We start from the raw sequence: 56,777 nt of genomic DNA on the forward strand, positions 1-56,777 counted from the left end.
CTCGCTACCAGCCTGGCTTCTTCATCTTCCGGCGCGAGCGCGCGGTTCATTGCCTGTAACTGCTCCAGCTTGCGCATTTGCAGTCGCTGCGCCATCGCCGACAGGCGCAGTTCCATTAGTTTCAGTTCCCGCTCCATGCGCAGGCTTGCGTCGGCAGAGCGGAAACGGGTCTCGGCGAGCTTGTCCTCCCGCCCGGTGATCTCCCCGATCTGCTGTTCTTTCTGCTCGATGTCCTCCTGCAGTTTCTTGCCCGCAGTGGCGCTGTAAGTGAGGGTGGCGAGCATTTGATCCAGCTGCTGCCCGGCCAGCTCGATCTTCTCCTGCCAGGTATCCACCTGCTCGCCGATGGTGGCGCGGCGCTCGATCACATCCAGGTGGCGCACCTGGGCCAGGAAAAGTTTCAGCGCGACAATCTGGGCACCGGCTTCGTCGTCGCCCTGTTCACGCATTATCACCACCTGCTGGCGCAACTCCTCGAGTGAACGGGCCAGGGTCTCGTCGAGCTTCTCGGCCTCCAGCTTCATGCTGGCCAGCTGCTGTTGCGCCCGCGCGATAATCGCGTCGGCGGCCGCCCACTGCAGGACAGTGGGGTTCTGGGGGTACTCGATCCCCGGAAGCACGCGGATTTTCTGGTATTCCCGGAACCTCTGCCAGGTGTTGTCGATATCCTCAAACGCGGTATCGATATTCTTGACGAGCTCCCGCACAGACTCGCTATCAGGTAGCTTCTCGCGCCGCTCGCGCCAGGCCTCCTCCAATTCCCCGAGCCACTGTTCCCGCTGCTCACGCGTGGCGTCAGGCCAGCCAGTCCACCAGTCGGCAGAGGGCGCATCAAATTCCGGAATGACGGGCTCGAATTCTTTCGGTTTTTTGGTCCCGGGAAGCTGCGCCAGCGCCTCACAAGCCAATAACAACAGCAACAGGAGAATGAAAATACAGGTGCGCCGGGGCGCCAGTGAAGCTCCGCCACCGGGGATGTACGGGCGAGATAAAGCGGGGTCACCCACCATAACCTTGTTTCAATCCATGAAGGGGCCGGGCACGAAGACATGCGTATCTGGTGCACCTGCGGGCTGGCACGCGCACTCAGTTATCAGTGTAGCCGGCCCGGCTCAGGGGTAATCGCGCGCGCCGGAAGGCGGTCGCGGCTGTCCCGGTCACGTACTCGCGGTCGCGGTAGTTCGGGCGCAACGAGCGGCTCTGGGCGCACCAGGAGTTCCTGCGCACCGTAGGGCAGGCTGTCGATCCGCTGCTGGGCTATGGCTGCAGCGGCGAGGAAAAGACAGGGGGCGCAGTAAAGCAGAACGGCGGGTAACCGCATGGCCGGCCCTCGAAATGGCTGTGTCTCTCCTCGGCCTAGAAGTTATTTCGCGCCAGCGATCCCCCGTGCCCGCTCAAGAAGCCTCCGCGGCCCCCCGGCCTTTCCCCGCGACTGCTGGCAGCACCTTGACCTTTTGCCCGGACTGCAGCCCCTCGGCGCCGCGCACCACTACCCTGTCACCGGCGGCCACATCGCCCCGCACGGCAATCCAGGTACCGTCGCCACTGCCGGTCGACACCGGCAACCGCTCGGCGGTGCTCTCAGCACTTACCCGGAAGACGTAGGCACTGCCATCGCGCAGGACCAGCGCGTCGCGAGGCACGGCCACCACCTTTTCAGCGGCGGACAGCGGCACCGCCACCTGCACCGGCATGCCGGGAATCCAGTGCCACTCGGCAGCCGCCGACGGGGGCAGCGAAACCATTAGCTTCACCCGCCGGGAGCCGGCTTCCGCGACGGGCACCAGCGCCCGCACCTTTCCATGCCGGGGAGCATCATCCTGTTCGCTGCCGGCCTGGGGCATGGCGTCGCTGCGCAGGCTGACGACGTTGTCGTCCCGCAGCAGCGGTAGCGCGCGCATGGGAATTTCCGCCTCCACCTCAAGCTGCGACATGTCGATGATGCGCAGCAGCGGCGCACCGGTGCGGACATATTCGCCGGCCTGTTGCTCCCGGCTGACCACCAGTGCATCGAAGGGTGCGACCAGCGTAGTCCGGTCCAGCTCGTAGGCAGTGCGGTCGCGCTGGACGCGGGCGGCGACCAGGTCCTGGTGCACGGCCTCGCGCTCGGCCTGCTGTTCTTCCAGCGCCGCCCGGGAGGTGTTGTTGGCCTCACTCAACTTTTGCAACCGCGCCAGCTGGGCATCCATATATTTCAGCCGCGCCTGTAACCGCCGGACCCGACTCTCGCTAGCGCGCAGCTCCAGCCGCCAGCGGGTGGCGTCGAGCTGCGCCAGGCTGTCACCCGCCCTGACCAGGGTGCCCGGCTCGGCGACAAACTCGAGCGCGCCGTCCTGCTCCGAGGAAACCGTAAGGTCGCGGCGGCTGACCACCCTGCCCGCCGACCACTGGCGGGGGGCTATCTCGCGCAACCGGGCCTCATCGGTCGCCACCGCCACCGCGCGGTCTTCGCTGGCTGCGGTGAGGGGGAAGCCCGCCAGGGCGGCGACCAGCATGGCGGGCAGCGCAAGCCGCGATGTGCGGCGCAGTGAAACAGTGGTCATGAATCGGTCCTCAGGTCCGTGGGCGCACGCCCCGGGAAAAAGCGGCGCAGGGGCAAGGCGCCGGTCTGCAGCAGCGCCGGCAGCAGGATCAGGGTAAACAGCGTGCTGAACGCCATGCCGCCGACGATCACTGCCGCCAGGCCGCGGTAAATCACGCTGCCCTCTCCCGGGGCCACCAGTAGCGGCAGCATGCCGAACACGCTGGTCAGGGTGCTCATGAAAATGGGTCGCAGGCGCAGGCGCAGTGCCCTCTCCACCGCGTCGCGGCGGCTGGCGCCCTCGGCTTCGGCGCTGCGGGTCTGGTGCACCAGCAGGATGGCGTTGTTGACCACCAGCCCCAGCAGGATCACGAAGCCGATCATGGTCAGCAGGTCGAGCGGCTGGAAGCCCACCAGGTTGAGCAGGCGCAGTGCCAGCACACCGCCCACGGTCGCCAGCGGCACGGTGAGCAATACCAGTGCCGCATCCCGTAGGGAGCGGAACAGCGCGCTCATCAACAGGAACAGGATCAGCAGGGCCAGGACGAAGTTCTGCGACAGGGATTTCAGCGCCTTGTCCAGGTCGCTGGCGTTGCCGCCGACCAGCACACTGCCGTCGGCGGGCATGGCAGCGCGGATGCGCGGCAGGATATCCGCGTCGATCTGCGCCCGCACCTCCTCCAGGGAGACATCGTCGGGCGGCACGATATTGAGCGTAATGGTGCGCCGGCCATCGACCCGGCGCAGGCTGCCCGGGCCGACGGTGCGGTCCACACCCGCCAGCTGCGACAGTGGCACTATCTCGCCGCGCGGCGTGACCAGCGGGGTATTCTCCAGCTGTTCCGGGGTGTTCCACTCGCGCGCCTTGAAGATAACGTCGAGGCGCTTCTCGCCATTGAAATACTCTCCCACGTAAAGGCCGTTACCCAGCGCGCGCACCAGGCTACCCAGGTCGCGGCGGTTCCAGCCCTGCTCGTGGATGGCGCGGTCGTCGGGGTAAACCGTGAGTTCCGGCTCCGACAGGGACAGTCCCGGGTTGGCCTGCACCGGTACCCCGGGCATGACCTCGCTCACTATCTCGACGCCCGCGGCCGCGGCCTGCATCAAGCCGCGGGCATCGCGCGACTGCAGGTGCAAGGCAATGCGGCGGTCACCGCCGAACTGGCCGAACAGGTTGCCGCGGGTGGCGAAGCCGCGGAAATCGGGGATGTCCACCAGCACTTCCTCGCGCATGATGCGCTCCATCTCGTGGACCTGGCCCATATCCTTGACCCGCACCCCCATGGTGCCGCCGCTGGGCCAGGTGAGGATGTAATAGTTTTTCAGCGCCGGCTCGCGCTCACCGCTCATGAACGGCGCCATACGCCGGTCGATCTCGCCGACGATTTCCCGCTCGATGGTGTCGGTATTGGTGGCGGCGGGGAAATTCAGCCAGACATCCACCGCGTCGCGCTTGACCGGCGGCAGGTAGTCCAGTCTCGGCAGCAGCAGCCAGGTGGCGGCGACGGGTACCAGCAACAGCGCCAGGATCACCCGCCAGCGTCGTGCGGCGCTGCCGGTGAGCGCCATCACCCGCGCGGTTATCCGCTCCCACAGCGGCGCCAGCCGGTCGGTCGCGGAAATTGGCGGCAGCCACTGGCGTGCCGCGGCCGGCACCACCGCCATGGCTACCAAAAGGGAGAAAACCACCGCCACGGCAATCGTCAGGGCCAGGTCGCCGAATACCTGTCCCTCGATACTGTCGAGAAAAAATACCGGCAAGAAGATCGCCACCGTGGTGGCAGTGCTGGCCAGCAGTGCCCCCCAGACCTGGCCGGCCCCCTCCCGGGATGCCGACTCCGGGTCGCGACCGCGCTCCCGCAACCGCACGATGTTCTCGAGCACCACGATGGCCGCGTCGAGCACCATACCGGTAGCAAAGGCCAGCCCCGCCAGGGAAATCACATTGAGGCTGCGCCCGGCGGCCGACAGCACCACGAAGGTGGCCAGCAGGGAGATGGGGATGGCTGCCGCCACGATCAGCGTGGCCCGCATCCGCCGCATAAACCACCAGAGGATGCCCACCGCCAGCAGTATGCCCAGCACCAGGTTGCCGCCGAGCAGGTTCAGGGCCCGGTAGACGAATACCGAGGCATCGAACGATTGCACCAGGGTAAGTTTTTCCGGCCCGAGCCGCTCGTTCAGCGCCTCGACCTTCTGCTTCACCCGCTCCAGGGTGGCGAGCATATTGGCGTCGTTGGCCCGGTTGATGCGCAGCGATATCGCCGGGTTGCCGTTCTGGGTGGCGAGGCCGGCACCATCCGACGGGGCGACCCGTACCTCGGCGATATCGCCGAGGCGCACCGGCCGACCATCGCGCCATTCAAGTACCAGCTCCTCCAGCCGGTCGGGCCTGTATTCACCGGCAAAGCGCAGGGTGTAACGGCGTCGGCCCACATCGGTAAAGCCACCGGAAATATCCCGCGCCGACGCCAGCTGCTGGGTCACCAGTGGCAGCTGGACGCCCAGCTCGGCGGCCTTCCAGGGATCGAAGATCACCTGCAATTCCTCGCGCCCGGCAACACCGTGCTGCGCCTCGACGCTAGCCACGCCGGCCACCGCCTCCAGCTCCGGGCGGATAACATCATCGATCATGCCGGTGTAGTCGTGCAGGCTGCCGGGATTGCCGGGCAGCTTCTGCAGGAAGAAGTAGGTCAGCGGCGTGGTGGCCCCGCCCCAGCCGCCGAGCATTACCCGCGGCGGCTCGGCATCGCGCGGTAGCGGCGGCAGGCTGCTCATGCGGCTGATGACATCGATCAGCACCGAGTCCATGTCGGTGCCCATGGAGAATTCCAGGTTCACGGTAGCGCCGCCGCGCCCGGCATTGACCTGCATCTGTTTCAGGCCGGTCAGCCCCTGCAGCACCGACTCGATCGGCTCGACGATCTCCGCCTCCACCTCTTCGGGCGAGGCCGCGCGCCAGCCGGCCCTGATGGTCACCTGGGGATTGTCGATGTCGGGAAACAGCTGGACCGGCAGCCGGCTGGCAAGGAAGGCACCCAGCAGCACGGTCAGCACCACTGCCACCGCGGTGGCGGCGGGATTTTTCAGAGCGGCGGAAGTGATGGCCATACCGGGAACCTGCTGTTGTTATCTGCCGGCAAGGCTAACGGTTGGGGGCGCGGCCGCAACCGGGATGCGACCAGTCGCCGGCATTTCTCGATCAAGCTTGGGAGCGGGGACACAAAGGGATTAAATGGGCGGCAAAAGACGCGGCGGCAGGAGCCGCCGCGGAGGGGAATCCTAGAGGAAGTGCTGCACCTTGGTCTTGTAGCTGCGGCTCATCTTAAGCCGCTCGCCGTTGTTGAGCACCAGGTGGTATTCACCATTGATATGCGCGCAGATCTCGCGCACCCGCCCCAGGTTGACGATGGTGGAACGGTGGATGCGCTGGAACCTGCCGGGGTCGAGCTGCTGTTCCAGCTCTTTCATGGTGATGCGCATGACATGGGTCTCACCGTTGGCGTGCACGCACATATAATCCCCCGCCGCATCGATCCAGTCGATATCGGCGGCGGGCACCAGGGTGATCCGGCCGGCGTCCTTGATGGCAATTTTTTCAGGGTAGCGGCTGCCGCCCAACTCACCCTGAAAAGCCCCGGCGGCCAGCTTCTGTTCGAGTACCTCCGGTGATTCGCGGGTGAGGTCGGCTACCGCTTCGAGCAGCTGCTCGCGCTGGGTGGCGATATCGGCGCTGGCGAGCTTTTCCCGCACCCGTTCCAGTGCCTGGCGCAGGCGCTCGTCCTCCAGCGGCTTCAGTACGTAATCCACGGCATTGACTTCGAAAGCCTCCACCGCGTACTGGTCGTAGGCGGTGACGAACACCACCTGGGGGATTTCCTCCCGGGGGAGTTGCTGCACCAGCTGCAGCCCGTCGATGCCCGGCATCTGGATGTCGACGAACATTACATCAGGCTTGTGCGCGGGGACCTCTTCCAGCGCCTCGCGGCCATTGCTGCACTCGGCCACTATCTCTACATCGCCCAGTGCCTGCAGGCGCAGGCGCAGGCCCTTGCGGGCCAGGGGTTCATCGTCAACTACGATGGCTCTCAGTTTGTCTTGGCTGCCACTCATGTCTGGATTCCTGTTCGAATGGAATTCTTATATGTACCGCCAGCCCGCCCTCGGTGCGGTTGCGGAAGCGTACCTTCTGTTCCGGGCCGTACAGCGCACGCAGGCGCTCGCAGGTATTGCGGATCCCCACGCCCTGCCCCGCGCCGAGCCCGGCCAGGACCTCTTCGGGCGCACCCGGGCCGTTGTCACTGACTTCGAGGAGCAGTTCACCGGCGAAGACGCGCGCCTTGATATTGATCTCGCCGCCCCACTCGCGCTGCGAGATACCGTATTTGATGGCGTTCTCCACCAATGGTTGCAGCAGCAGGCTGGGTACCAGTGCGCTGGGCGCCTCCCCCTCCATGTCGACGTTGACTCCCAGCCGGTCGTCGAAGCGCACTTTCTCGATATCCAGGTAGAGCATCAGCGCCTCCACCTCCTTGGCCAGCGTCACCTTCTGCATGGGGTCATTATCCAGGGAATGGCGCAGGAACTGCGACAGGCGCGACACCATGTCGTTGGCGGTGCGCCCCTGGCTGTCCAGGATCAGCGTGGAGATGGCATTGAGCGTATTGAACAGGAAATGGGGGTTCAGCTGGTAGCGCAGCATCTTCAGCTGGGCCTGGTGTGCCATGGACTCGGCGCGCAGGGCCTTGGCCTGCTGGGTCAGCGAGGTCTGGTAGTACTTGATGCCGTAGTAGAGCGCCGCCCAGGTCATCAGGATCAGGAAGGAGTAGGAAAACCAGTAGACCGCGAGCACCGCCGGATGCTCGTCCTTCTCGGTACCGTAAAGCCAGGCGGAGCCGGCAAACTTGATACCGGCCCAGACCGCCGCCGCCAGCATCACCACGCCGAGGGAACCAAACAGGCGCATTGCCGGCGGCTTGTTCCAGAGCCCCTGGAACCCGCGCCGCATGACCTCCGACAGCAGGACGCCGGATGCGGTGGCCACCGCGATGTAGCCGGTGTGCAGCCAGTGGTTCTCCACCCAGAAGAAGCTGCCCACGAAGGTCAGCAGGGTGTAGCCGCCCCAGCCGGACAGCTGCAGCGCGCGGTACTGCCAGCGGTGTGTGGCGAGCCTCTCGGCCAGCCAGTGAAAGACGTTGTTGCCCATATGCTTCCGCAATTGCGCGCCGATCGCGATCCGCGCGAGAATTCGTATCGGGGACCCGCCGGTCGCCCGTGCAAAGGCAGGGGGCGGGGTGGATCCCAACTCTGGTGACAAATAGTAAATGGCCAGCGGCGCCGACGAAATACCGTCGGGCGCAGCCTCGCAACAGACTGCCGCAGGAGCACCCTTGAATTACTGGCTTTTCAAGTCCGAGCCCGATGAATACAGCCTCGCCGACCTGGCGGCGGAACCCGGCCGCACCGGGCGCTGGGACGGCATCCGCAACTACCAGGCCCGCAACTTCCTGCGCGACCGGGTGCAGGAGGGGGACGGGGTGCTGTTCTACCACAGCGCCTGCCGGGTGCCGGCGGTGGTGGGCACCGCCGAAGTGGTGCGCGCCGCCTATCCGGACCCGGCCCAGTTCGACCAGCAATCGCCCTATTTTGATCCGCGATCGACCCCGGAAAATCCGCGCTGGTTCTGTGTGGATATCCGCTGGCAGGAGGAATTCGCACGGCCGGTGCCGCTGGCAGAGATCAAGGCCGACCCGGCCCTCCGGGAAATGGTGCTGGTGAAGCAGGGGCGTCTGTCGGTCCAGCCGGTCACCACCGCGGAGTGGCGGGCCATCCGGCTTCTCGGGGACTCACCCTGCCCCTGACCCTGCCGGGCTGCGGGCTATACGAAGTCCGCGATCTCCTCCAGTGGCTTCTTGTCGATCGCCGGCACCTCGGCTCCTTCCGCAGGCAGGCCCGCCACCAGGATCATGTAGGGCTTTTCCGTCGCCGGGCGGCCGAGGATTTCGTTCAGGAACTTCATCGGGCTGGGGGTATGGGTGAGTGTGGCCACGCCGGCGTTGTGCAGGGCGGCGATGAGCATGCCGGTGGCAATGCCGACGGACTCCGCCGTGTAATAGTTCTTGCGCCGCTCGCCCTCCGCGCCGCTGCTGAATTTCTTCAGGAACACCACGATCAGGTAGGGCGCCGTTTCCAGGAATGGCTTGTGCGCGTCGGTACCCAGCGGCTCCAGCGCCTCCAGCCACTCCTCCGAGGCGCGACGCTGGTAGAACTCGCGCTCCTCCTCTTCGGCGGCCTGGCGGATCCTGTGCTTGATCTCCGCGCTCTCCGCGACCACGAAATGCCACGGCTGCATGTTGGCGCCGCTGGGGGCGCTGCCGGCGGTGCGGATGGCATCCTCGATCACCGCCCGCGGCACCGGCGCGGCGCTGAAATCCCGCACGGTGCGGCGGCGGCGCATCAGCTGGTAAAACCCACTGGCCCGGCGGCACATTTCCGCCTCTTCCAGCGGCTCGAACTCCAGCGGGGCAAAGTCTTTCCCGGCCATCAGACCACCCCTTTGGTGCTGGCAATAAAGAGGCTGAGCAATGACAGGAAGGTGAGCACGGCCACGATCACCGCCAGCAGCAACAGCGGGCGGAACGGCTTGCGCTCGGTTTCGTTGACACCCGAACGCAGGAACTGGTCGACCCGGGCCTGGTCCTCGTCGGAGAGTTTTTTCTTGTCGCTCATGGCACTCGATTCGTGTTGTTGTTATCGCACCGAGTTTAGGAGAAAGGCGCCGGCGGATAAAGCGTCGACGATGCGGCGTGGCCGCAGGGCAAAAAAAAGCCCCGCAGGGCGGGGCTGACAAGGCTGCTTGGGATACGGGCGGGGGAGCCGCTTACAGCGGGGCTGCCTACAGCAGCTCCTCCTCGATATCCATCAGGCTGTGGCTGCCGGCGTCGACGCTGGCCGCCAGTGCGCGGGTGCGCGTCAACAGGCGCTGGTAGTAGAAACGTGCGGTCTTGACCTGGCCCTTGTAGAAGCTGTCCTGTTCCACCTTGGGCAGGGCCGCTGCAGCCGCCTTCGCCCACATGAAGGCGTAGGCTACATAGCCAAACAGGTGCAGGTACTCCACCGAAGCGGCGCCCGGCGCATGGGGATCCTCCCTGGCGGCCTCGATCATCCGCGCGGTCACGTCGCGCAGGCGCTGCAGCTCTTCGGCCAGCGGCTGCACGAACTCCGCCAGCGGCTCGTGATCGATGTTCGCATCGATAAACGCCTGTACGTCGTCGGCAAACAGATTGAAGAAGGCGCCGCCGTTGGCGACCGTCTTGCGGCCCACCAGGTCCAGCGCCTGGATACCGTTGGTACCCTCATAGATCTGGGTGATGCGCACGTCGCGCACCAGCTGCTCCTGGCCCCACTCGCGGATATAGCCGTGGCCACCGAAGACCTGCTGGCCCATCACGGTGCAGTCCAGGCCCATATCGGTGAAGAACGCCTTGGCTACCGGGGTGAGCAGCGCCACCATGGCTTCGGCATTCTTCTTCTCATCACCCTCGCCGAACTTGGCGATGTCCAGCCACTGCGCCACGTAGGTGGACAGGGCGCGGCCGCCGCCAATCAGCGCCTTCTGGGTCAGCAGCATGCGGCGCACGTCCGGGTGCACGGTAATCGGGTCCGCGGCCTTGTCGGCCTGTTGGGGGCCGGCCGGGGAGCGGCTCTGGATCCGCTCGCGGGCGTATTCCAGCGCGTTCTGGTAGGAGCGCTCGGAAGCGCCCAGCCCCTGGATGCCCACACCCAGGCGCTCGTAGTTCATCATGGTGAACATGGCCGCGAGGCCCTTGTTCACCTCGCCCACCAGCCAGCCGGTGGCGCCGTCGAAATTCATCGCGCAGGTGGCCGAGGCCTTGATGCCCATCTTGTGCTCGATGGAGCCGCAGTTGACCGCGTTGCGCTCACCCAGGCTGCCGTCCTCGTTCACCAGGAATTTCGGCACCAGGAACAGCGAGATGCCCTTGGGGCCCTTGGGCGCGTCGGGCAGCTTGGCCAGCACCAGGTGGATAATGTTCTCGGACAGGTCCTGGTCGCCACCGGTGATGAAAATCTTGCTGCCGCTGATCTTGTAGCTGCCGTCTTCCTGCGGCTCCGCCTTGGTGCGGATAATGCCCAGGTCGGTGCCCGCGTGGGGCTCGGTCAGGTCCATGGCGCCGGACCAGGTGCCCTCGTACATTTTCGGCAGGTACTTCTGCTTCAGTTCCTCGCTGCCGTGGGCATCCAGCGCCAGGCAGGCGCCGGCGGTGAGGACCGGGTACAGCGCAAAAGAGATATTGGCCGCGTTGATCATCTCCTCGACCTGCGCGCCCAGCATCTTCGGCATGCCCATGCCGCCGTATTCAGGGTTGCCCACCAGCGCACCCCAGCCGCCTTCGCAGAAGGTGGCGTAGGCCTCCCTGAAGCCCGCCGGCGTGGTGACCACCCCGTCGGTCCACTGGCAGCCCTCTTCGTCGCCGCTGCGGTTGATCGGGTCCAGCGTGTTGGCGGCCAGCTTGGCCATTTCCTCGAGAATCGCGTCGGCGGTCTCACGGTCCACCGCGCCGGCCAGGCCCGACAGTCTTGCCCAGAGCTCATCCGCCGCAAACACCTCGTGCAGCAGGAAGTTCATTTCCCGCAGTGGGGCCTTGTACTCAGCCATGCTCCCGGATCCTCATTCAGTTGTTTGAAACAGTTGTTTGAATCTAGGGGCGCGGGCGCGACTTGTCAACTGCCAGCAGCGGCAGGAAAGTACGGGAAAGGCATGGTCAGCGCCCGCGCGAGTGGCGGGCGCCGTGTCACTACGGACGCGTGGGGGCGTTAAAGGAGCGGGGCCGGGTCCAGCTGTCCTGCCGCCCGGCGGTAGTCCGCCGCCTCGTCGAAGGGCATCACCCCCAGCAGGGGCGCCGGCAGCAGCTGGCGCAGGGTGCCCAGGTTCTCTTCCGGCCGGGCCATGCCCTCGCGGGCAAAATTGGCCACCCAGCCTGCCAGCTGCAGGCCATCGTGGCGTATGGCCTCTGCGGTCAGGACGGCGTGATTGATGCAGCCCAGCTGCATCCCGACCACCAGGATGACCGGGACGTCCAGCTCCCGCGGCAGGTCGGAGAGAAACGACCGCGGGCCCAGCGGCGTGCGCCAGCCGCCCGCGCCTTCGATCAGCACCAGGTCCGCCCCGGTATTCATCACCCCGCGGCACACCCCCGCCATACGGCTCACGTCCAGCCGCCGGCCGGCTTCGATGGCCGCAATGTGGGGCGCGATGGCGGGCTCCAGCGCGATGGGATTGACCTGCTGGTAGGGCAACTCCATGGTCATCGCCTCCTGCAGCAGCAGGGCATCGCTGTTGCGCAGCCCTTCAGCGGTGGCCTCGCAGCCGGACGCCACCGGCTTGACCGCGGCAGTCTGCAGCCCGCGGTCCGCGCAACACGCAAGCAGGGCCGCGGTGACATGGGTCTTGCCCACCTCGGTATCGGTCCCGGCAACGAAATAGGTTCTGGCCACGGGATTCTCCTCGATTTACTGCAATTTTTTTCTTGACGGCTCTTTAAACGCCGTCTACTTGCTGATAGATTAAACGCTTAGAGCAATTATTGATCAACCGACGGCCCTATATAGCCCGGGGTTAGGATAATTTCTCCAAAAATGTCCGGGCTCCTGCCCGGGCCGGCGATTAGGGACAGCGCTGTCAGCCAGCACGCCGCTATGTCGACACGAAAAGTCGTGAGACACGAAAAGTCGCGCCGCGTGGCCATGTGGCCGCGCGAGAGCAGGGAAGCTGCCTGAACCCGGAACACTGACCATAGAGACACGTTACCGAGACTATGCGATACCTGATCTTTGCCCTGATGATGCTCAGCCCCCTCTTCGCCTCCGCCACCGTGACCAAGGCGGATGAAGTGGTGGTGTACAAGTCCAAGTCACTGATGCAGCTGAAAAAGAACGGCCGTGTGCTCAAGAGCTACCGGGTATCGTTCGGCGACAATCCCCGCGGACACAAGGTGCAGCAGGGGGACGAGCGCACGCCGGAAGGCCGCTACACCCTCGACTGGAAGAACCCCAAGAGCCGTTTCTACCGCTCGATCCATATCTCCTACCCCAACCGGGCAGACAAGGCCCGCGCGCGGCGCATGGGGGTCAATCCCGGCGGCGACATCATGATCCACGGCATCAAGCCGCAGTGGACCGGTATGCAGGATTACCTGAAGAAGATGAACTGGACCGACGGCTGTATCGCGGTCAACAACCGCGAGATGGATGAAATCTGGGCCATGGTGGACACCCCCACTCCCATCTCCATCTATCCCTGATTCCCGTCTGCCCCCGGTTTCCGGGGAACGATCAGATCACGCCACGGGCGCCCGCTGTACAGCCGGCGCCCGTTTTGTTTAGCCCTTCCCCTGCTTCCAGGTCCAGGTACAGCAACTCATAGCTCGCCGGCAGCCCCGCGGGCGTCCGCCACCGCTCGTAGGCCTCGGCCAGGGCCCGCAGCCGGGCCCGACCGGTGAGCCCCCGGCCCGCGGCCCGGTTGACGTTATGGGCGCCTATTGTCTTCAGCTCCCGCATCAGCTGCATCGCGGTATCGAAGTGCAGCACCCGCTCCTCCGCCTGCAGGGACCCGGCGAGGCCCGCAGCAGAGGCCGCGCCGAGCCAGTCCCGCGACGGCAGGAAGCGATTCACGTGCACCGCGCCGTCCACCTGGGCCCAGCTGCACCGCAACTCCGCCAGGGTACCCGGCCCCAGCGTGGCCACCAGGCAGCGGCCGTGGTCGGCCAGTACCCGCTGCAGCTCCCCGAACAGCATTGGCAGCCGGTAGCACCACTGCAGCGCCATACTGGAAAACACCAGGTCGACGCTGCCGTCCGCCAGCGGCAGTTGCTCCGCATCGGCGGCAATGTAGTGGTCCGCCACCGGCCGCTCACGGCGGGCGTACCCCAGCATGCCCTCGGCCAGGTCCAGCGCGATAATCTCCGCTTCGGGAAAGCGCCGGCGCAACAGCTCGCTGCCGTAGCCGGTCCCGCTGCCCAGGTCGAGAATGCGCCGCGGGGCGAACGCCGTTTCCACCCCACCCAGCAGCTGGCGGCATACGGCCCGTTGCAAGTGGGCAGCACCGTCGTAACTGTCGGCTGCCCGGCCGAAGGAGCGCGCCACGGCGCGCTTGTCGAAGGGGGCTGCATCACTGGCGGGCTCACTACATTCCCGCAATAAGGTACCGAGCTTTTCCGCCACCAGTTCCGGCCGCGAAAGCTGCGGCACATGCCCCGCACCGTCAATAATCCCGGTAGCGGCGCCCAGGCGGCGGAATTCATCAGCTGCTGCAGCCGGTACCAGCGCATCGCCGTCGCCAAACAGGTACAGTGCCGGCACTCCGCCATTACCTGCCCCGGCGACCAGGCCGCGATTGTCCCAGCGTCCCAGCGCTGCCAGCGCCTCCCGCCAGCCACTTCCGGAAACAGGCGCGGCCCACTGCTTCAACTGTTTCATCACCGCGCGCATGGTGTGGTCACCGCGCGCCTGCAGGCCGCAGAACTGGGCCTGCGTCGCAGCGGGGTCGGCGGCAAACGAGCGGCAGAAGTCCTCGAAGACACCCGGGTCCATGCCCGGCCAGTCCCCGCGCCGCACGAAGGTCGCGTTGGCCCCGATGGTGCACAGGCCACGAATGACGTTTTGCCCCAGCCGCCTGTCCCGTTCCGCCAGTCGCAGCGCCAGCATGCCGCCGAGCGAGTGCCCCACCAGGACACAGGGGCCCGGCAGCCGGCCGGCGATATCGGCAAGCAGGGTGTCGTCGTCGGGCCAGGGTTCATCGGCGCGATCGCCGAACCCGGGCAGGTCAATGGTGACCAGCGGCAGGTCCGTGCGCGCGCGCAGCTCCGTGCACAGCGGTTCCCAGAGACGACTGTCGCCGCCCCAGCCATGCAGGAATACCAGTGCCACGGAGTCGTTCACGACCACACCCCCGGGCTTTCGCCATTGATGCCATATTCGACCAGGGCCCCGGCCAGGACCAGCAGCAGGTCCTCGACCTGTTTCTCGCTGTGGGCGGCCGAGAGGGTAATGCGCAGCCGCGCCGTGCCGGCAGGCACCGTCGGCGGGCGGATGGCCCCCACCAGGAAGCCGCGCTCCTGCAGGCGGCCGGCCACCCGCACCACGGTCTCCTCATCTCCCAGCAGCAGCGGCTGGATGGCGGTGGCGGAGGGCATCAGCGGCAAGCCGAGTTCGGCAGCGCGGCGGCGGAACTGCCCGATGCGCTGTCGCAGGCGCTCGCGATGGCCGGGCTCACTCTGCATGATGTCCAGCGCCGCGATGTTGCCGGCGGCAATCGCCGGCGGCATACCGGTCGTGTAGATATAAGGGCGGGCGAATTGCACCAGGTAATCGACCAGCTCGCGGGAGCCAGCGACAAAGGCCCCGGCATTGCCGGCCGCCTTGCCCAGTGTGCCCATCAGCACCGGCGCCTCGTCCTGGCCCAGCCCCGCGGCGGCGGCACTGCCGGCAGCGGGCAGCTCCGCGCTGCCCATCACACCGAAGCCATGGGCCTCGTCCACCATAAGCCAGGCACCGTACTCGCGACACAGTTGTGCCATCTCACGCAGGGGCGCACAGTCGCCGTCCATGCTGTAGACGCCATCCACCGCCACCAGGATATTGCCGCCGCCCCGCTCTTTCCTGTTCCGCTGCGCCCGTTGCAGCTGCCGCTCCAGCGCGGCCAGGTCACTGTGGGCAAAGCGCAGGCTCTCCGCGCGGCACAGGCGGGCACCGTCGATCAGCGAGGCGTGGTTGAGTCTGTCGGAAATAATATTGTCGCCGCGGCCCACCAGGGCACAGATGGTGCCCACATTGGCCAAGTAACCGCTGGAAAATACCAGCGCTGCCTCCCGGCCTGTCAGCCCGGCGATCCTGTCCTGCAGTTGCTCGTGCACTTCCAGGTGGCCATTGACCAGGTGCGACGCGGTAGCCCCCGCCCCCAGCTCGGCACCGGCCTGCTGCGCGGCGATCACCGCGGGGTGGGTGGCAAGGCCCAGGTAATCATTGCTGCTGAAGGTCACCAGCGGCACGCCGTCCACCTCGGCCTGCGGGCCGGGCGCCGCGGCCAGGGTTTTCAGTTCCCGGTAGAGGTTGCGCTCGCGGCGCTCGGCGAGGCGCTGGCGGAGTACTTCCGCCAGCGGTGCGGTGGAGGTCATTTTGCCGCGTCGTAGAAGAAAGGATCGTTTTCCTGTTCGCTGATACGTGCCGAAAGCTCGGCCTCCACTTCGGCCTCGTCCGCGTACTGCTGGTACTCCTCCGGCTTGATGCCCAGGCGCGCGAACAGCTGCATATCCTCGTTGGCCTCGGGGTTGCCGGTGGTGAGCAGTTTCTCTCCGTAGAAGATCGAGTTGGCGCCGGCCAGGAAGGCCAGCGACTGCATCTCATCGCTCATGGCCTCGCGCCCGGCGGACAGCCGCACATGGGACTTCGGCATCATGATGCGGGCCACGGCAATGCAGCGGATAAATTCGAACGGATCCAGGTCTTTTTCATCCTCAAGCGGGGTACCGGCCACCTTCACCAGCATATTGATGGGCACGGATTCCGGGTGCTCCGGCAGGTTGGCCAGCTGCATCAGCAGCCCGGCGCGGTCCTTCTCACCCTCACCCAGGCCGACAATGCCACCGGCACAGACCTTCATGCCGGCGGCGCGCACCCGGTCCAGGGTCTCGAGGCGATCCTGGTAAGTCCGGGTGGTGATGATCTCGCCGTAATATTCCGGCGAGGTATCCAGGTTGTGGTTGTAATAGTCGAGCCCGGCCTCGGCCAGCTCCTTCGCCTGTTCGTCCTTCAGCATGCCCAGGGTCATGCAGGTCTCCAGCCCCAGGGCCTTCACCTCCCGCACCATGCGGGTGACGTAGGGCATATCCTTCTTCTTGGGCGAGCGCCATGCGGCGCCCATGCAGAAACGGGTTGCACCGCTGGCCTTGGCCGCGCGCGCCTCCTCAACCACCTTTTCCACCTTCATCAGCTGCTCCCGCTCCAGCCCGGTGTCGTAGCGGGCGCTCTGGGGGCAGTAGGCGCAGTCCTCGGGACAGGCGCCGGTCTTGATGGAACACAGGGTGCTCACCTGTACCCGGTTCGGGTCGAAATGTGTGCGGTGTACCTGCTGGGCGGTAAACAGCAGGTCGTTGAACGGCAGCGCGAACAGGTCCAGGACCTGCTGGCGAGTCCAGTCGTGGCGCTCCTGGAAATAGACAGAGGAGGCGACTGGCATTTGCTGGGCGGCGGTCACGGGGGTTAGTCTCCCATCGGTTATTGATGCAGCTTTGTTATGGACGACCGGGTCACCCCGGAAGCTGCCAGTGTAGCGGTGACCCCATCGCTGTCAACCAAGCAGCCAGGGAATGGTTTACAGGGTGATTGCACGTTTTCTGTCACGCCGGCTGGCGCTGTGCCTGCTGTGCCACGGCCCCGCCGGGAACGAGGCCGGCATCTGCCGCGCCTGTGCCGCGGAGCTGCCGGTGTTGGGGAGCGCCTGCCCGCGCTGTGCGCTGCCACTGCCCACCGCTGCGGCCTGCCCCGGGTGCCTGCGCCGCCCGCCCGCGATCGGCGCGGCCCGCTGTGCCTGGCACTATGCGTACCCGGTGGCCCAGCTGATCCGGCGCTTCAAGCACGACGGCGACCTCGCCGCGGGGCACAGTCTCGGCCTGCTTGCCGCCCGCCAGCTGCGACCCGTGGAGCCACTGCCGGACCTGCTGGTGCCGGTGCCACTGCACTGGCGCCGCCGCTGGCAACGGGGCTTCAACCAGGCCGAGCTGGTGGCGGAGGCACTCGGACGCGCCTGGCAGCTGCCCGTAGGTCGGCGGGTAATGTGCCGGATACGGGCCGGTGCCAGCCAGCAGGCACTCGATCGCCGGCAGCGACTGGCCAACCTGCGCGACAGCTTCAGCGTGCGGGGCAAGGTGCAGGGGCTGCGTATTGGCCTGGTAGACGATGTCATCACCACCGGCGCCACCCTCGATGCCGCTGCCGCGGCCCTGCTGGACTCCGGCGCCTTGTCCATAAGCGCGTACGCGCTGGCCAGAACCCCCTGAACGACCCTGCCCCGGGCAAATAGACCGAAAAGGCAGATCCCGTCAGAATAGCCGCCCGGCAGACTGGGACCAGTGTCTCAATCCCAGCACTGCTAACGTTATATTTAGTGACCAGCCGCTCGCACGCCGTCGAGCGCCAGATGGGAACCCAGTGATGAGTGACAACAAGCTGCCGCGCAATGTGGTGATCAGCGGTACCGGCCTGTGGACACCGCCCCATTCGATCAGCAACGAGGAGCTGGTCGACGCCTACAATGCCTACGCCGAGCGCTACAACCGGGAGCACGCGGCACAGATCGAGGCCGGCGAGCTGGCGGCCAAGCCACTCTCGTCGGCGGAATTCATCGAGAAGGCCTCGGGCATCAAGAGCCGCTACGTCGTCAGCCGCGACGGCATCCTGGATCCCGGCCGCATGCGGCCCTACCTGCCGGAGCGCAGTGACGACGAGCTGTGCATGCAGGCCGAAATGGGCGTGGCCGCGGCGAAGCAGGCCCTGGCCGCAGCGGGCAAGCAGCCGGAAGATATCGACGCGGTAATCGTGGGCGCTTCCTACATGCAGCGCGCCTATCCCGCCATCGCCATCGAGATCCAGGGTGCGCTGGGCATCGACGGCTTCGCCTTCGATATGGAAGTCGCCTGCTCTTCCGCCACCTTTGCCCTGCAGCGGGCGGTGGATGCCATCTGCTCGGGTTCGGCAACCACCGTGCTGGTGGTGAACCCGGAACTGGCCTCGCCGCAGATCGACTTCACCGATCGCGACAGCCACTTCATTTTTGGCGATGTGGCGGTAGCGAGCGTGGTGGAGTGCGGTGAGACCGCCACCGCCGATGACACCTGGCAGATTCTCGGCACCCGCGCCAAAACGGTGTTCTCGAACAATATCCGCTCCAACTTCGGTTACACCGCGCGCGCGGCAGACGTGGACCCCTTCGGCGAGGGCAAGCTGTTCCGCCAGAACGGCCGCAAGGTATTCAAGGAGGTGTGCCCCATGGCGGCCGCGCATATCGAGAGCCACGTGCGCGAGTCCGGCAGCGAGCCCGCAGAGCTGGCGCGCTACTGGCTGCACCAGGCCAATATCAACATGAACAACCTGATCGCGAAGAAACTGATGGGCGACGGCGCCAGCGAGGAGCGCGCACCGGTGGTACTGGACCGCTACGCCAATACCGGCTGTGCCGGTTCGGTGATCGCCTTCCACCTGTACCGGGACGACCTGCAGCCGGGCGAGCGCGGGGTTATCTGTTCTTTCGGTGCCGGTTACTCGATCGGCAGCCTCGTGGTCGAAAAGACCGGCGGCTGAGTCCCCTACAGGCGGGCGGGCCTCCCCGCCCGCAGTGCCGGCACGGGATGCAACTTTGCCCCGGCTCACCGGTGGCTTTCCCGCTATTTGCAGCTCCCCCCTCCCGCAGCTCCCGCCGACCCTCCCTCGCCACAGCGATCCCCTGGCGCGGCACAGCCAGGCGCCACACTGTGCCTTTTATGACAGATAGACTGCAATAAAGCATTATTTGGGATGGTAAGCCTAATTTAAACAAATCTTTAATATAGAAAGGCTAGCCATCGCCAGAATTGTAGATATAATCGCCAGCCTTCACTTACTGTCACTGCGGCCATCCCTCGCCGCCCCCAGAAGTACCATGCAACCATCGATTACACCGCCCGCCATGCCGGTCACCGAAGCGCCCGGCCCGCACCCGCTCTGTCGCCGCCGGGAACTGCTGCTGGACATCTTCGCCATGAACAGCTTTTCCTGGGCGATCGCCATCCCCATCGAACTGCTGCTGGCCGGCATGAGCCTGCAGGAGCATATCCAGGTACGGCTGCTGGCGGTGGTGTTCAACACCCTCATCGCGCGCCCCTTCAGCATCTACCGCCACTGGGTGGCGGCCCGTTTCGGTGGCCGCGGCGACCTCAACGCCTACCTGGTGGATACCTTCGTTTTCCTCAGCTTCCAGTGCCCGCTGTATGTCGGCAACATGCTGCTCGGAGGCGCCAGCTGGGCCGAGATCGCCACGGCCAGCGCCACGTTTATGGTAATTGCCGGCGCACTGGGCCGTCCCTATGGAATCTACCTCGACTGGCTGCGGCGCCTGTGGATCAACAGGCGCTCCCGCAGCATTGCGCCCATGGCCCTGAACCTGCAATGAGGCGAGTCCCGCTGGAACCGCTGAACGAGCGCCTGTCCCGGGCTGCGTGACACCAGACCACAATGGTACTGTCGTACCTCAATCTGACCGGGGGATTGCCGGGTTCCACTTGTATAGTGACTCTTTTTGCATTATGTAGTTAGAGATAAGGAGCCGTTGGGGCAGCCCCCAACGGCAAACCCGGGACCGCAGGATTTGGTCCCTGTCAACGCGAATGGTTACAAGGATGATAAATACCATTTACCGCGGTCGCCGCCGGGTGTGCGCCCCCGTGGCCGCGCTTCTCACCAGCCTTCCCGCTGCGGCTGCAGCCGCCCCGCTCATCGATGCCCTCACTGAGAGCCGTGTGGCCCTGGCCTGGCCGCTGGCACTGCTGGCCGCCCTGCTGGTGGCAGTGACCACGGCAATCCTGTTACAGAGCCAGGCTCGCCGGCAACAGCTGGAACTGGCATCGGCTTCCGAGCGGCTGGGGAATGAAAATCGCAAGCTGCACCAGCAGCTGCAGTCCCACCGCACCCAGCTCGGCAAGTTCGAACAGCAGCTGAGCGAGAGCCGCGACAGCGTTGAGCTGCTGCGCCAGCAGCGCAACGACCTCCAGGCGGTTATCGTCCACCGGCTCCAGCGCCCGCTGGAGGCGGTGCAGGGCACGCTCAACCTGCTGTTGCGGGGAGGGGATCCTGAGACCGCCGGGCTGGCGGAAATGGCCCAGCGGCAACTCGAGGGGGCCAGGCAGGCGCTCAAGCAGGTGAACCCGGGTGCCTCCGCTAACGGTGCCGGGGAACAGCCCGGCAGGGGTGACGCGCGCCATGTCTCCAGCCTGTCGGTGCTGCTGGTGGAAAATGAAGAGCAGGATTCACTGCAACCGGCCCTGGAACAGCGCGGGCACCGCGTGGTCCGCACCACCAGCGGGACCGATGGGGCCGATGCCGCGCTGCGCGAGAAGTTTGACCTGGTGCTGCTCGACTGCGACCTGCGCCCGCTGGACTGCGTCACCGTCACGCGCAAGATCCGCGCGGAACACGGCCGCGGCTTGCCGATTTTCGTGATTGTCACCGCCCTGCTGGGAGGCGAGAAGGAGCGCTACCAGGCAGAGGGGCTCACCGGCGTGCTTTCTCGACCGGTAATGGATGCCCAGCTGCAACAGCTGCTGAACTGGACTGCCCGGCGGGGGCGGCGCCAGCCACAGAGTACCGGCACCCCGGCTCAAACACGCCTGCTCAATACCGCAGTGCTCAACCGCCAGCGCGACACCCTTGGCACCGCGGTGTTTTCCGAACTGTTGCGCGGGCGTATCGCATCCCTGCCCAAACGGGTTACCTCGCTGACCAGCGCCCTGACCGGGCGCCACTGGCTGGACGCCGAGCAGCGGGCCCGGGCTGCAGCCGCAAGCTCGGAAGAGATTGGCCTGGAGGCCATTGCTGTCCGGCTGCGTTCCCTGGCGGAATCTCTGGCGGTCGATAGCGAGCGCGAATACTGCCGCCAGCAGCGCACGGAAATACTGAACCTGATGCGCTCATCCATCCAGCACCTGAAAGCCTGGCGCGACCAGAATGTGCATGCCAGCTGGGCGCTGAAGTGAAGGGAGGCCTCGCCGGACGGAGCCGCGACCGCACTTGCAAACACGCGCAGCGACCGCACTATAATGGCTCGAATTTTTCACGAGAAAAACAATGAGCGAGCAATACCCTGTCAAGAGCCCGGAAGCACGCGAGCAGTCCGGGCGCGACCTGGCCACCCTTGTCTACCTGATCCAGGCCATCAGCCTGTTCACCGCCGTGCCCTTTTTTATTGGCGTGATTATCAACTACGCCAAGCGCGGCGACGTGCGCGGCACCCTGGCTGAATCCCATTTCCGCTGGCAGATCCGCACTTTCTGGTTCAGCCTGCTGTGGATCGTGATCGGTTCACTGACCTGGTGGATCCTGGGTCTCGGCTTCCTGATCCTGGGCATTACCTGGGTGTGGATGGTGTATCGCGTGATCCGCGGCTGGCTCACCCTGGCGGACCATCGCCCGGCCTACTGATCCGCAATCAAGCCTGGGGAACCAGGGGTACACGGGCAGCCGCTCGCGTGCCCCCATTCCGCGAACCGCCCCGCCTCAGAAGCCCCCGGTCAGGGCCAGCACAAACAGGTCCGGCGGCAACTGCTGGCCATTGACCCGCAGCTCGCCTCGATCCACTTCCAGATGCATCTGCAGTTCATCGCCGTTCTGCAACAGCAGCCCGTATTCGCGCAGCGTTATCGCCTGGCCGACCAGTGGCGACTGCATGAGCGCCTGCTCGGCAGAGGTGAGGGTCATGCTGCCCACCATCGGCTGCAGCCACTGGCCCGGTGCCCGCTTCGCAGGGCGCATGCCCGCCGGCATACCCCGCCAGTCGATGTCGAGGTCCACCAGCGTGGGGCCGTTGGAGGACTGTATCGCCGCCTGCTGGCGCAACTGCAGCGGGCGACGCATGACCACCGGCCAGTCGCGCTCGGGAGCGGGAACCAGTAGCAGGGCGTGGAGGAAGTGGGCCAGGTCGGCCAGCGAGATATCCGGCAATGTCACCTGCTGCTGCAGCGAAGTCACCGGCGTCGCGGACTGTACCTGCGGCACCTGCAGGTCGCTGCGGATGTCCAGGTTGCCGCTATCGTGTACCCGGGCCTGCAACTCCAGGGTGGCGTCGCGGATTTCCAGCGGGCCGGCATCCGAGTCCGCCTTGAGCTGCGGCAGCTCCAGCGACAGTTCGCCCGACTGTCCCGGTACGAAGCGGAAGCTTCCCCGCACCGGCTCGGAAACGAATTTATCCAGCGCGAACTGCCGCCGCTGCACCGCTCCTATCGCCAGGGTACCGGCGACCGACGAACCCTGGTAATCGCTCTCCAGCACGATGCGCGCCCCCTCGAACCTGAGCTCACCACCGTTATCGCTGCGGGTGAAAGGCTCCAGTCGCACGATGTTGCGTACCTTGTTGTCGGCGCCCACCAGCGATTCCAGTACCACCGGGCTGTGGTCCAGGGGGCCGTAAATTTTCTCCAGGCGGGCGCGCAGCCCCGGCGCCAGCCGGTCCACCGCCAGCCGCGTCTCGCTGTACATCACCCCCACACGCGGGCCGCGGGCGGTGAACAGCACCGGTCCGTGCTGGATATCACTGTGCAGGCCTGTGCTGCCGTCCCGGCTGGCGAGCCGGGTGCCGGCCTCGGCGCCGAACCAGCCGCGCTGGTAAGCGGTGTTCTCGGCGCCCTGCAGCTGCGCGAACTGCTGTCGCCAGACCTCCTCCACCTGCGGGCCGATCAGGCCGGGCGCGGCCAGTGCCACCAGCAGCAGCAGGGAGGTCAGGATGAGCAGGGAGATTTTGAGGAATTTCATCGGGTGCGGAATGTCAGTGACTTTGCGCCGATGTTATCAGATTCCGGGGGCCGGCAGCGCCCGGCGGCGCCGGGCGGCGATCCCCGGTAGCCGGGGACAGGTGGCGACCAGCCCGGCAATCAACCCGAAAGGGCCCGGGCCACGCGGGAATTACTCTCGCGGCCGAGCTGCGCCGAGATAAAGTTACCGGCTTCCGCCAGTTGCTGCAGGTCGACCCCGGTGTCGATGCCGAGCCCGTTGAGCATGTAGAGCACGTCCTCGCTGGCCACGTTGCCGGAGGCCCCTCGGGCATAGGGGCAGCCGCCCAGGCCCGCGACCGCCGAGTCCACCACGGCCACACCGGCCTGCAGGGCCGCATAGATGTTGGCCAGCGCCTGGCCGTAGGTATCGTGGAAATGCACCGCCAGCTTCTCCATCGGCACCCGCGCGGCCACCGTCTCGATCATGCGCCGCGCGGCTTCCGGGGTGCCCACACCGATGGTGTCGCCGAGCGAGATCTCGTAGCAACCCATCTCCAGCAGGGCGGCACTCACTTCCGCCACCTTCTCCGGCGCAATGTCGCCCTCGTAGGGGCAACCGAGCACACAGGACACATAGCCGCGTACCGGGATGCCGTCCCTGCGCGCCTGCTCCAGCAGCGGCTGGAACCGCTCCAGGCTCTCGGCGATGGTGCAGTTGATGTTCTTGCGGGTGAAGGATTCGGACGCGGCCCCGAAGACGGCCACCTCGTCGGCGCGGGCTTCCAGCGCGCGCTCGTAGCCCTTCATGTTCGGCGTCAGCGCGCTGTAGACCGTGCCCGGACGGCGCTCGATCTGCGCCAGCACCTCTTCGCTGGCGGCCATCTGCGGCACCCACTTGGGACTCACAAAGCTGCCCGCCTCGATGACCGGCAGGCCGGCGGCACTGAGCCGGTCGATAAGCTCGACCCTGGTCGCCACGGATATTTCCTGCTTCTCGTTCTGCAGGCCATCCCGGGGGCCGACCTCGACCATCTTCACTCTTGCTGGCAGGGTCACCTTCAATCCTCCGCGACAAAATCAATCAACAGGCTGCCGCCATCCACCAGCTCGCCGGCGGCGCAGAAAAACTGCTGCACGGTACCGGCTGCGGGAGCGCGCAGGGTGTGTTCCATCTTCATCGCCTCCATCACCAGCAGGGGCTGGTCCTTGTCCACCTCGCTGCCGGGCTCCACCAGCAGGGACACGATGGTGCCGTTCATGGGTGCTTCCAGGCCCAGGGCGTGGTCGCCGCCCTCGCCGATATCCGGCGGCAGCAGCTTGTAGTCCACCTGCTCACCGTCAAGGAACACGGAGCCGCCCGCATCAGTATCGACACTGGTCAGTGTCACCCGTCGCCCATCCGGCAGGGAAATATCGTCGCCGGCCAGCAGGTGCACTTCACCCGCCTGGACTTCCCGCTCGGCCACGTCGCACTGCCAGTGCAGGCGGTCGCCGTCGACCGAGAAGCTGAGCTGGGCGTGCAGGCCGTGGTAATCGACGGTGTGGTTGCGCTGGCTGGTCAGGTTGCTGCGCCAGTTGTCCCCGGCGTGCCAGGGCGAATGCCGATCGCCCACCGGTGCGCGCTCGCGCATCTCGCGCACCTCGCGGCGGTAGGCTGCCACTGCCACGGCGGCGCATTTCAGCGGGGTCAGCTCGCGCCGGGGCTGCAGCACCTCTGCGGCGTGATCGTCGATGAAGTGGGTGGTTACCCGGCCGGCGGCAAAGTCCGGCTGGTTGATGACCCGGCGCAGGAATTCGATATTGTGGCGTACGCCGGCGATCTGGTACTCGCCCAGGGCCCGGTCGAGCTTGGCCAGCGCCTCGCGGCGGTTGCGGCCGTGACAGATCAGCTTGGCGATCATCGGGTCGTAGTGCACGCTGATCTCGTCGCCGTCACGCACGCCGGTATCCACGCGCACCGACCCGGTCTCCCGCGGCGGGCGGTGGCGCAGCAGGGTCCCGGTGGCCGGCAGGAAATCGCTGTCCGGGTCCTCGGCGTAGATGCGCACCTCCATGGCGTGGCCGTCGATCTGCAGGTCGTCCTGCTGCACAGGCAAGGGTTCACCTGCGGCCACCGCCAGCTGCCATGCAACCAGGTCCTGGCCGGTAATCATCTCGGTCACCGGGTGTTCCACCTGCAGGCGGGTGTTCATTTCCATGAAGTAGAACTCGCCGCTGGCGTCGAGCAGGAACTCCACCGTGCCCGCGCCCACATAACCGATGGCATTGGCCGCCCGCAACCCCGCCTCGCCCATCTCGCGACGCAGGTCCTCGTCCAGCCCCGGTGCCGGCGCTTCCTCGACCACCTTCTGGTGGCGGCGCTGCACGGAGCAGTCGCGCTCGAACAGGTAGACGCCGTTGCCCTGGCCATCGCAGAACACCTGGATTTCCACGTGACGGGGGCTGAGCACGTAGCGCTCCACCAGCATCAGGTCGTCGCCGAAAGCATTCCGGGCCTCGCGCTTGGCCGCTTCCAGCGCCTCGTGGAAATCCCTGGCGTCGTCCACGCGACGCATGCCCTTGCCACCGCCTCCGGCCGCGGCCTTCAGCAGCACCGGGTAACCGATGCGTTCCGCGTGAGCCGCAAGGGTCTCCGCGTCCTGGTCGTTGCCGTGATAGCCGGGAACCAGCGGCACCCCGGCCTCTTCCATGATGCGCTTGGCCGCGGACTTGGAACCCATCGCGTCGATGGCGCTGGCGGGAGGGCCGACAAAAATGATGTCCGCCTCCGCGCAGGCGCGACAGAAGTCCGCGTTCTCTGACAGGAATCCGTATCCCGGGTGGATCGCCTCGGCGCCGGTCTGCCTGGCCGCAGCGATAACCTTGTCAATATCCAGGTAGGATTCGCGCGCCGGCGCAGGGCCCAGGTGTACCGCCTCATCGGCCAGCTGCACATGCAGGGCCTCGGCATCGGCATCGGAGTAGACCGCGACGGTCGCGACGCCCAGGCGGCGTGCGGTGCGGATGACGCGGCAGGCAATCTCACCGCGATTGGCAATTAACAGTTTGCGAATCATGCTTTGCTCTTCATTCACTGTCACGGCCGGCGCACAGGGAGGCACCGGCGGTTGGTCTTGCTGAATCCAGGCTGTCAGTCGTCACCGGCCTTCATCCAGGCCGGGGCACGCTTCTCGAGAAATGCCTGCAGGCCCTCCTGCCCTTCGGGAGAGACGCGCACTGCGGCAATCAGGGCGCTGGTCTGGCCCTGCAGCTCCTCATTCACCACCCGGTTGGACATGGACATGGCCAGCTGCTTGGCCATGGTCACCGCACGCGGGCCATTGTCGGTCACCGCGTTCACCAGCTTCTGTACCGTCAGGTCCAGTTCCCCTTCAGCACAGACCTCTGACACCAGGCCGATCTCCTGCGCGCGTGCGGCGGAGAAACGCTCGGCGGTAACGAAATAGCGCCGGGCCTGGCGCGCGCCGATGGCATTGATAACGTAGGGGCTGATGGTGGCGGGGAGCAGGCCGATCTTCACCTCGGACAGACAGAAGCTGGCGCGCTCGCTGGCAACCGCCATATCACAGCAGCTCACCAGCCCCACTGCGCCACCGAAGGCCGCGCCCTGCACCCGCGCGATGGTCGGCGCGGGAAAGGTATCCAGCTTGTGCAGCATCGCCGCCAGCCCGGCAGCATCATTGCGGTTGTCCTCTTCCGAGTAGTTCGCCATCCGCTTCATCCAGTTCAGGTCGGCACCTGCGGAAAAGCTCTTGCCTTCCGATGCCAGCACCAGTACGCGGACTTCCGGCTGCTGTGACAGCCGGTCGAAGGTCTCACCCAGCTGGCGAATCAGGTCGTCGTCGAAGGCGTTGTGGATCTCCGGGCGGTTGAGGGTAACCGTGGCCACACCTTCACTATCGATCTCACTCAGCAGCTTGTCACTCATATTCAGGTCCTTGTCTCCGGGCGTGTTTCAACTTTTCCGACTGCGGCGCCGGCCGCACTTCTACGATACCAGTGGTCGCGGTGATTACATGCGGAATACGCCGAATTTGGTTTCCTCGGGCTCGCGGTGCGTGGCGGCAGCGAGACAGAGGCCGAGCACGCGCCGGGTATCCGCCGGGTCGATCACACCGTCGTCCCACAGACGGGCGGAGGCGTAATAGGGATGCCCCTGGTGTTCGTAGTCGTCGACGATCGGCTGGCGGAACGCCTTTTCCTCTTCCGCACTCCAGCTTTCGCCGCGCGCCTCCATCTGGTCGCGCTTGACCTGGGCCAGCACCCCTGCGGCCTGCTCGCCACCCATGACGGAAATACGGGCATTGGGCCACATGAACAGGAAATTCGGGTCGTAGGCCCGACCGCACATGCCGTAGTTGCCGGCACCGAAGGAACCGCCGATCAGGATAGTGATCTTGGGCACTTTCGCGGTGGCCACCGCGGTCACCATCTTCGCACCGTGCTTGGCGATACCGCCCGCCTCGTACTGCTTGCCCACCATGAAACCGGTGATGTTCTGCAGGAACACCAGCGGGATATTGCGCTGGGCGCACAACTCTATGAAGTGGGCGCCCTTCTGTGCACTCTCGGCGAACAGGATGCCATTATTGGCAACGATCCCTACCGGGTAGCCGTGGATCCGTGCGAAACCGGTCACCAGGGTGGTGCCGTAAAGAGCCTTGAACTCATCGAATTCCGAGCCGTCGACAACGCGCGCGATGATCTCGCGTACGTCATAGGGCTGACGAGAGTCCGCCGGTACCACACCGTAAATTTCCTCGGGGGGATAGATGGGTTCCACCGGTGGCTGCACGTCGAGCCCGGGCGCCTTGAGGCGGTTCAGGCGGCTGACCGAGCGGCGCGCCAGCTGCAGCGCGTGCACGTCGTTGTTGGCATAGTGGTCCGACACCCCCGACGTGCGGCAATGCACCTCGGCACCACCCAGCTCTTCGGCGGAAACCACCTCCCCGGTGGCGGCCTTTACCAGCGGCGGCCCGGCCAGGAAGATGGTGGCCTGCTCCTTCACCATGATCGATTCGTCGGCCATGGCCGGCACATAGGCACCGCCGGCAGTGCAGCTGCCCATCACCACCGCGATCTGCGGGATATTTTTTGCGGAGAGGTTCGCCTGGTTGTAGAAGATGCGACCGAAGTGTTCACGGTCAGGAAACACATCGTCCTGGCGCGGCAGGTTGGCACCACCGGAATCCACCAGGTAGATGCACGGCAGGTTGTTCTGCTCGGCGATGGCCTGCGCGCGCAGGTGTTTCTTCACCGTCAGCGGGTAATAGGTACCACCCTTTACCGTTGCGTCATTGGCCACGATCACGCAGGGCTGGCCCGACACAGTGCCGATACCGGTGATGATGCCAGCGGCTGGCACCTCCTCACCGTAGACCTCGTGCGCCGCCAGCTGGGAGAATTCCAGGAAGGGACTGCCCGGGTCCAGCAGCGCATCGATGCGGTCCCGCGGCAGCAGCTTGCCGCGGGCCAGGTGTTTCTCACGCGCGCGTTCGCCGCCGCCCCTGGCGACGGTCTCCACTTTCTCGCGCAGGTCCGCGACCAGCTTTTCCATCTGCTCGCGGTTCGCAGCAAAAGTCTCGTCGCGGGTATTCAGTTTGCTCTGTAGGTGGTTCATAAACTCTGATTCGCCTTTGCAGGGAAACCTTGTCTGACCTGTAGGAGCGGCCGCTGGCCGCTCCTACGCCATTTTTGCAATTTTGAGGGATCAACGGGTCTCGTTGAAAAGCTCGCGGCCGATCAGCATGCGGCGCACCTCGGAGGTACCGGCACCGATTTCATACAGCTTGGCATCGCGCAGCAGGCGGCCGGTAGCGTACTCGTTGATATAGCCGTTGCCGCCCAGGGTCTGGATGGCCTGCAGGGCCATCTGCGTGGCGCGCTCGGCGGTGAACAGGATCACCGCGGCGGCGTCCTTGCGAGAGTCCTCGCCGCGATCACAGGCCTGCGCCACTGCATAGAGATAGGCGCGGCTGGCGTTGAGGTCGGCGTACATGTCGGCCAGCTTGCCCTGCATCAGCTGGAACTCGCCGATGGCCTTGCCAAATTGCTTGCGCTCGTGCACGTAAGGCACCACCACGTCCAGGCAGGCCTGCATGATACCCACCGGGCCGCCGGACAGGATGGTGCGCTCGTAGTCGAGGCCACTCATCAGAACCCGCACGCCACCGTTCAGTTCGCCGAGGATATTCTCTTCCGGCACCTCACAGTCCTCGAATACCAGCTCACAGGTGTTCGAGCCGCGCATGCCGAGCTTGTCGAGTTTCTGCGCCTGGCTGAAACCGGCAAAGCTGCGCTCGACGATAAACGCTGTAATACCGCCGGAACTGATACCCGGCTCGGTGCGCGCGTAGATCACATAGGTATCGGCATCGGGGCCATTGGTGATCCACATCTTGTTGCCATTGAGGATGAAGCGGTCGCCCTTCTTTTCCGCGCGCAGCTGCAGGCTGACCACGTCGGACCCCGAGTTGGGTTCACTCATCGCCAGCGCGCCGACGTGCTCGCCGGAACAGAGCTTCGGCAGGTATTTGGCTTTCTGCTCGCGGGAGCCATTCTTGCGAATCTGGTTGACGCACAGGTTCGAGTGCGCACCGTACGACAGGCCCACCGAGGCGGACGCGCGGGAAATTTCCTCCATCGCCACCGCGTGCGCCAGGTAACCCATGTTGGAGCCGCCGAACTCCTCTTCGACGGTCATGCCCAGCAGGCCCAGTTCACCGAATTTCTTCCACATGTCGGCGGGGAACTGGTTGTCCTCGTCGATTTGTGCCGCCCGCGGTGCCAGTTCTGCCTGGCAGAACTTGTAGACCATATCGCGGAGCATATCGATCTCTTCACCGAGGCCGAAGTTGAGGGTGCGGTAGGCGGTATTCATAGCGACTCCGTGTATATCTCTCTCGTCATTGTTCTTGGGTCTGTGCCAGGGAAGCCCGGGTGCGGGCCTCCGCCTCATCCAGCTCGCCCATCAGGCTCTGGATGTCGCGCAGCTGCTGCTGCAGCTGCGCGCGCTTCTGTTCGATGTGTTGCAGCAGGCGCTGCAGCTGTTCGACATTGCCGTGTTCCGGGTCGTACATGTCGATGATTTCGCGGCTCTCATCCAGGGAGAAACCGAGTCGCTTGCCACGCAGAATCAGCATCAGCCGCACCCGGTCCTCGGGGCTGTAGATACGGGTCTGGCCGCGCCGGGCCGGGCTTAACAGGCCCTTGTCCTCGTAAAAACGGATGGCACGGGTGGTGATGCCGAATTCCCTGGCCAGGTCGGAAATGCTGTAGCTGTCCGGTTCGGGACCGCTTTCGTGTCCAGGCTGGGGCTGGGGCTGCTCGGTCTTCATAACGTCTTCCTGTCAGAACGCAGCAAGACTAGCAGAGGCTTACGTTAACGTAAACGTAAAGCAAAAGGGTAAAACCGACCGAAGGGCGGTCAGAGGTCACGGTGATAGGGGCATCAGAAGGTTCAGGCGCCCTGCAGCTGGCGCAGCTGGTTGTCGAGTAACTTCTGGTAGGTATCGTTGAGGCCGGTTACGGCGATGCCCCAGCTGGCGGAGTGGAGCTCCACCCGGCCGGTCAGCGCCGGCCCCTCGACCAGGGCCTCGTGCAGTGCCAGGTCCCGCGCCTGGCCCAGCAACTGCTCGCCACTGAAATCCGCGGGCGCCAGGTTGGCGGGTGCCACCGCTGTGGCCAGCTGCAGTCCGGAGGCGCCGGCCGCCTGCAGCTGGCGCAGCAACAGGCCGCAGCAGACGGCGCGGAATGCGGCATCGTCGCCACAGAACCCCAGCCCCTGCTGGGGGCCTGCGTGCTTCAGGGGCCGCGCATCGTAGATCCGTCCCAGCAGTGCCAGGCGCGCGCCCAGGTCCGACTGCAGCTTCTCCAGCGCAGAGCGGCTCAACTGGTTGCCCAGCTGGCTCCAGTTCAGCGGACGGATGTAGAGACCCGCGCTGACCTCCTGCTCGGGCTCCGGTTGCGGTGCCGGCCTTGTCGCCACCACCGGCGTGCGCCGGGCCGAAAGGCTACCCACCGCCAGCGCGGCGGCCGCACTCAGCGGCAGCGCGAATACCAGACTCAGCAGCAGGCTGGCCCAGGGATACTGCACGCCCTCACCGGGGCGCAGGTGCACGGTGACATTGCCGGCGATACTGTCGTGGAGTACCACCGGGGCACTTACGGACTCCCCCGCACCAATGTCGCCCGCCTGGGCGAGGGCGTTGGATTCCACATCCTCGATCGCCACACCGGAGATGACAGGCATGTCCAGCACCTTCTTCGCCAGCAGCTGCATGCTGATCCGGTCACCGGCCACAATGCTCTCGAGGCTCTGGCTGGCGAGGACCGCCGCCGCCGCCTCCGCCGTTGCCCGGTCGCGTGCGATCGCCGCATCCCGCTGGCTGCCATAATAGTTGCTCAGTGCCACGGCACAGAAGCAGGCCAGTGCCAGCCAGATCCCGGCGGCCAGCACCTGCTGGCGCAGCCTGGCCGGCATGCGGGCAAAGCGTCGTTGGATTTCTTCCTTCAGGGCGGTCATGGTGGCGAATTGCACTTTTGTGGTTCCCGGTGGGGTTATGGTTGCGATTCTACTGCCTGCGGCGGTGGATTTTAGCGAATAATGTCGCAGGGGCTATAATGCCGGCCCCTCGCAACAAGCAGCACGGAAGGAAACCATGGGCGTGACGCCGGATTATCGCGAATTTACCCTCTCCCTGGCGCAAGTGGTACAGACCCACATCGACTGCCCGCTGCGCTACCTGGAGTACCGTGAGGGCAGCGCCCGGCTGGGCCTGGAACCGGGGCCAGGGCATAGCGAGGAACTACCCCTCGATGGACCCGTCGGCAAACCATCCGACATGCCAGAGTCCCCCGCTCCGGTCACCGCCCCCTGGTGCGTCACCCTGCTTTCCCCTGCCGCCGGGCTGGGCCAGTTGCGCGCCCTGCTTGCATTCTTCGACGAACAGCAGTGGCAGGTGCGCTCGGCGGAGACCCTGTCCCGAAACCGCGACTGCACGGTGATTCGCTTCCAGCTGGACGCCCGGCTCGAATTCACCCCCGCCCGCCACGCCTGCCTGCAGCAGGCGGAGAGGCTCGGCGCGGACCTGGTGCTCCAGCCCGGCGACACGCAGCGGCCGCCGCGCCTGGCCGGCTTTGACATGGACTCGACCCTGATCGATGCCGAGGTGATCGACGAGCTGGCGAAGATCACTGGCATTGGTGAGCAGGTGTCAGCCATCACTGAAGCCGCCATGCGCGGGGAGCTGGATTTTCGCCAGAGCTTTAAAAGGCGCATGGCGCTGCTGCGCGGCTTTTCCGAGCGACGGCTGGCAGAGATTGCGCCGCAGCTGCCCATCAAGGAGGGCGCGCAGCGATTGCTGCTGGCGCTGCGTGCACTGGGTTGCAAGTCAGCCATCCTCTCCGGCGGTTTTACCTATTTCGCCCATTACCTGCAGCGGGAAAAGCTTGCCGTCGATATTGTTCACGCCAACGAACTGGAATTTGCCGACGGCGCCCTCACCGGCGAGGTAGTCGAGCCGATCGTGGACGGGCAGCGCAAACGCGAACTGCTGGGAGAGATGGCAAACGAAATGGAACTGGAGCTCGGGCAGGTGATCGCCGTGGGGGATGGGGCCAATGATATCCCCATGCTCAATCTCGGCGCGCTGGGTATCGCCATTCACCCCAAGCCGAAGGTACGCCTCGAGGCACCGCAGGCCATCACGCATTTCGGCCTGGACGCGGCGCTCTACCTGTTCGGCTTCAACGACCGGCAGCTTGCCGCACTGCTGGGGGAATAGGACCGCGCCGGCGGGTCAGCTCACCGCCACGCCGGCGTGGGGAAAGGGCAGCGAGGGCGGCTTGCCGCGCTCGAAACAAACGCGCTCGCTACAACCGGCAAACGCCAGTAATGCCGCTACAGCCAGGATCTTCAAGCAGCGCATGCCCCGCGCCTCCACCGTGGTCCAGTTACAGAGTGTGACTACTCTACTGCAGTTCCGGTTTCACGGGACAGCGGCCATGGCGGCCGATTCAACGTAAACCCCTGTCGCCGTGATGCCGGTCCCTGCCCGCCGGGCACTGCGGTGCCTGGCGGGCGCCGTGAGCCGCTCGCGTCAGCCAGCGTCCTCGCCGTAAATGATACGGCTGTTCACCTTCACGGTCAGCGGGTGGTAGCCGGGCCTGGCCTTTTCAAAGATCTCCGCCGCCATTTCCTGCTTGCCGCTTTCAACCAGGTTGCGGTACAGCGGGCGCAGGAACTTGTTGCGGCCGATCTCGGTGAGGAAGCTCTCCAGGCGTTCGAACGCTGGCTGGTAGTCGTTGCGCACCGCGATCATCAGCCAGCTGAAGGCAATCTCGTTGTTCTTCGACTGGGTCAGGTTGAAGGTGCTGTCCAGCTCTTTCAGCTGCTCGTCGCTGAGCTGCTCGGGCATACCATCGAGGAAATACTTCCACTGGTGGTAGGTCCATTCGCTGGTGTCGATCTCTTCTGCGGAGATCTCGCCATCGAGCCACTGCTGGCGCACCGGGTCGATCTTGCTGAAGGCATCAGACTGCGGGTGCGGGGCGCCCTCGGGGATGCCCGGCTCGAAGATCCATTCGCGGATGCGCTCCTCGTCGAGCTTCTCCGGGTACTCCTTCAGCAGGGTTTTCTGCAGGTAGGCGAGGAAGTCCTCGGTGGTGATGCTCTCAAACGCGAAGTTATTGAAGTAGTCCAGCAGGAACTGGTCGAAGGCCTCGCGGCCGATCTTCTGCTCCAGCTCGTACAGGAACAGGGAGCCCTTCTCGTAGGGAATATTGGAGAACACCTCGTCCGGGTCGCGGCCGCGCAGGTCGATGGCCATGATCTCGTCGCGGGCTTCCTTGTCCTCCAGGTCCGCCTGCAGGTCGTCATAGCCCAGCGCCATCTCCATGCGGTAGCGCTGGTCGCCGTAGATGTTCTGCATGATGCGGTTGGTCAGGTAAGTGGTGAAGCCCTCGTTCAGCCACAGGTCACGCCAGCTGGCGTTGGTCACCAGGTTACCGGACCAGGAGTGCGCCAGTTCGTGGGCGATCAGGGCCACCAGGCTCTTGTCGCCGGCGATGACCGTAGGCGTGATAAAGCTCAGGCGCGGGTTTTCCATACCGCCAAAGGGGAAGCTGGGCGGCAGGATCAGCAGGTCGTAACGGTCCCAGCGGTAGGGGCCGTAGACCTGTTCGGTGGCCTCGAGCATGGACTCGGTGTCCTCGAACTCTGCAGCCGCCGCGTCCAGCAGTTCCGGTTCGGCATAGACGCCGGTGCGCTCGCCCATGGGCTTGAATTCCAGGTCGCCCACTGCCAGCGCCAGCAGGTAGGAGGGGATCGGCTGGGGCATCTCAAACTCGTAGACGCCATCCTTCTCCGCGTCCGGGTCGTTGTTGGCGCTCATTACCGCGCGCAACTCCTCCGGAGTGCGGATGGTGGCCTCGTAGGTCATGCGCACCTGGGGCGAATCCTGCAGCGGCACGAAGCTGCGCGCATGGATGGCCTGAGCCTGGGTAAACAGGAACGGGTGCTCGCCGCCGGCAGTCTGCTGCGGCTCGAGCCACTGCACGCCGGAAGCGCCCGGCGAGGTCTCATACTGGATTGCCACGCGGGTGGCGTTTTTCGGCAGCTGGATTTTCAGAGGCGTACCCAGGTCCGGGTCAGTCTCGCCCAGGGAGAACTTGACCGGCTTGAGCTCAGAGCCGTGGCCCGCGCGCACCTGCTCGATCTTCAGGTCGCGGGTATCCAGCACCAGCGGCGGGTTCTTCTTTGTCAGGCGCTTGAAATCCAGGACCGCCTCACCCTCGAGCACCTTGCGCCCGAAATCCACCTTCAGGTCGAGATCAAGGTGCTCGACACGGTAGTCGCCGGTGTTGGCAAAGGAGTGGTAGTCCACACCAGACTCCGGAGCCGCCTGGGCAGCTTTTCTGGACTGGGAATCACCGACGCCGGCCGTTTCCGGCTTGCCGGTTTCGGCCTGCGCATCGACGCTGCCGTTGGCGGTGTCGTCGGACTCGGGCTCCGAGCAGCCGCCCGCCAGGGCGAGGGCACTGCAGAGTAAGGTAGTACAGAGAATGCGGGGCAACATAGGATGGCTCCAGGTCAATTCTGCTTATTGTTGCTGATGGGAAAAACCGCCACAGGATAACCAAATGCGCCCCCGGCGGGAAATTCACGCGGGGGACCGACAGAATCCTGCGGCCGATGGACAGCGCGCTGCGCGGGGGATACGCAGCGGCGTGTCAGTCAAGGCTGAAGTCGAAATCCATGTGCTCGGCGGGCGCCTGCACGTAATAGCCCTGGATATAGTCAGTACCGCTCTGCCACAGGGTAGGCAGCATGCTGGCCTGCTCCACGTGCGGGACGATAACGCGGGTATTGGCCTCGGCCAGCTGCTGCACCATGTTGACCAGGGTCTCGCTGTTCTCACCTTCGTCCTGTACTTCCTTGACGAATGAGGGATCTACCTTGGCCATGTCCACCGTCACGTGCTCGAGGGTCTTGAACGGGTTGAGGCCCGCGCCGAAGCGGCTCACTGCCACACGGCAGCCAAGCTCCCGTACCAGCTTGGTGAAATCCCGCGCTGCGTGCAGGTTGCTGTTGATATCGCCCTGGCTCACCTGGAAAGATACCGATTTCGGTGCGACCTTGGCCGCCTTGAAGGCCACCTTGAGCCAGGCCGGCAGGCCGGAATCCTTGAGCGAGGCGGCGGATATATGCAGCAGCAGGGAGACGTCCTTGCCCTTGGCGCGCTTCTCGGCGGCGGCCTTGATCGCGGTCAGGATCACCCAGCGATCCATCTTCACCGCCAGGCTGTCGTCGCCCAGCCCCTCGAGAAACGCGAGCGGAGACAACTCCTCCTTGCCGTCCATCATGCGTACCAGCACCTCGTACATCTGCTCGCCGGTGCCCTGCAGGCTCAATACCGGCTGGTAGAGCAATTTCAGGTTGCCGGCCTCCAGGGCCTGCACCACCCGCGCCCGGTGGTAGGTGTCGGCGTCGCCACCCTGGTCGGTGTCGGGCTCGTAGAGGGCAAAGCCACTGCCCTCCCCGCTTGCCTTCAGTGCCTGGTCGTGGGCCTGGAGGGCCTGGTCGAGCACTTTCTGCGCCCTGCCGGAGGCCTCGCTGAGCAGGGAAACACCGATGGACACAGTGACCTGCAGTGTCTTGCCGGCAGCATCGAAGATGGTATCGGCAATTTTCTGCATGAGTTCTTTCGCGCGATGTTCGGCGCTGTCCGGGGTGGTTTCCACCATCATCAGGCAGAAACTCTCCTCACCGTAACGAGCCACCACGTCGCCGCGCCGCACGCTGGACTGCAGCAGCTCGGCCATTTTCTTCTGCAGGGCATCGGCGCCGGCGACACCTACCGTTTTCTGTACCGTCTCCTCGAAGCGGTCCACCTCGATATACATCAGGCCACCGGTACGCTGGGTGCTGGCCGCAGACTTGATTGCCGCCTCCAGCACACGCAGGAAATGCTGGCGGTTGTACAGACCGGTCAGCGGGTCCCGACTCTTGATGTCGCTGAGCTGGGCTTCCAGCTCTTCTGTGTTGCCGGCCTTTGCGGCAATCCGGACCTGCAGGCAGGGTTCTTCATCGTAAACCGTGCTCAGCACTTCGGCCCGCACCGGCACCGGCCTGCCCGACGCAGAGCAGGCTGTGAACTTCCACTCCTGGGCCTCGACGTCGTTGTTATCGATGGCGCACTGCTTCAGGAACGCCCGCGCGTCCTCCTGCTCGCCCTCGGTAACCATGTCGATCAGTGGCTGGTATTCGATATCGTCCTTGTCCTTGTGGCCGAACCGCTCGGCAAAGGACTGGTTGGCGTAGACGATCAGGCCATCGGAGATATAGGCGATGGCGTCCTTGGAACTGTCCAGCAGCTCCTGGGCACGGGCGAGGCTGGAGTGGTAGCGGCGGTCGTGCATCCGCGCCTGCCGGCGATTGCGCAGCGCGTTGATTTCGCGCTGGATCACAAGCAGCAGGTGCTGGTCTTCGTCCACGGTGACCACGTCGCGGGCGCCGAGCTTCAGGCCCTCGACCACTGCCTGGGAGCCCTCGCGCTCGGTAAGCAGGAGCACCGGCACATCTTTCTGCAGCTTGCTGATGGTCCGCAATGCCACTGCGGGCGGGACCTGCTTGCTGCTGTCAGCCGCGATCAGCAGGTCCCAGGAACTGTCCTGCAGCAGCTTTGTCAGGGCGGCCTCGCTGGCCACATGCTGGGCCCGGTTCGGGCGGCCCGCATTGTGCAGCATGCTCACCAGGCGCTGTGCTTCGGAGGGGGTGTCGTGGATTAACAGGAGGCGGATCGTGTCGTTGCTGCTCATTTATTATGCTCTTGATACCTACAACTGCGGCCTGCGGGCAGTCAGTGCGCCGCTGCCGGGACAGGGGCAAGAGCGCTAAGTGTAGGTCGCTGCAACGGTGGCTTACAAGAGCGCCGGCTGGGCAGATCGCGGGTATGGAGAAGAAACTCACACAAATTCGAAGCGTGCCACCGTGGGCGTTGCCACCGTCTGGCGCTGCAGGGTGACGGACCTCGTCGTCCCGGCCGCAATCAGTTCGACCTCGTCGTAAGCCTTGAACAGGGGCACCGGCAATATCAGCGCCACACCATCGCCATTCCCCGCCGCCACCATCAGGGCGGGAATGGGATCCGAATGCCGCCCCGCGGAGCTGCGCCGGCGCACCTCCACCGGTGCAACGCGACGGGCGAGAAGTTCCAGCCCTGCCCGGCAATGATCCGGCCGGGTCAGCCGCCAGCGAACCACACCCACCTGCCAGCCACCCCCAACACGTACACCCACCAGCTCCCCGACCCGAAGGCGCTCGCTCACCTCGAGCGGCAACTTCAGGCCCAGGCCCCGGGAGCTGCTGTCGAAAAGTTCCGCCACCTCAGTACGGTAATGCCGCGCAGCGCGGTCCCGCGGTGCGGCACGCTCGCTTCTCAGGCTGGGGGCACTCGGCAGGCTGTCGTATTCAGCTAAAGGGCGCCCGGAACGGTAGTCGACCGAGGCAGCCTCCATGCACACCCGCTCCCCGCCCCTGTCACCCCAGCTGGACAGGAGCCCCTCGGCACTGTCCTCGCCAGCCTGGCGGCCACGCAGGTTATGCCAGGTGGCGCCGACGCCAATGGCGACGACACAGTCGCTCTCCGCGGGCCGGCGCGACTCGTCGCGGCCGGTGGCGTCGCGCCACGCTTCGCACAGCCGGTCCACAAGGGGGTCGAAGCTATTCGCCACTTGTTTTTCCAGCCGGGACATGACCGCGGCCAGGTCTATCTTCCATCCCCGCGGGGTGGCAAAGGGGGCGAAGTCGTCCGGCTGCAGCCGCACCGAGGGGATGGGTGCCCGGTCCTCCGCCAGGGAAACCAGCAGGGACATGGCCGGATCAGCATAGCTTTCCTCCAGCCGCGCCAAGCGGCTCAGCTCCTGCGTCATACGCCACAGCGCGTCCTGCTGCTCGGCATCGAGTTGCCCCGCGTTGGCGCTGATAAACATGGCTGAATGGCTGTAGGCATCGACGGCGCTGGTGCGCCCGCGCGGATGCATCGAATCGGGCACCCGTTTGTGGGCAACCTGCTGGGGCAGGCCGCGCTTCAAGAGCATGTGCATGTTGCGCCAGCAATTCTCGGGCGCCGACAGGCCGAACAGGGTGGTGATCCGCAACAGGCGGCCGCCGGCATCGATGGCACGGTGCAGGCTCCGTGCGCGTTTCTCCCGCAGCAGGAACGGCACCCCTGCCGTTTCTTCCAGCTGGACCCAGATGCCGGCATAGGCCGCCGCCAGCCTCTGCAGGAGAATCACGACCGGCCGCATGCTCTTGCGCAAACTTTCCAGCTGGGTTCCGCGCAGGGCGCTGCGCTGCATGACGATCGCATCCACACAGGCCAGTACATACTCACGCAGTAGCTCGAGCATCGGCTGGCGTGTCGCCGCCGGCGCCCGCCACTGGCCCAGCTCTTCCACCAGGCCCGAAAGCAGGGTAACCAGCCGCTGCTGGTCAGCGGGATGGTAGGGCCGGAGCTCGTACTGGCTGAGCCAGCGCTCCAGCTCACGCTCTGATGCACAACCGCAGCTGAGCGCAGGAAGCCCCCGTCCCGGAAGGCCGAGTTTGAGGGCAAAACTGGCTGGGGCGCATGCCTGCCCGGCGGGCGCGCCCTGAGTCGTTTCCTTCATTTTTGTTGGCACCCATCCATTGGATTACCGCAGTATATGAAGAGCCAAATTGGCCAAACAAGCGGGAACAGTTGCTTTTCGCGCCTAAATTGCGATACACCTCACGCAAAAATGGCCAACCCGGTCCTATTTGACCCTCACACCCGTGCTCAGAGCGGCGTTTTCGAGCCTTCTCCCGGTACTTCCCGGACCAGCCGCGGCACCAGGTACCCGGGCAGCAGCCCGCGTACCCCCTCGACCAGCGAGCGTGCGGTATCGTCATCGACCTCGAAATGTGCTGCACCGCGAACACGGTCCAGCTGGTGGAGGTAGTATGGCAGAACCCCGCAATCGAACAGGGTCTCGCCCAGTTCTGCGAGTGCAGCCACGCTATCGTTGACGCCGCGCAGCAGGACGGCCTGGTTCAGCAGCGTGACCCCCGCGTCCCGGAGCTTCCGCATTGCCGCACGGACCTCGCCGTCGATTTCATTGGCGTGATTGCAGTGCAACACCAGCACCGGCTTGAGGCGTGACTCCGCCAGCCAGTACAGCAGCTCATCGGTAATACGGCTGGGGGCCACTATGGGCAGGCGCGTGTGAACCCGCAGCTTGTCGAGGTGGGGTATCGCCGCAAGCTCACCAGCCAGCCGCGCCAGCTGGCGATCGCCCAGCACCAGGGGATCGCCGCCGCTGAGGATGACCTCGTGCAGGTCCCCCTGGGCACGAATGTAATCGAGCGCCGCCTGCAACTGCGATCGGTTGAGATGGTTATCCCCGTACGGGAATTCCCGGCGGAAGCAGTAACGGCAATTGACGGCGCACTGGCCGGCGGCGATCAGCAGCAGGCGGCCGCGGTATTTGTGGACCACGCCCGGTACGGGATTGGACTGCGCCTCCGCCAGCGGGTCGCTGCTGAATCCGGCCGGCGACTGCAACTCCGCCGCACCGGGCAGCACCTGCAGCAGCAGCGGGTCCTGCGGGTCACCGCGGCGCATGCGCCGCACGAAGGGTCGCGGTACCCGCAGGGCAAAGCCGTCGGCCGCGCGCAGCGCGGCCGGCAGTTGCGCCGGGTCCAGTCCCAGCAGCTCCACCAGCTCCGCCGGGTCAGTCACCAGGTCGGTCATCTCTTCCTGCCAGCGACGATCGGCATCCTGCCCGGCTCGTTCACGGGCAACTATTTCACTGGCGGCGGGGGCGTGCTGTATCATAGGCGGCTATTCTGTGGCGCAAAGCGCGCAAATTTTAAGCAGTTACATAAAAATTGAAAGGGCCGGGGTGACTTTTTACCCGCCCGGACAGACTGATCAGAGGAACTCATGGCTAGTTATTCCACCAACGAATTCAAGGGCGGTCTCAAGGTAATGCTGGACGGCGACCCCTGCTCCATCGTGGAGAACGAATTCGTCAAACCCGGCAAAGGGCAGGCATTCAACCGCGTGAAACTGCGCAACCTGAAAACCGGCCGGGTATGGGAGCGCACCTTCCGTTCCGGCGAGAGCCTCGAGGCCGCGGACGTCATGGACCGGGACATGGAGTACCTCTACAACGATGGCGAGTTCTACCATTTCATGGAGCCCGACACATTCGAACAGCACCAGGCCAGCGCCGATGCGGTCGGCGATGCCGCCAAGTGGCTGAAGGAACAGGATACCTGCACCGTCACCCTGTACAACGGCGCACCACTGGCAGTCACCCCGCCCAACCACGTGATCCTGGAAATCACCGACACCGACCCGGGCCTGCGCGGTGACACCGCCCAGGGTGGCAACAAGCCGGCCACCCTGTCCACCGGCGCCGTGGTCAAGGTACCGCTGTTCCTCGAGATCGGCGAGACCATCAAGGTGGACACCCGCACCGGTGAATACCTGGGCCGCGCCAAGGAAGACTGACCCCTCTCTATCCAGGGGCGGCCGCCGGCCGCTCCTGCACAATCCCGCCACGACTTATGAGCGATAACACCTGGCGCCCCACCGCTTCCATCGCCGCGCTGCAACAGCGTGCCGACCTGCTGTCCCGGGTCCGCGGGTTCTTCGCCGAGCGCCAGGTGCTGGAGGTGGAAGTGCCGGTGCTGTCCCGCCGAGCCACCAGCGACCCGCATATCGACTCCATTACCGCACTGTGTAACGGTGACGCTGCATTCCTGGCCACCAGCCCCGAGTTCGGCTTGAAAAGGTTGCTGGCCGCGGGCATGGGGGACTGCTACTACCTGGGCAAGGCGTTCCGCGAGGGTGAGGCCGGCGGCCGGCACAACCCGGAGTTCACCATGCTGGAGTGGTACCGCTGTGGCTGGGATGACCGGCGCCTGATGGGCGAGGTCGGCGACCTGCTCGGCGAGACACTTGGCATCTCCACGGTGGAATCCGTCAGTTATCGCGAACTCTTCCGGCGCCAGCTGGACCTGGACCCGCACACCGCGAGCGACTCAGCCCTGCGCAATACCGCCGAGCGGCACCTGGACCTCTCATTCACACCGGCGGACCGCGACGAATGCCTCGACCTGCTGATGAGCCATTACCTGGAGCCGCGTATGGGTGGTGGCATCACCCTGCTCTACAACTTTCCGGCCAGCCAGGCGGCGCTGGCGCGGGTGGTGGCCGATGAGACCGGCAGGCCGGTGGCGCGCCGCTTCGAAGCCTATGTGGGTGGCCTGGAGCTGGCCAACGGCTACTGGGAACTGACCGACGCGGAGGAACAACTGCGGCGCTTCCAGGCGGATCACCGCTACCGCGGCGCTCACAAGCTGCACGTTTACCCGTTCGAGGAGCGGCTGGTAGAGGCCCTGCAAGCCGGGCTGCCGGACTGCGCGGGCGTGGCACTGGGCATTGACCGCCTGTTGATGCTGGCGGGTGGTTACCGGCGAATCGAGGAAGTGATTGCCTTTCCCATCGAGCGCGCCTGAGCCGGCGCAAGACCGTCAGGGCTCGTAGCGATAGCGGCTCACCTGGCCTACGGCAAAAAACCCGGCGTCCAGGTAGGCATCCTGGCGATTCTCCGGAGTGAGCGCCACTGCGTATTTGTGGTGGCTGTGCAGGGCCTGCGCCAGCAGGTGGTGGAAGAGCGCCAGGCCAATGCCCTTGCCCTGGTGTGCCTCGACGGTCTGCAGGTCATAGATTCCCAGCGCATCGGCGGAAGCGAACAGGCACCCCGATGCCACCGCCTCGCCATCGAGTCGCGCCATGTAGTATTTCAGGCGGCTGCGCTTGTGCTCGGGGATATCTGCCAGCTTCTGGTAAAACTTGCGGATCTGCGGGGCCTCGCGGGTGCCCTCCAGGGCCCGCGCCTGCAGCTCACCATATTCCGCCAGCTGCTCGCCGCCGACAGCGACAATTTCCAGTCGGTCGCGCAGCTCGTCCGGCACTTTTTCGTCCCCGGCCAGCCGCTGGACCTCGATCGCCATGGCCACCAGGGTATCCCGGTGGACCAGCCCCAGCTCGGCCAGCTCTGCCTCGTCCATGGGCTTGCTGGCGCAGTGCCACAGCGTGAATGGGCTGTGCCGCTCCGCGAAGTAATCCACGACGAAACGCTTCAGGATCAGGGCGGGGACCACCGAGTTCGTGACCGCCTGGTTGAAGGTATATGACAGCAGCCCGCTGTCGCTGCGCACGATGCTGGTGATCTCCTTGGTGTGGTCCGGATTGATCAGCCCGGCACAGTAGCCGGCGCGCGACTCCAGGTTGCGGCAGACGAGGTTTTTGGCGCTGAGACTGTATTTCATGACTACAAGGATAGTTGCGTTTTTGGACCCACACCGCGTAACGGCCGCCCACCCGACGCGGACGGGGCGCGACCGCAATTGCGGGTATTTTAGGCGGCGGAGTAAGTGATTCCGACTGAAAACAGAACCAGCACTGGGGCACTGGTCACAGGCATGTTCAGGGTAGCTGCTGGTCCACCTGGCTCAGGGCGCTGTGATCCATCGACAGGGCGGGCGCCTCACAGCTGGCATCACCAATTACCCGGGCGGGCACCCCGGCCACCAGCTTCTTGGCCGGTACCGACTTCAGCACCACACTGCCCGAGGCCACCTGGGCGCACCGGCCGATCTCGATATTGCCAAGCACCTTGCTGCCGGCGCCGATCAGGACTCCCTCGCGCACCTTCGGGTGGCGGTCACCGCCCTCCTTGCCTGTGCCGCCCAGGGTGACCGACTGCATGATGGACACGTTGTTTTCCACCACTGCGGTCTCGCCGATCACGATGCCGGTGGCGTGATCCAGCAGTATGCCCTCCCCCAGGGTTGCCGCCGGGTGAATGTCCACGCTGAACACCACCGAGATGCGGTGCTGCAGGAACAGCGCCAGCGAGCGTCGCTGCTGCTGCCACAACCAGTGGGCCACGCGCCAGGCCTGCAGGGCGTGGAAGCCTTTGAAATAGAGAAACGGCTCGTACAGGGAACGACAGGCAGAATCCCGCTGCTGGACCGCCTGGAGATCGGCACGGGCAGCGTGGCCGATGGCCGGGTCCGCAGCCAGCGCCTCGTCGATCACCTCGCGGATCAGCAATGCCTGCGCCACCGGGCTATCGAGCTTGTTGGCCAGGTGAAAGCTGAGCGCCGACTCCAGCGTGACGTGATTCAGGATGGTGGCGTGCAGGAAGCTGGCGAGGATTGGCTCCCGCTCAGCCTGCCGGGCCACATCGGCGCGGATCTGCTGCCACAGGGCATCGCCCTGCTTGTCATGAGTATCGAGTTGATGGACTTCCATCGGTTCTTATCGCTCCTTGCCGGCGCCGGGGGCACCGTTGGTCGTTTTGGTCAGACCGCGCCCAGGGTCAGCGGTGGCTCCATCAGGGCCGACTGCTGCTGGCGCAGGCCGAGGATATGCTCCGCCCAGTAGCGCGGGGTGTTGAACCAGGGGAACGCCATCGGGAACGCCGGGTCCTGCCAGCGCCGTGCCAGCCAGGCCGCGTGGTGCATCTGCCGCAGGCAGCGCAGGGGCTCTACCAGTTGCAACTCTTGAGGGTTAAACGGGCAAAAAGTTTCGTAACCCTCGATGATCGCATCCAGGGAGGCGGTCTGGTCGGCGCGGCCGCCCGACAGCAGCATCCAGATATCCTGGATTGCGGGGCCACTAAGGCAGTCGTCCAGGTCGACAAACCAGGGGGTCTCGTCGCGCCACAGGAAGTTGCCCGCGTGGCAGTCGCCATGTAGCCGGATTGTAGTCCAGTCCCGCTCGAACAGCGGCGCGATCTGCTCGATGATGTGCGCAGTAACCGTGGCGTAGGCCTCGCGGTTTTCCCGCGGCAGGAAGTCGCCCGCCAGGATGAATTCGCGACTATCGATGGCGAAATGCTGGAGGGTGAGCGCCGGACGATGCTCGAAGGGCTTGGCCCGCCCCACCGCGTGAATGCGCCCAAGCATGGTCCCCACCTGCTCGAGATGCTCGAAATTATCCAGCTCCACCTGGCGCCCCCCGCGGCGGGGAAACAACGCAAAGCGGAAACCCTGTGACTCCATCAGGGTGCGCCCGTCGAATTCGAGTGGGGCCACTACCGGGATTTCGGCGGCGGCGAGTTCGAGGGTGAAAGTGTGCTCCTCGACGATCTGCGCGTCGGTCCAGCGCTCGGGGCGGTAAAACTTGGCGATGAGTGGTTCGCCGCCCTCGATTCCCACCTGGTAGACACGGTTTTCATAGCTGTTGAGCGGGAAGATCCGCGCGTCCGACAGCAGGCCGGTGGTTTCCACGCAGTCGATGACCACGTCTGGTGTAAGGGCTTCGTAGGGATGATGGGACTGGGACATAGGGGATAGCGCCTGGGTGACAGGCACCTATGCTAACTTGGCCCCCGCAGCGAGGACAAACGTCGCCGCACCTTTCGCGTCGACGCCGTTAACGGCGGTCGGGCCGGGCCCGCGACAGCACAGCTAACTTGCTGCACTTCGCCCGGCCGGGCATCCTTGCCCCACCGACCCCGGCCGGGAAATTCAAGCTGACAGGAAGCCGCCATGCCAACCGGACCCTACAGGAGCCATGTTGCCGCCCTCGCCCTGCTCTCCATCCTGGCCTCGCTGCCGGCCTGCGACCGGGCGCAGCCACCTTCCGCCGGGGATCAGGCCGCCGGGAGCCGGGCCAGCGCGCCTGCAAACAGCGAGCTCACGTCCGAACTCGAGACATTTGAACGGCAGGCAGAGAACTGCACCGGCGACCAAGAATGTGCGTCCGTCTCCGTCACCCGCGAGGTATTCGCACAGCGGCCAGCACTGAACAGGGCGGTAATGCGCCGGCTGCTTGTGCAGCTCCGGGGGGAAAGCGAAGGCGGGAACGAGGGAGCGGCAGGCAACCTGGAGGAAATTGCCAGACAGTTCCTCGCCGAGGCCGCCGAAGTGGCTGAGGTAAGCAGCGCCGGCTGGCTCCTCAGCGGAGAAGCCCGGCGCCTGGACCGGCGCGGCAATCTGCTGACCGTGGAAATAAACAGTTACCGCTACACCGGCGGGGCCCACGGCATGCCGTCGGTGGAGTGGTTCAACTGGGACCTGGCCGCCGACAAACATATACCCCTGCGGGAACTCATAGCCGGCGGCGCGGAACAGGTATTCTGGGAACGCGCGCGGGAGGCGCACGGGCGGTGGCTCGAGCAGCAGAGCGAGATGGATCCCGGGTCGGGGGAAATATGGCCCTTCCAGCGCACCGGGAACTTTCGCTTCGGTGATGACGGCCTTGTCTTGCTGTATGACGTGTACGCACTGGGGCCCTATGCGATGGGCCCGGTGAAGCTCACCATTCCATGGCAGGAGCTCAGGGGAGTGATAGACGATCGCTTCCTGCCGCCACAATAAAGCCCCGGGCGCGGGCACCGGGATTATCCCTGCGCCGGCCAGCCAGCCCCTGCCGCTCAGCTACCGCCGGGAGCGGCTTTTCGCATCACGTAACCCAGCACCAGCGCCAGCACCAGCAGTGCCGGCACATCCCCCAGCAGGTTCGCCCGCTCGGTACTGTCGACAAGCGCCTGCACCAGCATGATCAGGCCGTGCACGACACTCGACCAGACGGTAAACCAGATCAGGCTGGCGTTGGCGAGCGGGTCCCTGGCGGCGCGGATCAGGAAGACCCCCAGCGTCGCATAGACGCCCATGATCATCTGCTCGTACTCATACTGGCGCGGCGTCCAGCCCCAGCCCTCGGGCCATACCCACATCATCATGGCGTAGATACCGAAGATGAAGAACAGCCCCGTAATCACCAGGAGTGCCCGTAACAGTCCCAGCCAGCTTCCCTGCGACATCGATCTCTCCCTGTCTTTAGGTTTACGGTGGCCTGTGCCCGCCCTCAGGCATCGACCTGCTCGCGCTCCCCGTGATACTGCGCCGCAGCTGCCGCCTTCTGTTCACGCAGGTAGCCGTGCAGGATTTCCGCATCCAGGCCGTGCAGCATCAGGCGGTAACCCGCCTGCAAAGTGGTATGCGGCACCATCGGGTGGCGGTTACTGACCAGCGAGAGGGCAGTGCCATCGTTCAGCAATTTACCAATATAGATTGATATGGTTTCGTCCAGCTGCAAAGAATTACTCGCCCGCCAGAAATCGTGATCGGAAAGGAATAGTGCGTACAGCGGCGTGTAAAGTTCGATTGCCGTCTGCAGGTCGAGAACATTGGTGACATGGCCGCCACCGGGCTCGATATCAAACTCAGCGGCTGAAATTGCACTGAAATCCAGCGAGCGCGCGGGCTGCATTTCCCTGCCCTGCTCTGCCAATTGCTGGTTCAATTCGCCGATAAAGTTGTAAATATTGAGATCGTGGATCAGGAAGGTGTCATCCAGCAGATCCTCGAGGCTTCGTGGCCTTAGTGGCCGCGTACTCTTGATCCGGACACCGCCGACATTGTCGGCGATGAACTGCAGCAATTCGGTACCAATATTGAAATGACGCAGGATCAGGTAATTTGCGTCACGCCGCACGAGGTACTTCAGCCCCCAGTAAATAGTGCGATGTAGCAGCCGTGATGAGTGCCATCGCTCCGGGATAACCAGCCTCAGCAGTTGCACCAGGACGATGCTGAGTCTCGCCAGCGGACGCACCACGGGCAGAAGCAGGCGGCGCGACCAGGTGTTATGCCCGGCCAACAACGCCCGCTTGGCGCCATCATGGATCGGCAGGCTGCGGTCCAGGTTCAGCACCAGCCATGGATTCGGGTCGGAATGATTGAGCGTTGCCTGGTCGAATTCGCTGTCCCAGCTCATCAGTAGTTCCCCAGCTCTTCCAGTTGCAGCAGGTAGAGGCGACCGGTCACCCGCGCTGTTCTTGCGATGCGCTCCGCGACACGCGGAGAGTCCAGCAACTCCGTCTCGAACAGGTCCAGCAGTTGTTGCAGGTGGTCCTCATCATGCTCGGCATGGTAGCGGTAAAAACTGACCTGGTCCTCCCGCAACTGCAGGTGCCGCTGCAGTGCGCTGGCGAATATCCCGGCGAAGTGCTTGCCGAGCCCCTCGATAATAAACATGGACCCGAGCAGGTCGACGGGATTGGGTTGCGTGGCACGCTGCATCATCCAGGCAGACAGGGCAGAGGCGCCAATGTTCTTGCGGCCATTACGCAGGGCCTGGAGGTCTCCACCCACGGCCTGGAAGTCCTGCTCGAGCATCAGGTAATCGCGATGCTCGGTACCTGCATGGCGAAGGAACTGGGACCGCAGGCGGAGATGCTGGCGGTCGAGCGAGGACGCCGCCCGTGAAATCCAGCAGGCTCCATCAAGTACCTGCTGGTAATGGTCGTGCAGTAATTGCCGGTAGTCCTCCAGGCGGATGGAACCGCGCAGGGCCCGCGAAATTATCGCGACCTGGACCAGGCGACTTTCGAAATCGGCCCAGATCCGGCCGAGTTCGCGGATCAGGCGCTGCCCTTGTGTGACTTCTGTTTCCATGGATTACACCACCGTCAGGCACATGAAGGCCGCCAGGCAGCGGCCGCTTTCAGGGACAAAACACAGGATCTTTTCGCCGCTGTGCAGTGGCTTTTCACGCAGCAGGCTGTCGATCAGCAGGAATATTGAAGCGGCGCCGACATTCCCCACCCGGTCCTGATGGTTGTGCCAGCGTTCCGCAGGAATCATTGCACCTGCTTTCTCGAGCAGGCTTTGCATCCGCTGCCCCAGGGAACGCGCTGAATAGTGTGGCAGGAAGTAACCCACCTGCGCGGGCTCGAGGCCATGCTTCTCCAGCAGTTCGAGGTAATATCCCACCCAGACCGGGAACATCTGTTCGAGCAGGACAAAGTCCTGGCGAAGCGGGAAAGCACCCTGGTCAAGAGCGGCCGCGGGCGAGCCGAGGTGCGCCCAAGGGACCGGCGCACCGTCGCGGCCCGCCACGGCCCCTGCTGACATGCAAATCGGGAAGCGATCGGCAAAAGACCGCTGTTCAATCCAGTCTATTCGCAGGCAGGGCCGTGATGGCTCGGGCGCGGTCTCGAGCAGTAGCGCACCAGCGCCATCCGACAGGGTCCAGCGGAGGAATTCATACTGAAATGCTTCCTCTACACTGGCCTGAGCGAAGTCAATCGAGCGATAGAATTCTGGCTGGAACCAGCGGCTGGAAAACTCGCTGCCACAAGCGGCTGCGACCCGCTGCTCCCCCGTGCGGAGGGCCTGAAAGGAGGATTTGATGGCCATCATGCTGCTGCCGCATACGCTCTGGAATGAGGCGAGCTCCAGCGCTCCAGCACCCAGCTCGGCGTGAACGGCACTGGCGTGCCCGGGCACCAACATGTCGCCCTGCGTGGTACTCGCCGCCAGGAAATCCAGCGCAGCGGGCTCCAGCCTGGCCTGGTCACAGGCCGCCGCCACGGCACGGGCCGCCATGCCGGCGTTGGTAAAGCGGTAATTGCCTTCTGCATCGATGGCGTAGTGGCGTTGCCGGATACCGTTCTGGCGCAAAGTCGCGGATTTGAGCTTGCCACTGTGCCCACCGAGCAGGCCGATACGTGATTCCATTTCCCGGTTGCCCACCGGTGCTCCCGGCAGGAAACTCCCACTACCGGTAATAAAGACTTCCTGCATTTCTTGTGCTTATTTGTAATTTCCTGGCCCGCCAGAATACCGGAAAATCCCGACCGACCTCTAATCGACAGTAACGGGCATCAAATGATGTGAGAGGCGGGCCTCAGGTGAGCCCTTCGGACAGGTCCGGTACGTGGCAGACCACTTCGATATTGTTGCCATCGGGATCGAGCACATAGGCGGCGTAATAGTGCTCGTGATATTCGGGCCGCAGGCCGGGTGCGCCGTTGTCCTTGCCGCCGGCCTGCAGGGCCACGCGGTGGAATTCCCCCACCGTATCGCGGTCTTCGGCGCGGAAGGCGAGGTGAACTGGCGGGGCCATGCTGGTTCCCCCGACAATCCACAGGCTGGGGCGATCGGCCCAGCCGAAACCCGCCCAGCCGGAGTACTCGAGTATCAGTTCGTAGCCCAGCGGGGCCAGCGCAAGGCGAAAGAAATCCTTGCTGCGGTCATAGCTGTGCACGTGAATGCCAACGTGGTCGAGCATGGGCGATTCCTCGCTGCCGGGTAGGGAAATGCCCGAAGTGTAGCCGATCCGGCCACACCTGGATTTGCCTCAGGAACCTCCGCCGCCATGCGACCACTCCCGGCGCAGTAGCCCGTAGATGATGGCGTCCTGGAAGCCATCCTCCTCCAGGTAGCGCTCCCGCAGCAGGCCCTCCCGCGTGAAACCCTGCTTCTCCAGCAGGCGGATGGAGGGGGTGTTGCGCGGGTCGACGTCGGCTTCTATCCGGTGCATGTCCAGTTGGCCGAATGCGAAATCCAGCAGGGGCCGCACTGCTCGCACCATGACACCCCGGCCGCGGCGCGCCGGATCCAGGGCAAAACCTATCTCCGCATGGCGATTGTCCCGGTTGATCCCGGCGAGGGTGCAGGTCCCCACAAGCTGTCCGTCCAGTTCGACGCCCCACTGGTAGAGGCTTCCCTCCTGGAATCCCTCGACGATCGACTGCAGGAACAGCTCAGCCTCTGTCCGCGACCGCAGGCGGGAGATGGCCATGAAGCGAACCACCTCCGGGTCGCCGAACAGGGCCAGCAGCGCTGGCAGGTCGGCCTCCTCGAGCCAACGTAACTGCACTCCGTCGCCCTCCAGGGTCGGGAGCCGCGACTGTAAACGGTCCGGGTTCATAACAGCACCATCGTCAGGGGAGTACCAGCCATCGCCACAGGCCGTAGGCTGCCACTCCCGCGCCAAAGAGAAACTGCGCCAGCAAGAGCGCACGGATGGCGAACGTGAAACGTACAATCGTCCCGCGTTCCTCCGTGTCACGGGTGAACAGCCGCGCCTGCGGCGGCAGGTCCTGCTCAACCAGCTTGAGTCCCGGCTTGGCGAGCGCCATCAGCTGGCGACTGCGGGCATCCACCAGCCAGAAGACGCAACAGAGGATCAGGACAAAACCGCCCAGCAGCGTGAGAATCAGCGGGTGGAATCCTTTCTCCACCGCAGTAAAAATACCGCCCTCGGCAAAAATCGACAGCACCACGAAGAAATTGAATGCCTTGAGGCGCTGCTCGGCGGTAAAGCGGTAGTGATCGCAGAGGTACTGTTGCTGGTTCAGTGCGTCCATTTACTGGCGGCTCGGTCCCTGAAAAAAACAGAAACCTTTTTACCTTATTTTTGCCCCGGGCGCACACGCGTGGCGTAGGGGCGGGAACCGCCATCGCGGCCGCACTGTTACTCCCTACCCTCCAGCCAGGCTTCCGCAGCGCCTCTTTGTGCGCGGGGAAATGCCCGGATTTCGAGGCCCGGCATCAGCTTTCCCTCCAGCTCACTCAATGTCTTCAGCCAGCGCTCGTCTGTCAGCACCGCTGCCCGCTGGAACTTGCCGATAAAACGGAGCATCGACGGCAGGCGCGACAACTCTATCGCGATGGCGGCCGGCGTTGGCAGATGGTAATCAATTACATCAAACAGCATCTTGCCGGCGTGAATGCCGTGGGACTTTTCCAGCAGCTCATCCAGCGCCTGCTGCATGTCCCGGGACCCCAGCCTGCCGCTCATCTCGATATCGAGGCGGTCCGGACCGTTCCGTATCACCCTGAGCACTGTAATCTCCCTGAAGTAATTTCCTTCCTGCCAGCATGCAGGGGTATTTTGCAGGCCCGCCGCTAGGCGGACTCTGCTGTCCCACTTTCCGGGGCGTCCCTGCGTTGTGCAGGCGCGCGCCCGGAAAATACTTTACGCAACAGGGCAGTGCCGCGTCGCCAGCCGAGTATGCTCTGGGCTGCCACGACCCCGCCGAACATCGCGCCCGCCACGCCACAGCTCATGATGTCCTGCCCGGTCAGGTAGAGACCGCGGATGCGGGTCCGCGGGCGCAGCCAGCCCTGCTCGAAGCGTGCCGGGTCGTGGTCGAGGCCGTAGATCTCGCCGCGCGGGTAGTCGCAGAACCAAGCGGTGGAAAGCGGCGTGGAAAGTTCGCAGTAATCGATCTCACCGCGCAACTGGGGGAAATGGCGATAGAGGTGCTCCAGCAGGCGGGTGCTGAACCGTTCTTTCACCTCATCATAATCCTTACCGCGCTTGCCCCATGGCTGGTCTTTCCACTGCTCGAACCATTCGTATTTGCCGGGGGCGACTATCTCGATGGTGGCCCGGCCGGGGTAGCGCTGGTTGAAACTGGGATCCTTGGCTGAAGGGAAGGAGATATAAACGAGGGGTATTTCGGCATCGCTGTCGGCAAGGAACTTCTCGACATCACCCTCATAATCCCTGCTCGGGTAAACCCAGTAATTGGTTTTCGGCAGGCCCAGCTCCCCGGCGGTCTTGCGCAGGCCGATATACAGGCACAGGTGCGCCATCGACGGCTGCACGGAGGCAAGCTCACGGTCGTAACCGGCAGCCGCGGTCGCGCTGTGGGGCAGCAGTCGCTCGAAAGTATTGAAGACACCCGCACCGGACACCACTAGCGGCGCCTCTATTTCGGTGCCGTCAGCCATGCGCACACCACAAGCCCGGTTTCCGTCGAGCAGGATTGTCTCCACGCGCGCATAGGTAAACACCTCACCACCGGCGGCCTGTATCTGTGGAATGATGGTTTCGGCAATTCGGCTGGCGCCGCCGACGGGGTAAAAACCGCCGTAGAGATAGTGCTTCACGATCAGGGCGTGGATGATAAAGCTGCCGGTGGCGGGCGTCATTCCGTTATCGCCCCACTGCCCGGTGAGTACCGCAATCAGCTCATCGTTGTCGGTTAGCTCACGCAACACCTCGTAGGTGGTGCGGTTGAGATATGCCGGCAGTCGCCATTTTTTCAGCAGTGCCATCAATGGCGCACACCAGCGGGGCAGCAGTTTTTCCATGGTGATAAACGGCATGGCTTTCCCCACGGCCATCACCCGTTCCAGGTAGGCGTCCAGCGTCCGTTCCTCGCCGGGGAAACGCCGCAACAGTTCGGCCCGGAAGTTTTCCGGGCCGGCGCGCAGGTCGTACTGTTCTTCGCCCAGGCAGATCCGGTCGTAGGTCTCATCCATGGGCGCCCATTCGAGCCGGCCGGCCGAGAGGAAATCGAACAGGCGGCGGGTCATGGTCGGGTGGTCGCCCACATCACCGATGTAATGGACGCCCACATCCCACTCGTAGCCGTTGCGGTCATAGGCATGGGTAAAGCCGCCGGCGGTATAGTGCTGCTCCAGTACCAGAACTTTTTTGCCCGCCTCACTCAGCAGCGCCGCCGTGGTCAGGCTGCCGATACCGGAGCCGACCAGGATGGCATCGTAGGGACCGTCGAGACGATTGGCGCGATAGCGCCGCCCGATGCGCAGGCGGCTGGGTTTGGGGGCGTTGCTGGCGATCATGCCGGATTCGGCCATGGGGACCTCGGCTGGTTATTGTTATTGCCGATAACATACCCCCTGTCCCCGAGGCCTGCAATTGCCAGATTGCGACAACCCCCTTGACCCGGCCCCCTTGCCCTGGCACTGCTACCGCTGGGGATCGGCGTGCGGCTCGTCAGCCACCGGCTTCCTCCCCCACTGCTGGTAGCGGCCGGTGGCGGCCCAGGCCAGCAGGGCGAACCAGGCAATCCAGGAAGCGATGGCCGGGATGCAGGCGAGAAATATCTTCCCCGCGTGGCGGCGATTCGCTACCAGCGCCACCAGGGCCGGCAGGAACCAGACCACCAGGAAAAATAGTGCAAACAACAGCCCCTTGAGCAGCCCCATGGACTGCAGGGCCTGCCAGAGGTTTTGTACCAGCGTTTCGATCTCATTCATCATGCCTTCCCCCGGATTACATAGGCCCGGCCGGCTGGTTTCGGGGTCCGTGCAATGTGCTGGTGCGGCTGTAGGGTGACAACCCGTAACCCCACACCGTGATGGGGCGCATTATGCCCGGGACGCTCCGCCAGCCCCGCCATCGCGACCGGCACAATCATTGCCGGCAGAATTCCCAGCCAGATAACGGATCGATTTATTCTCATGGTCTGCTCCTCGATAAAGACGTATCCCTACAGTCCCAACGAAAAAACAAACCTTACAAATAACTTCATAATTTAATGGCCGAGAGCCTCGATCACCCGCTTTTCGCGATCGGTCTGGCGCCATACCACCAGGCTCCAGGCAACCATGATCACTGTCACTACCAGAGCGGTCAGCAGCGCACTGGGCGAGAACAGGTTAAAGCCTGTATCCAGGCCCGCGAACCTTTCGGCCAGTTCCCAGAGAATAAAAAGCGAGACCTCCACGAAATATAACAACCAGGCAAAGCGGACGCCCCTGCGCCGGCGCTTGAGGCGCAACAGGGCGAGTTCGGTATAGGCCTGCACTGTTTCGCCCTGTGGTTGCTGCAACCCGCGGCGATTGCTGATCGAAAAATTCAGGGCCCATATCACCAGCAGCAGGATTACCGTGGCAAGCAGGATGTTCTCTGTGGATGCTGCAGAGAAGAGCCGTACCAGGGCAAACGTCACCAGCGCAATCGCCACCAGCCACTCGAGAACCGTATTGATGCGAAGCCAGCGCTCCTGCCGGCGCACACGCTGGATAATCTCATTCCCCGCGGGTGTTTCCGGGGACTGCTCCTGCCATAGACACTCCAGCTCGGACCAGTCATCCGCCAGATCACGGGCCAGGTCTTCACTCTGCTGATGGCGATCATCGTTCACTGTGTTTCCCCAACCGATTCGATAGCCGCTGGCGGGCACGGTTGAGCCGTACCGCCACATTGGACTCACTGATTCCCAGGACTTCGGCGATCTCACTGTAACCAAGCCCTTCCAGCCGCAGGCTGATAACCTGGCGCAGCCCCAGCGGCAATGCCTGTACCGCCGCTTGAAGCCGCTCCGACTTGCGCTGCCCCGCCAACCTCTCGGCCGGCCCCGGCGCACTGTCCGCCACGCCCTCCAGCAACACATCATCCGCTTCCGGTCGCCGCCGGGCCAGTTCGGTGACACTGCGGTTGTGGGCAATGCGGAAGATGAAGGTTTTCACGCTGGCCTCGCCCCGAAAACCCGGCAGGGCCCGCCAGATGGCCAGCCAGATATCCTGCAACAGGTCGTCTCGCTCCTCCGGGGTGCGGGTATAGGTGCCCGCGACACGGGCAATGCCCCCACCGTAATCACTGATTAGCTGCTGAAACTGCTCACTGCGGGCCTTCAAGGCTGCTCCTTAACCCCATCCTGGTGTCATCCGGTTCTACAGTACCGGCGGCAGCAAAAAGATTACAGAAATTTTCCCGGCCCGACGCAGCCCGGTTCGCCCCGGCCGGGAAGCAGCTGGCTACACTGCTGGGGCAACAAGTGATGAACCGGAGAAAGCTATCATGAAGACCCTCTATACCGCTGTCGCTACCGCCACCGGTGGCCGTGACGGCGAGGCCAAATCGTCCGACGGCAAACTGGCAGTCAAACTGGATGTACCCGAGGAGATGGGCGGCAGTGGTGGCGACGGTACCAACCCGGAGCAGATGTTTGCCGCTGGTTATGCCGCCTGTTTTATCGGCGCAATGAAATTCGTCGCCGACAAGGAGAAGCAGGAAGTGCCCGACGACACCTCGGTGCGGGCGGAAGTCGGGATTGGTCCCAAGGACAAGGGCTTCGGCCTGGATATCGACCTGCACGTGAGCCTGCCGGGCATGGACGCGGACACCGCAGAGAAAATTGCCAACCGGGCCCACGAGGAAGTGTGCCCTTATTCCAACGCCACCCGGGGCAATGTGGATGTGCGGCTGCATGTGAAAACCTGAAGGGGGTTAGCAGCACCCGCATCTCGCCCGGCCCCGATCAGGCACATTTGCGAGAGTTCTACGGGGCTTATCCCGGCCGTCCCACCCGGGGTCGGCAAGTTCGGCAGCGGCAGAATCCCGCAATAACCTTGCAGGATCCGGATACCGCCATTCCCGCTCCCCGGCCACAATGACTTCAGCAAAATCCGTGCGCAACCGCTCCCGCTGCAAGACTGGCGCACCTGGCGCCAGCCGCTCGAGCGGGAGAAGGGACACGGTTGCCGGTATCGACAAAAACTGGGCATGCCGGCATGCGGGACGGTTCACATAACGGGAAATTTTTCCCACACAGGTGAAACCATTGGGCGGCTGGGGCGCTCAAACGCCGTACATCCCTGTCGACAGGAGGAAAACAATGCAAGCGAGCCCGGGTAAAACCCTACCGTCGTGGAGGAAACTGCTGAATGCGTGGCCGTCACTGCTTCTGCTGGCAGCCACGGTCCTGTTTACCGCCCTGCCGGCGCTCTCCGCGGCGCACTAGCCGGCCCCCCTAAAAATTCCACTATGTGAGCCTGCATTGCTGCAAGTGCCTGTTCGAGCAGTTACCTCGCTGCCGCGATGCGCACAGCCGGTAGCACCTGCACGAACCGGGCAGCTATTTCGAAGCCACTCCATTGGCAATCTGGAAACCGATGCGCGCGGCGGTGCGGGCCGCGTGGTCCTCGATATCGAAATAGGGATTGAACTCGGCCATGTCCGCCAGGCATACCTTGCCGGAGTCGAGCACCGTATCCAGCAGGGGCTCGAACAATTCGAGCGGCACGCCCCGACCGGACGGCGCGCTGACTGCCGGCATCACTGAAGCCGGGAAGACATCCAGGCACACCGTCAGGTAGACGAAGTCCACGTTTTCGATAAAACCCGCTATCTGCTCGCGCACCCTGTCCAGGTTCCAGCTGGTGATCTCCCGGTCGCGGATGACCTTGGCTCCCAGCTCGTCGGCACGATTGTACAGAGCCGGTGTATTGGCATTGTCCGCGGCACCCACGCAGAGATAATTGAACGGCTTGCCGTTGATCTCGCACTGTTCTGCGATCTGGTAAAAGGGCGTGCCGGACGATCCCTTGGGCGCGGGTATACGCAGGTCCAGGTGGGCATCGAAGTTGATGATGCCGAGGGTCTCCTCCCGGTGCAGCTCGCGCATCCAGCGGGCAATGCCCTGGTAGCTGCCAAAGGCAATCTCGTGACCGCCGCCCAGCACCAGCGGGAAGTGCCCTCCCTCAAGCAACTCGGTAATGCGCGCCCCCAGCAGCGACTGCGCGGATTCCAGGTCCTCTTTTTCCACCCTCACATTACCGGCGTCGTATAGCGGCGTATCGAAGGTGGACGGCAGGTTGGCCATCGCCAGGCGCAGGATACGCGGCC

Annotated in this window: 53 protein-coding genes (2 of these 53 cut by a window edge); 12 read left to right on the top strand and 41 right to left on the bottom strand. The window is 64.6% G+C overall.

Annotated features, from left to right (window positions below; genetic code table 11):
* The 5 genes from BLT26_RS12475 to BLT26_RS12495 all read right to left on the bottom strand — a co-directional run.
* On the bottom strand, positions 1–1,010 hold the start of the coding sequence (locus BLT26_RS12475; RefSeq protein ID WP_091514718.1) for a mechanosensitive ion channel domain-containing protein. The gene continues 1,159 nt to the left of window position 1, outside the view; 1,010 of the gene's 2,169 nt are visible here — the first part of the coding sequence; it begins with the start codon at positions 1,008–1,010; the stop codon falls past the left edge of the window.
* 384 nt (positions 1,011–1,394) lie between these two features.
* The gene (locus BLT26_RS12480) at positions 1,395–2,543 is read right to left on the bottom strand and encodes an efflux RND transporter periplasmic adaptor subunit (RefSeq protein ID WP_091514721.1); all 1,149 of its coding nucleotides are present in this window, start codon (positions 2,541–2,543) and stop codon (positions 1,395–1,397) included.
* Entirely contained in the window at positions 2,540–5,632 is a 3,093-nt protein-coding gene (locus BLT26_RS12485; RefSeq protein ID WP_091514724.1) for an efflux RND transporter permease subunit, read from the bottom strand. Before BLT26_RS12485 ends, BLT26_RS12480 begins: the two co-directional genes overlap by 4 nt.
* A gap of 171 nt (positions 5,633–5,803) precedes the next feature.
* Positions 5,804–6,634, bottom strand: coding sequence for a LytR/AlgR family response regulator transcription factor (locus tag BLT26_RS12490; protein ID WP_091514728.1), 831 nt, complete (start codon positions 6,632–6,634; stop codon positions 5,804–5,806).
* Positions 6,594–7,727, bottom strand: a complete 1,134-nt coding sequence (locus BLT26_RS12495; RefSeq protein ID WP_091514731.1) for a sensor histidine kinase — start codon at positions 7,725–7,727, stop codon at positions 6,594–6,596. The genes BLT26_RS12490 and BLT26_RS12495 overlap by 41 nt, the downstream gene beginning before the upstream one ends.
* Positions 7,728–7,911: 184 nt before the next feature.
* On the opposite strand from BLT26_RS12495, the gene BLT26_RS12500 reads away from it, so the two are divergent.
* Entirely contained in the window at positions 7,912–8,382 is a 471-nt protein-coding gene (locus tag BLT26_RS12500) for an EVE domain-containing protein (RefSeq protein ID WP_091514734.1), read from the top strand.
* Positions 8,383–8,399: 17 nt separating this feature from the next.
* Here the strand turns inward: BLT26_RS12500 and BLT26_RS12505 are convergent, their stop codons facing one another.
* The 4 genes from BLT26_RS12505 to bioD all read right to left on the bottom strand — a co-directional run bounded on the left by BLT26_RS12505 (position 8,400) and on the right by bioD (position 12,037).
* Positions 8,400–9,065: a nitroreductase family protein gene (locus tag BLT26_RS12505; RefSeq protein ID WP_091514737.1), complete on the bottom strand. Its 666-nt coding sequence runs from the start codon at positions 9,063–9,065 to the stop codon at positions 8,400–8,402.
* Positions 9,065–9,250: a DUF3094 family protein gene (locus BLT26_RS12510; protein WP_091514741.1), complete on the bottom strand. Its 186-nt coding sequence runs from the start codon at positions 9,248–9,250 to the stop codon at positions 9,065–9,067. The genes BLT26_RS12505 and BLT26_RS12510 overlap by 1 nt, the downstream gene beginning before the upstream one ends.
* Before the next feature lie 166 nt (positions 9,251–9,416).
* The gene (locus BLT26_RS12515) at positions 9,417–11,198 is read right to left on the bottom strand and encodes an acyl-CoA dehydrogenase C-terminal domain-containing protein (protein ID WP_091514745.1); all 1,782 of its coding nucleotides are present in this window, start codon (positions 11,196–11,198) and stop codon (positions 9,417–9,419) included.
* A gap of 158 nt (positions 11,199–11,356) precedes the next feature.
* The gene (gene bioD, locus BLT26_RS12520; RefSeq protein WP_091514748.1) at positions 11,357–12,037 is read right to left on the bottom strand and encodes a dethiobiotin synthase; all 681 of its coding nucleotides are present in this window, start codon (positions 12,035–12,037) and stop codon (positions 11,357–11,359) included.
* Positions 12,038–12,357: 320 nt separating this feature from the next.
* Here bioD and BLT26_RS12525 point away from each other — a divergent pair, with 320 nt between their 5' ends.
* Positions 12,358–12,843: a L,D-transpeptidase family protein gene (locus BLT26_RS12525; protein ID WP_091514752.1), complete on the top strand. Its 486-nt coding sequence runs from the start codon at positions 12,358–12,360 to the stop codon at positions 12,841–12,843.
* A gap of 31 nt (positions 12,844–12,874) precedes the next feature.
* Here the strand turns inward: BLT26_RS12525 and bioC are convergent, their stop codons facing one another.
* The 3 genes from bioC to bioB are packed head-to-tail and all read right to left on the bottom strand — an operon-like array spanning position 12,875 to position 16,775.
* Positions 12,875–14,479 (bottom strand): malonyl-ACP O-methyltransferase BioC, encoded by a 1,605-nt coding sequence (gene bioC / locus BLT26_RS12530; RefSeq protein ID WP_091514755.1) that lies wholly within the window; start codon positions 14,477–14,479, stop codon positions 12,875–12,877.
* A complete protein-coding gene (bioF, locus tag BLT26_RS12535; protein ID WP_091514759.1) occupies positions 14,476–15,714 on the bottom strand; it encodes an 8-amino-7-oxononanoate synthase in 1,239 nt (412 codons plus the stop codon). Before bioF ends, bioC begins: the two co-directional genes overlap by 4 nt.
* A complete protein-coding gene (gene bioB / locus BLT26_RS12540) occupies positions 15,711–16,775 on the bottom strand; it encodes a biotin synthase BioB (RefSeq protein WP_091514762.1) in 1,065 nt (354 codons plus the stop codon). The genes bioF and bioB overlap by 4 nt, the downstream gene beginning before the upstream one ends.
* 142 nt (positions 16,776–16,917) lie before the next feature.
* Between bioB and BLT26_RS12545 the strand changes: the two genes are divergently transcribed.
* The 5 genes from BLT26_RS12545 to BLT26_RS12565 all read left to right on the top strand — a co-directional run bounded on the left by BLT26_RS12545 (position 16,918) and on the right by BLT26_RS12565 (position 21,766).
* Entirely contained in the window at positions 16,918–17,595 is a 678-nt protein-coding gene (locus BLT26_RS12545) for a ComF family protein (protein ID WP_245720701.1), read from the top strand.
* Positions 17,596–17,749: 154 nt separating this feature from the next.
* Positions 17,750–18,895 carry a beta-ketoacyl-ACP synthase III gene (locus BLT26_RS12550; protein WP_217631435.1) on the top strand — a complete coding sequence of 382 codons (1,146 nt, stop codon included), beginning with the start codon at positions 17,750–17,752 and terminating at the stop codon, positions 18,893–18,895.
* A gap of 337 nt (positions 18,896–19,232) precedes the next feature.
* Positions 19,233–19,742, top strand: a complete 510-nt coding sequence (alaE, locus tag BLT26_RS12555; RefSeq protein WP_091514770.1) for an L-alanine exporter AlaE — start codon at positions 19,233–19,235, stop codon at positions 19,740–19,742.
* A 226-nt stretch (positions 19,743–19,968) separates the two neighbouring features.
* Positions 19,969–21,321 carry a response regulator gene (locus BLT26_RS12560; RefSeq protein WP_175453112.1) on the top strand — a complete coding sequence of 451 codons (1,353 nt, stop codon included), beginning with the start codon at positions 19,969–19,971 and terminating at the stop codon, positions 21,319–21,321.
* Positions 21,322–21,412: 91 nt separating this feature from the next.
* The gene (locus BLT26_RS12565; RefSeq protein WP_091514777.1) at positions 21,413–21,766 is read left to right on the top strand and encodes a DUF4870 family protein; all 354 of its coding nucleotides are present in this window, start codon (positions 21,413–21,415) and stop codon (positions 21,764–21,766) included.
* Positions 21,767–21,841: 75 nt separating this feature from the next.
* On the opposite strand, the gene BLT26_RS12570 is transcribed toward BLT26_RS12565, so the two are convergent.
* The 8 genes from BLT26_RS12570 to BLT26_RS12605 all read right to left on the bottom strand — a co-directional run bounded on the left by BLT26_RS12570 (position 21,842) and on the right by BLT26_RS12605 (position 31,591).
* The gene (locus tag BLT26_RS12570) at positions 21,842–23,092 is read right to left on the bottom strand and encodes a DUF945 family protein (RefSeq protein WP_091514781.1); all 1,251 of its coding nucleotides are present in this window, start codon (positions 23,090–23,092) and stop codon (positions 21,842–21,844) included.
* A 119-nt stretch (positions 23,093–23,211) separates the two neighbouring features.
* On the bottom strand, positions 23,212–24,108 hold the full coding sequence (locus BLT26_RS12575; protein ID WP_091514784.1) for a hydroxymethylglutaryl-CoA lyase: 897 nt from the start codon (positions 24,106–24,108) through the stop codon (positions 23,212–23,214).
* A 2-nt stretch (positions 24,109–24,110) separates the two neighbouring features.
* The gene (locus BLT26_RS12580; protein WP_091515236.1) at positions 24,111–26,108 is read right to left on the bottom strand and encodes an acetyl/propionyl/methylcrotonyl-CoA carboxylase subunit alpha; all 1,998 of its coding nucleotides are present in this window, start codon (positions 26,106–26,108) and stop codon (positions 24,111–24,113) included.
* A 74-nt stretch (positions 26,109–26,182) separates the two neighbouring features.
* Complete coding sequence (locus BLT26_RS12585; RefSeq protein WP_091514786.1) at positions 26,183–26,980, bottom strand: enoyl-CoA hydratase/isomerase family protein; 798 nt, start codon at positions 26,978–26,980, stop codon at positions 26,183–26,185.
* An 84-nt stretch (positions 26,981–27,064) separates the two neighbouring features.
* Positions 27,065–28,672 carry a carboxyl transferase domain-containing protein gene (locus BLT26_RS12590; protein ID WP_091514790.1) on the bottom strand — a complete coding sequence of 536 codons (1,608 nt, stop codon included), beginning with the start codon at positions 28,670–28,672 and terminating at the stop codon, positions 27,065–27,067.
* 90 nt (positions 28,673–28,762) lie between these two features.
* A complete protein-coding gene (locus BLT26_RS12595) occupies positions 28,763–29,932 on the bottom strand; it encodes an isovaleryl-CoA dehydrogenase (protein ID WP_091514793.1) in 1,170 nt (389 codons plus the stop codon).
* Positions 29,933–29,957: 25 nt separating this feature from the next.
* Positions 29,958–30,389, bottom strand: coding sequence for a MerR family transcriptional regulator (locus BLT26_RS12600; protein ID WP_091514797.1), 432 nt, complete (start codon positions 30,387–30,389; stop codon positions 29,958–29,960).
* 122 nt (positions 30,390–30,511) lie between these two features.
* Complete coding sequence (locus BLT26_RS12605; RefSeq protein WP_091514800.1) at positions 30,512–31,591, bottom strand: hypothetical protein; 1,080 nt, start codon at positions 31,589–31,591, stop codon at positions 30,512–30,514.
* Between the two features lie 127 nt (positions 31,592–31,718).
* Here BLT26_RS12605 and serB point away from each other — a divergent pair, with 127 nt between their 5' ends.
* The gene (serB, locus tag BLT26_RS12610; protein ID WP_245720702.1) at positions 31,719–32,837 is read left to right on the top strand and encodes a phosphoserine phosphatase SerB; all 1,119 of its coding nucleotides are present in this window, start codon (positions 31,719–31,721) and stop codon (positions 32,835–32,837) included.
* 15 nt (positions 32,838–32,852) lie between these two features.
* Here serB and BLT26_RS16695 read toward each other — a convergent pair whose 3' ends face one another.
* From BLT26_RS16695 to epmB, 5 genes are all read right to left on the bottom strand, one after another.
* Entirely contained in the window at positions 32,853–32,981 is a 129-nt protein-coding gene (locus BLT26_RS16695) for a hypothetical protein (protein WP_281245475.1), read from the bottom strand.
* A gap of 171 nt (positions 32,982–33,152) precedes the next feature.
* The gene (locus tag BLT26_RS12615; RefSeq protein ID WP_091514806.1) at positions 33,153–35,129 is read right to left on the bottom strand and encodes a M1 family metallopeptidase; all 1,977 of its coding nucleotides are present in this window, start codon (positions 35,127–35,129) and stop codon (positions 33,153–33,155) included.
* Positions 35,130–35,283: 154 nt separating this feature from the next.
* Positions 35,284–37,371, bottom strand: coding sequence for an EAL domain-containing response regulator (locus tag BLT26_RS12620; RefSeq protein WP_091514821.1), 2,088 nt, complete (start codon positions 37,369–37,371; stop codon positions 35,284–35,286).
* A gap of 147 nt (positions 37,372–37,518) precedes the next feature.
* On the bottom strand, positions 37,519–39,222 hold the full coding sequence (locus BLT26_RS12625; RefSeq protein ID WP_091514825.1) for a hypothetical protein: 1,704 nt from the start codon (positions 39,220–39,222) through the stop codon (positions 37,519–37,521).
* A gap of 149 nt (positions 39,223–39,371) precedes the next feature.
* Positions 39,372–40,409, bottom strand: a complete 1,038-nt coding sequence (gene epmB, locus BLT26_RS12630; RefSeq protein WP_091514831.1) for an EF-P beta-lysylation protein EpmB — start codon at positions 40,407–40,409, stop codon at positions 39,372–39,374.
* A gap of 108 nt (positions 40,410–40,517) precedes the next feature.
* Here epmB and efp point away from each other — a divergent pair, with 108 nt between their 5' ends.
* Complete coding sequence (gene efp / locus BLT26_RS12635) at positions 40,518–41,090, top strand: elongation factor P (protein WP_091514834.1); 573 nt, start codon at positions 40,518–40,520, stop codon at positions 41,088–41,090.
* Positions 41,091–41,146: 56 nt separating this feature from the next.
* A complete protein-coding gene (gene epmA, locus BLT26_RS12640) occupies positions 41,147–42,100 on the top strand; it encodes an EF-P lysine aminoacylase EpmA (RefSeq protein ID WP_091514839.1) in 954 nt (317 codons plus the stop codon).
* Positions 42,101–42,115: 15 nt separating this feature from the next.
* Here the strand turns inward: epmA and BLT26_RS12645 are convergent, their stop codons facing one another.
* From BLT26_RS12645 to BLT26_RS12655, 3 genes are all read right to left on the bottom strand, one after another.
* Entirely contained in the window at positions 42,116–42,916 is an 801-nt protein-coding gene (locus BLT26_RS12645; protein ID WP_091514843.1) for a GNAT family N-acetyltransferase, read from the bottom strand.
* 157 nt (positions 42,917–43,073) lie between these two features.
* Complete coding sequence (gene cysE / locus BLT26_RS12650; protein ID WP_091514846.1) at positions 43,074–43,904, bottom strand: serine O-acetyltransferase; 831 nt, start codon at positions 43,902–43,904, stop codon at positions 43,074–43,076.
* Between the two features lie 50 nt (positions 43,905–43,954).
* The gene (locus BLT26_RS12655; RefSeq protein ID WP_091514849.1) at positions 43,955–44,941 is read right to left on the bottom strand and encodes a serine/threonine protein kinase; all 987 of its coding nucleotides are present in this window, start codon (positions 44,939–44,941) and stop codon (positions 43,955–43,957) included.
* Between the two features lie 204 nt (positions 44,942–45,145).
* Here BLT26_RS12655 and BLT26_RS12660 point away from each other — a divergent pair, with 204 nt between their 5' ends.
* A complete protein-coding gene (locus tag BLT26_RS12660; RefSeq protein WP_091514851.1) occupies positions 45,146–45,976 on the top strand; it encodes a DUF3298 and DUF4163 domain-containing protein in 831 nt (276 codons plus the stop codon).
* 56 nt (positions 45,977–46,032) lie between these two features.
* On the opposite strand, the gene BLT26_RS12665 is transcribed toward BLT26_RS12660, so the two are convergent.
* The 12 genes from BLT26_RS12665 to BLT26_RS12720 all read right to left on the bottom strand — a co-directional run bounded on the left by BLT26_RS12665 (position 46,033) and on the right by BLT26_RS12720 (position 54,787).
* Complete coding sequence (locus BLT26_RS12665) at positions 46,033–46,422, bottom strand: DUF6632 domain-containing protein (RefSeq protein ID WP_091514855.1); 390 nt, start codon at positions 46,420–46,422, stop codon at positions 46,033–46,035.
* A gap of 44 nt (positions 46,423–46,466) precedes the next feature.
* Entirely contained in the window at positions 46,467–47,378 is a 912-nt protein-coding gene (locus tag BLT26_RS12670; RefSeq protein WP_091514859.1) for a DUF6999 family protein, read from the bottom strand.
* Positions 47,378–48,058: an iron-containing redox enzyme family protein gene (locus BLT26_RS12675; protein WP_091514863.1), complete on the bottom strand. Its 681-nt coding sequence runs from the start codon at positions 48,056–48,058 to the stop codon at positions 47,378–47,380. The genes BLT26_RS12670 and BLT26_RS12675 overlap by 1 nt, the downstream gene beginning before the upstream one ends.
* A gap of 3 nt (positions 48,059–48,061) precedes the next feature.
* Positions 48,062–49,189, bottom strand: a complete 1,128-nt coding sequence (locus tag BLT26_RS12680; protein ID WP_091514866.1) for a StlD/DarB family beta-ketosynthase — start codon at positions 49,187–49,189, stop codon at positions 48,062–48,064.
* A 103-nt stretch (positions 49,190–49,292) separates the two neighbouring features.
* Entirely contained in the window at positions 49,293–49,676 is a 384-nt protein-coding gene (locus BLT26_RS12685) for a VOC family protein (RefSeq protein ID WP_091514870.1), read from the bottom strand.
* A 69-nt stretch (positions 49,677–49,745) separates the two neighbouring features.
* Complete coding sequence (locus BLT26_RS12690) at positions 49,746–50,318, bottom strand: GNAT family N-acetyltransferase (RefSeq protein ID WP_091514873.1); 573 nt, start codon at positions 50,316–50,318, stop codon at positions 49,746–49,748.
* Positions 50,319–50,331: 13 nt separating this feature from the next.
* A complete protein-coding gene (locus tag BLT26_RS12695; protein WP_245720703.1) occupies positions 50,332–50,757 on the bottom strand; it encodes a RipA family octameric membrane protein in 426 nt (141 codons plus the stop codon).
* Between the two features lie 107 nt (positions 50,758–50,864).
* Entirely contained in the window at positions 50,865–51,236 is a 372-nt protein-coding gene (locus BLT26_RS12700; protein WP_091514876.1) for a SpoIIAA family protein, read from the bottom strand.
* A gap of 62 nt (positions 51,237–51,298) precedes the next feature.
* Positions 51,299–53,002: a phytoene desaturase family protein gene (locus BLT26_RS12705; RefSeq protein WP_217631436.1), complete on the bottom strand. Its 1,704-nt coding sequence runs from the start codon at positions 53,000–53,002 to the stop codon at positions 51,299–51,301.
* A gap of 111 nt (positions 53,003–53,113) precedes the next feature.
* Positions 53,114–53,407: a hypothetical protein gene (locus BLT26_RS12710; protein ID WP_217631437.1), complete on the bottom strand. Its 294-nt coding sequence runs from the start codon at positions 53,405–53,407 to the stop codon at positions 53,114–53,116.
* Between the two features lie 275 nt (positions 53,408–53,682).
* Entirely contained in the window at positions 53,683–54,294 is a 612-nt protein-coding gene (locus tag BLT26_RS12715) for a hypothetical protein (protein ID WP_091514880.1), read from the bottom strand.
* Positions 54,284–54,787, bottom strand: coding sequence for an RNA polymerase sigma factor (locus BLT26_RS12720; RefSeq protein ID WP_091514883.1), 504 nt, complete (start codon positions 54,785–54,787; stop codon positions 54,284–54,286). Before BLT26_RS12720 ends, BLT26_RS12715 begins: the two co-directional genes overlap by 11 nt.
* A 163-nt stretch (positions 54,788–54,950) precedes the next feature.
* Between BLT26_RS12720 and BLT26_RS12725 the strand changes: the two genes are divergently transcribed.
* On the top strand, positions 54,951–55,373 hold the full coding sequence (locus tag BLT26_RS12725; RefSeq protein WP_091514885.1) for an organic hydroperoxide resistance protein: 423 nt from the start codon (positions 54,951–54,953) through the stop codon (positions 55,371–55,373).
* Positions 55,374–56,007: 634 nt separating this feature from the next.
* Here the strand turns inward: BLT26_RS12725 and hutG are convergent.
* Positions 56,008–56,777: the 3' portion of a formimidoylglutamase gene (hutG, locus tag BLT26_RS12730; RefSeq protein ID WP_091514888.1), read on the bottom strand. 187 nt of this gene lie beyond the right edge of the window; 770 of the gene's 957 nt are visible here — the last part of the coding sequence; its start codon lies beyond the right edge, outside the window; the stop codon is at positions 56,008–56,010.

The organism is Microbulbifer yueqingensis (genome assembly GCF_900100355.1).
GTDB classification, from domain to species: Bacteria; Pseudomonadota; Gammaproteobacteria; order Pseudomonadales; family Cellvibrionaceae; genus Microbulbifer; species Microbulbifer yueqingensis.

Excerpts from the sequence above, each read along its gene's own strand:
- BLT26_RS12480 (WP_091514721.1), bottom strand. The coding sequence starts at position 2,543 with ATGACCACTGTTTCACTGCGCCGCACATCGCGGCTTGCGCTGCCCGCC.
- BLT26_RS12485 (WP_091514724.1), bottom strand. The coding sequence starts at position 5,632 with ATGGCCATCACTTCCGCCGCTCTGAAAAATCCCGCCGCCACCGCGGTG.
- BLT26_RS12490 (WP_091514728.1), bottom strand. The coding sequence starts at position 6,634 with ATGAGTGGCAGCCAAGACAAACTGAGAGCCATCGTAGTTGACGATGAA.
- BLT26_RS12495 (WP_091514731.1), bottom strand. The coding sequence starts at position 7,727 with ATGGGCAACAACGTCTTTCACTGGCTGGCCGAGAGGCTCGCCACACAC.
- BLT26_RS12505 (WP_091514737.1), bottom strand. The coding sequence starts at position 9,065 with ATGGCCGGGAAAGACTTTGCCCCGCTGGAGTTCGAGCCGCTGGAAGAG.
- BLT26_RS12510 (WP_091514741.1), bottom strand. The coding sequence starts at position 9,250 with ATGAGCGACAAGAAAAAACTCTCCGACGAGGACCAGGCCCGGGTCGAC.
- BLT26_RS12515 (WP_091514745.1), bottom strand. The coding sequence starts at position 11,198 with ATGGCTGAGTACAAGGCCCCACTGCGGGAAATGAACTTCCTGCTGCAC.
- BLT26_RS12525 (WP_091514752.1), top strand. The coding sequence starts at position 12,358 with ATGCGATACCTGATCTTTGCCCTGATGATGCTCAGCCCCCTCTTCGCC.
- bioF (WP_091514759.1), bottom strand. The coding sequence starts at position 15,714 with ATGACCTCCACCGCACCGCTGGCGGAAGTACTCCGCCAGCGCCTCGCC.
- bioB (WP_091514762.1), bottom strand. The coding sequence starts at position 16,775 with ATGCCAGTCGCCTCCTCTGTCTATTTCCAGGAGCGCCACGACTGGACT.
- BLT26_RS12550 (WP_217631435.1), top strand. The coding sequence starts at position 17,750 with ATGAGTGACAACAAGCTGCCGCGCAATGTGGTGATCAGCGGTACCGGC.
- alaE (WP_091514770.1), top strand. The coding sequence starts at position 19,233 with ATGCAACCATCGATTACACCGCCCGCCATGCCGGTCACCGAAGCGCCC.
- BLT26_RS12560 (WP_175453112.1), top strand. The coding sequence starts at position 19,969 with ATGATAAATACCATTTACCGCGGTCGCCGCCGGGTGTGCGCCCCCGTG.
- BLT26_RS12565 (WP_091514777.1), top strand. The coding sequence starts at position 21,413 with ATGAGCGAGCAATACCCTGTCAAGAGCCCGGAAGCACGCGAGCAGTCC.
- BLT26_RS12570 (WP_091514781.1), bottom strand. The coding sequence starts at position 23,092 with ATGAAATTCCTCAAAATCTCCCTGCTCATCCTGACCTCCCTGCTGCTG.
- BLT26_RS12580 (WP_091515236.1), bottom strand. The coding sequence starts at position 26,108 with ATGATTCGCAAACTGTTAATTGCCAATCGCGGTGAGATTGCCTGCCGC.
- BLT26_RS12585 (WP_091514786.1), bottom strand. The coding sequence starts at position 26,980 with ATGAGTGACAAGCTGCTGAGTGAGATCGATAGTGAAGGTGTGGCCACG.
- BLT26_RS12590 (WP_091514790.1), bottom strand. The coding sequence starts at position 28,672 with ATGAACCACCTACAGAGCAAACTGAATACCCGCGACGAGACTTTTGCT.
- BLT26_RS12595 (WP_091514793.1), bottom strand. The coding sequence starts at position 29,932 with ATGAATACCGCCTACCGCACCCTCAACTTCGGCCTCGGTGAAGAGATC.
- BLT26_RS12600 (WP_091514797.1), bottom strand. The coding sequence starts at position 30,389 with ATGAAGACCGAGCAGCCCCAGCCCCAGCCTGGACACGAAAGCGGTCCC.
- BLT26_RS16695 (WP_281245475.1), bottom strand. The coding sequence starts at position 32,981 with ATGCGCTGCTTGAAGATCCTGGCTGTAGCGGCATTACTGGCGTTTGCC.
- BLT26_RS12615 (WP_091514806.1), bottom strand. The coding sequence starts at position 35,129 with ATGTTGCCCCGCATTCTCTGTACTACCTTACTCTGCAGTGCCCTCGCC.
- BLT26_RS12620 (WP_091514821.1), bottom strand. The coding sequence starts at position 37,371 with ATGAGCAGCAACGACACGATCCGCCTCCTGTTAATCCACGACACCCCC.
- BLT26_RS12625 (WP_091514825.1), bottom strand. The coding sequence starts at position 39,222 with ATGAAGGAAACGACTCAGGGCGCGCCCGCCGGGCAGGCATGCGCCCCA.
- epmB (WP_091514831.1), bottom strand. The coding sequence starts at position 40,409 with ATGATACAGCACGCCCCCGCCGCCAGTGAAATAGTTGCCCGTGAACGA.
- efp (WP_091514834.1), top strand. The coding sequence starts at position 40,518 with ATGGCTAGTTATTCCACCAACGAATTCAAGGGCGGTCTCAAGGTAATG.
- epmA (WP_091514839.1), top strand. The coding sequence starts at position 41,147 with ATGAGCGATAACACCTGGCGCCCCACCGCTTCCATCGCCGCGCTGCAA.
- BLT26_RS12645 (WP_091514843.1), bottom strand. The coding sequence starts at position 42,916 with ATGAAATACAGTCTCAGCGCCAAAAACCTCGTCTGCCGCAACCTGGAG.
- cysE (WP_091514846.1), bottom strand. The coding sequence starts at position 43,904 with ATGGAAGTCCATCAACTCGATACTCATGACAAGCAGGGCGATGCCCTG.
- BLT26_RS12655 (WP_091514849.1), bottom strand. The coding sequence starts at position 44,941 with ATGTCCCAGTCCCATCATCCCTACGAAGCCCTTACACCAGACGTGGTC.
- BLT26_RS12660 (WP_091514851.1), top strand. The coding sequence starts at position 45,146 with ATGCCAACCGGACCCTACAGGAGCCATGTTGCCGCCCTCGCCCTGCTC.
- BLT26_RS12665 (WP_091514855.1), bottom strand. The coding sequence starts at position 46,422 with ATGTCGCAGGGAAGCTGGCTGGGACTGTTACGGGCACTCCTGGTGATT.
- BLT26_RS12670 (WP_091514859.1), bottom strand. The coding sequence starts at position 47,378 with ATGAGCTGGGACAGCGAATTCGACCAGGCAACGCTCAATCATTCCGAC.
- BLT26_RS12675 (WP_091514863.1), bottom strand. The coding sequence starts at position 48,058 with ATGGAAACAGAAGTCACACAAGGGCAGCGCCTGATCCGCGAACTCGGC.
- BLT26_RS12680 (WP_091514866.1), bottom strand. The coding sequence starts at position 49,189 with ATGCAGGAAGTCTTTATTACCGGTAGTGGGAGTTTCCTGCCGGGAGCA.
- BLT26_RS12685 (WP_091514870.1), bottom strand. The coding sequence starts at position 49,676 with ATGCTCGACCACGTTGGCATTCACGTGCACAGCTATGACCGCAGCAAG.
- BLT26_RS12690 (WP_091514873.1), bottom strand. The coding sequence starts at position 50,318 with ATGAACCCGGACCGTTTACAGTCGCGGCTCCCGACCCTGGAGGGCGAC.
- BLT26_RS12695 (WP_245720703.1), bottom strand. The coding sequence starts at position 50,757 with ATGGACGCACTGAACCAGCAACAGTACCTCTGCGATCACTACCGCTTT.
- BLT26_RS12705 (WP_217631436.1), bottom strand. The coding sequence starts at position 53,002 with ATGGCCGAATCCGGCATGATCGCCAGCAACGCCCCCAAACCCAGCCGC.
- BLT26_RS12710 (WP_217631437.1), bottom strand. The coding sequence starts at position 53,407 with ATGATGAATGAGATCGAAACGCTGGTACAAAACCTCTGGCAGGCCCTG.
- BLT26_RS12725 (WP_091514885.1), top strand. The coding sequence starts at position 54,951 with ATGAAGACCCTCTATACCGCTGTCGCTACCGCCACCGGTGGCCGTGAC.